This window comes from Pseudodesulfovibrio sp. JC047 (assembly GCF_010468615.1).
In the GTDB taxonomy this organism is placed as follows: Bacteria; Desulfobacterota; Desulfovibrionia; order Desulfovibrionales; family Desulfovibrionaceae; genus Pseudodesulfovibrio.
In genome coordinates this window covers 57,074-114,744 of record NZ_WUEH01000004.1, presented here as the reverse complement: position 1 = coordinate 114,744, position 57,671 = coordinate 57,074, and the positions used below count along the sequence as shown (strand labels likewise).

Here is a 57,671-nt window from a genome sequence, read left to right as displayed (position 1 = left end):
TTCTTCCTTTGAAACCCGAGGATTGGCCGCACACACCCGTTCTTCGATGCGGGCAAACGAGACCTGTCCTTCGGCGAAGAGTGCCGCACAGAATGTCCCGAGATCCATCCTGGATTTCTTTCGAAGTCGCGTGATTTCGTACAGTCCCAGAATGGGCATGGCCCGTCGGGCAGGGGTCAGGCGAATCGTTTTGACGTGATGTAACCCTTCTTCGTGTGAGAAACCGGCTTTTTCCAGAATGGAGAGGCAGGTGTTCTGATCCAGTGATCCGCGTGCCAATCCGGCATCGACCATGGCCAGAGCCGCGCGACAGAGTCCCCGCTTGTGATGTGTCAGGCGATCAAGCGGCATTTCCAGATAGCCGAGTTCATCCATGAGATTTTCGGCAAAGGCCAGCCATCCAGCCGTGAAAAGCGGGTTGGTGATGTGCGCCATTGGCGCGTCTCCCAATGCTCGCCGCTGCGAGTGGAGCAGATGACGACCCGGATACGTCTGCATGGCGGTCATGAAAGGAAATTCCTTTCTGGCCCGGGCCAGCTGGGTCGGGTCGTCCCGAAACCCCCGGCCAGAAAACAGTTGGGCACTGACGTGGCAGCGGGACGGTTCGTTGTCCCATGCGCCGAGGGCCGGTTCGAGATGGATGGGCCGCAGGGTGGAGGCCAGATGCACCGGGTGGGGATCGATGCGCAATCCCGTGTCGGCAAAAACTTTTGCCAGGGAGGATTCCTGCATGAACCCGCGCAGTCGGTGAATTTCGCGAACAATGAGATCCATGGCTTCCAGGCCATCTGTCGGCGGCCCCTGATACTCGGTGTAGAGTTCCCGCCAGGTCTTTCCTTTGCCAATCTTGGATTCGAACCAGCGGAGGGATGCCAGCCGGTTGTTATATTCCTCTTCGGCCATGGCATAGATCTCGTCAGGGCTTCGTGTGGACCCGAGGACGTTTTCGGTCATGATCGAAAATGACGGCCCAAGGTCGTCCGGATTTTCCGGGCAGGCGGTGACGAATCGGTCATAGTCCCTGAGACTGACCAATGCTTCATCCAGCAATTTGCGAGCCTTGCCGGTCTGGCCGAGCGTTTGGCTGCCCAGATCTGTCAGATACCGGGCACAATCCCGGATGATGGTCTGTGCTTCGCCTCGGCTGGCTGCGCTTATCATTTCAATATTGGCTGGTGCACAGGCGAGCAGATGGGGGACTTCTTTGAGACGTTTCAAAAAACGTTTTTGTCGGATGCGTTCACTTTTTGCCGGAAAGCAGACGGCCTGTTCCAATCCGGTAAAAGCGATATGCAGATACATCTCGGGTGCTTTTTCCCAGGTACGAATACGGTCCAGCTCCGTGAGGACGCCATTGGCGTTCAGGGCAAAGGCTTCGGCCTGAGCCGCTCCTTCAGGCGTCTCCGCCTTGGAGGCTGCAATACGGAAATCGTCCGTGAAACGCCGCAATGCATTTGTGTGCTTTGCGAGACCTTTTTGGGAAAAGTCATCCAGTCGGTCGAGCCATTTGGCCGATTCGACAGCAGGAGGGACCAGCGGGAAAAGTCCCGAAGCACACATGATTGGGAAGTGCTTGGCGAGATAGGTGAAATATTTCTTTGCGAGTTTTGCTTTCATGTATGTGCGCTCATTCGGGTCGGCTGTCTCAGGCCTGCCGTCCCGGTTCGAGCAGTTTATAGACTCTGGGGACAAGTTCCCCCAGTTCGGCCTTGGAGACTTGATCGTCAGCCCCCACGGCAATTCCTTTGTGATGCAGTGTCTCCGTAATGATCGAAGAACACAGGATAACCGGCAATCCCTTGAGAACGGGGTCTTCCTTGATCGCTTTGGTCAGGCTGTGTCCATCCATGGCAGGCATTTCAATGTCGGAAACTATCGCATTTATAGAGTTGGTCACAGGTTGTCTATCTTTTTCAGCCTTGGCCTTGATGGTTTGCAGGTACTGCCACGCCTGTTCGCCATTCTCTTCGGTGTGAACGCGAAATCCTGATTCGGACAGAATCTTGGCGATCATTTTTCGGGCCATATTCGAGTCGTCTGCCAGAAGCAATCGAGGCTTTTTTTGGGCAAGTTGTTGTTTGACGGTGTCGGTGACGTCTGTGACAGGAACCGTATCGGGATTCAATTCCATGCATATTTTTTCCATGTCCAGGATGAAAATGATCCGGTTGGTGAATTTGACAACGCCGGTGATGGAATTGGCTGTCAACGATGAGACGTACTTGGTGGGGGCTTCCACCTCCTGCCAGTTGATCCGGTGGATTCGAGTCACGCCGGACACCAGAAAGGCACTTTTGGTCCGATTGAATTCCGTGACAATGACCTTGGGTGCTTCGGATGGCAGCCGGTCTTTGCCGAGCCAGTGAGCCAGATCAATGAGTGGAATGATTTCATTGCGCAGATTAAAGGCGCCCAGAACCGCCTCGTGTGTGACGTCCGGCATTTCCGTGAGTTCCGGCATCTGGAGAATTTCAAGGACCTTGGCCACGTTGATGCCGTAATATCCACGGTATTTGCTGTTGGGGCGTTTGTCGTCAAGAAAGAATTCGACGATTTCGAGTTCATTGGTGCCCGATTCGAGCAGAATATTGGTGTCGCTCATGTGCGGTCTCTCCAGAGTCTCCGATGTTTGGCGGAACAGAACCTTTTCTTATACCAAGGGGTTCATTGGATGCAAGCTCGGGATAGCGTCGGATTTGTTGTGTAAGGATGGCATCTGATCGAATTCTTCAGGCACGAAAAAGGCCATCGCGAAATCGCACGACGGCCTTGGGGGTGACAGGGGGACAGGCAGTCCGGCCTTTTCTCTATCAACCCCGTGTTTCAAATGTGGTGTATGTTTTGTCATAGTCCAGCGCAGAACAGGAAATGGTGCCTTTATTGACAATGGGGGCTTCGTTCATGAGCTGTTCGCGAAAAATGGCGTAGGCCTCCACATTGCCTTGAACCAATATTTCCGCTTTTTTGTCCGCGATGTTGCGAACCCAGCCGGTCAGTTCCAAAGTTTCAGCCGCCGATCGAACCCAGGATTGGAAACGGCCGCCAGCCACTTCGCCTTCGACAATGCATTTGTAACTCTTCATGGCGTCCTCCGAAATAGGATATATGTATATCCATCCTGTACGTGATTTCGGGGTGTATGAAAAGGGGAGAATCTGGTTTTTGTCCCTTGCTCGGGGTTGTTATTTTGAGGTCTCCAAGATAGGGTCTCCCCCTACTCAAGCAGCTTCTCAACCGTGAAGCAGGGGAACTCCATGCGTCGAATTTTTGTCCTTGCCGTTCTGTGTCTGCTCAGTGTGTGCGTTTCGCCCGCCATTGCTTCTTTGCCTTATTATAACAAAGATATAGGCTATACAATTTGGTTGCCAAAGGGATGGACTGTGGCGTCGTCCCGTGATTTGGAACGTGCCGGAGAGCAGTGCCGCCCCTTGCCTATACAGGGGCTGACATCCCATTGGGTGGCCGGGTACATGACTCCTGAGCTGGGAGAGGGGTGCCGTCTTTTGGTGGAAGTCAAACCCGGTCGGAAAATGCGTCCTGCGGACATTTCGAATTTCAACAATTATATTGTCCGATCATTGCGCCAATCCCCGTTGGATTCGGCGGATGATGCGGATAGTGTGGTCTTGAAAAACGCCACATACTACAAAGAGAAAAAGGTTCTTCGTATCGAGACAACCATCGGACGGGGGAAACATGCACTCCTTGGTCTGACCTATATCGTGTACACCCGCAAAGGCATGTTGACCTTTGTGGGATACCTGGCCCCTGGTGAGAAGCATATGCAGAAGGTGCTCGATACAGCGGTGCTTTCGTTGTATCTTGATGATCCTATTCGGTATTGACGGTTCTGGTCTCGAATGTTCAACGCCGTGACCGTGTTTGCAGCAGAAAGGAGCAAGGGGACGACTCGAATTGAATTTCAGTGGGGTTGATATCCCATGACAAAGCCCCCATGGCCGGATGGTCATGGGGGCTTGATCGAGTCAGTTTTGGATTATTGGGTGGTTTCGCAGGACGGGAATTGCGGGTCTGTGCCGCTGTTCAGCAGTTTTGACCTGTATTCAGTCACTTCGTCCAGCGCATTCCATTCAGTGTAGATTTTCAGCCAGCCATTGAAATCCAGAGAATCTTCATCAAGGATTTTTTCATGCATTTTCAACCAGACATTGAAAATGTACATTTCAACCTTGAATGTTGCGTTGTCAAAGACCTGGGGGAGGACGGTCGATTCGTATTTTTGGCCGTCCAATCGGGCTGCCACGTAGGAACAGACATTTTCCTGAGACCGTTTGTAATCGGTGACCGCGTTGTTGACCATGTCGGCAAAGCCGTACAAGGCGGGGTGATCCTTCTTGATCTCGGCCAATGTATCATCGGGGATTTCGATCCAGAGTTCTTCACCTTTTTCCACCACGAAGTAGAACCTGAGCCACTGGTCGAATTGGAAAACCTCAAGGGTGTCCTTGACCGCATTTTTCACACTCACGCTTCGAATCATTCGTCTATCCTTCATTGGGTTAGTGTCTTTGGATGGGAAATATGGACATCCTGGGGGATCGAGTCAAGGGGAAATCGCGGGCCGCAGGGGTAGACAAAGCCGCGATGATTGGTATATGAAGTGCGGCTTGCAATAAAGAAAAGCCTTATCGGGCTGAAATATCAAGGAGAGCATTATGGCACGTCACAAGAAGCACGAACGGAAAAAAGAATTGGATCGGAAACGTCAACGTCGCAAAAAAGCTATCAAGGCCGCTGTCAAAGAAGCCAAGGCCGCTAAAGCCTAACTCGATTGCCCTTGCGGGCGATCATTGTCGTGTTGACACCGTAAAGTTTCCATTGGCGTGGTCGAATCATGCTTATGGTGTCTTTTCGGCTGTCAATTCATCTGTGGGGAATCACTCGAATCCCAGTTGTATATAATCTTTAGAGTGAAGAATTTGCGTCATGCCTATTTACGAGTATCAATGTGAGGATTGTCAATTCGTTTTTGAAGAATGGCAGTCTGGTTTTGAAGAGAAGGAATTTCCGTGTCCACACTGTGGGGGAAAGTCCAAACGACTTATTTCTCACAGCTCTTTTCACCTCAAAGGTTCCGGTTGGTATGCCGATGGATATGGGGCGCCAAAATCCGGGTCCAAGCCGGGCGAGGCGCAACGTCCGTCCTGCGGGGGCGATGGTGATTCTTCGACCACAGTCGATTCAACACCCGCTCAGACGAATGCTGCCTCGGATTCGTCTTCTGCTGGGTCCGCATCCTAAGACATGCAAGGCAGCTCCGGCTGCCTTTTTTCATGGTCTCTCCGACCTTGAAATACACAACCATATTGCTCTAATGTGGTTGTATTGTAATAAAGACATTCAACGAAGCGAGAAATATCATGCTTGAACGGTATTCCCGACCCGGGATGAGAGAGTTGTGGACCCTTGAAAATAAATTCAGGGTCTGGCTTGAAGTGGAGTTGGCCGTGACCAAGGGGTGGGCCGAACTCGGCAAGGTCCCTCAGGATGTCTGTGATGAAATTCATGCAAAGGCTGATTTTGATCTGGACCGTATCTTGGAAATCGAAGAAACGACAAAGCACGATGTGATCGCCTTTTTGTCGGCTGTCGAGGAAAAAGTCGGCCCAAGTTCCCGATACATCCATCTCGGTTGTACGTCTTCGGACATTGTGGACACGGCCAATGGCGTGTTGCTGACCAGAGCCGGTGCCATCCTCTCCGAAGGCGTGGACCGCATTTTGAACGTGTTGGACGAGCTGGCTCACAAGCACAAGGGCCTGATCTGCATGGGGCGCACACATGGCATTCATGCCGAACCAACCACCTATGGTTTGAAATTTGCCGGTTTTTACGCCGAATTCACGCGCCACAAGGAACGTTTTGACGCGGCCCGTGAGAATATCCGTGTCGGCAAGCTGTCCGGCGCAGTCGGCACCTTTGCCCATCTCAGCCCTGAGCTGGAAGAAAAAGCGTGCGCCATTCTTGGGCTCAAGGCCGATCCTCATTCCACTCAGATCGTCCAGCGGGACCGGTACGCGCAGTTCTTTACCTCACTGGCAATGATGGCCGGCGGTATCGAGCGGCTTGGTCTTGAGCTTCGCCACTTGCAGCGCACCGAGGTTTCGGAAGTTGAAGAAGGCTTCACCAAGGGCCAAAAGGGTTCTTCGGCCATGCCGCATAAAAAGAATCCGATTTCTGCGGAAAACATGTGTGGACTGGCTCGACTGATTCGTTCGAATTCCATGGCTGCCATGGAAAATCAGGCTTTGTGGCATGAACGCGATATTTCCCACTCTTCAGTGGAACGTGTGATTATGCCCGATACCACCGCTCTGATGGATTACATGCTGCATCGCATGTCCGGCGTGTTGGAACGGTTGGTGGTCAAGGAAGAAAGTATTCAGCGGAATCTTATGGGATCATTTGGTCTTTTCTATTCACAACGAATTCTCAACAAGCTGATCGCCACTGGCCTGAAGCGTCAACAAGCCTATGAAATGGTGCAGAAGGTCGCCCTGCGGTGCTGGGAAAACCGGTTGCAGTTTGAAGACGAAATTCGTGTGGATGCCGAAGTAAATAAGCATCTTGCGACGAACGACCTTGACGAAGCCTTCGACCCTTCGTATTACAAACGCTATGAGGATGTGGTATTCAGCCGTGTCTTTGAGGGGGATTAGATGAAAGAATTGAAGTCCAAACTTGCAAAGTTGTTGCTTGAACTCTCGTACAAAGAGGGCGATTTCACACTGACTTCCGGCAAGAAAAGTGAATATTATTTTGATTGCAAACAGACCGCTCTCCACCCTGAAGGTGGGTATCTGATCGGGCGGCTGTTTCTTGAAATGCTCAAGGATTTCGACGTGCATGGTGTTGGCGGCATGACGCTTGGAGCCGATCCGCTCATCAGTAGCGTGACGGTTGTTTCGCATATTGAGGGACGTCCACTGCCCGGTTTTATCATTCGCAAGAAGTCCAAGGGGCATGGAACCAATCAGTACCTTGAAGGCTTGGCGAATTTCAGCAAGGGAGACAAGGTTGTCCTGCTGGAAGACGTGTGTACCACCGGGGGAACTTTGGCCACGGCCGCCGAGCGTGTGCGCGATGCCGGATTGGAGATCGTCGGTGTTCTTGCGGTCCTGGATAGGGAAGAGGGCGGTCGAGCACGGCTCAAGGAAGCTGGGCTTGAATTGAGTTCCATCTTTACCCGTCAGGAATTATTGACCGCCGGACAGTAGACCGGCGTATCCGTGAGGCTGCCTGGTTCGGAGAAATCGTGGGAGGATTGGGTTTAGATCCATGCGCATACTTTTTGTTGTTCTGACATTGGTCATGTCTGTGAATATGGCGATTGCCGAAGGGTGGAATCCCACCCTCTCTTCGCACTCGTTTGGCCCTGAGCGGCTCATCGCCGTGGACAAGCAGGGCCAGGAATTGATTATGTTGGAACGCAAAAGCCCGTTGCATGAGGTCTTTCGTTTTCCCTGCACCACCGGGCAGTCTATCGGTGACAAGTTTGTTGAGGGCGATCTGCGGACGCCCGAAGGCGTGTATTTCATCGGTCATCGTATCAATCGCAAACTCGATTGGGATTTGTACGGTGACATCGCCTATTCATTGAATTATCCCAACCCTATTGATCGAATCAATGGCAAGACCGGAAACGGCATCTGGCTCCATGGGCGGGGCAAGACCTTTGTGCCTCGTGATACGCGTGGGTGCGTGGCTCTCAAAGTTCCGGACATGGAAAATGTGGCCGGAGAATCGGCCTACGGGACACCGGTTGTCATTGCCAGGGATCTGGACTGGACGCAGGCTCCGGGTGAAAGTGAAGCCACTGCATTGATTCTGGGCCGAGAATTGGAAGCCTGGGCCACTGATTGGCAGCGTCGGGACGAAAGTTTTTTCGACCATTACAATATCGATCTGATGACCGCGAGCGAGGGAACGGATTTTACCCATTTCGTGGACCGCAAACGAGGGATTTTTTCTCGGTTGGCATGGATTCAGGTCATGGTGGGGAATGTCCGGGCCGTCCCTGGTCCCGGGTATTGGGTGACATGGTTTGACCAGTATTACCGTGCACCGGGCATGGCTTCGACCACCGGCAAACGGTTCTATTGGCAAAAGGATACATCCGGGAAATGGCGCATTGTCGGGCGAGAATATGTCCCGGCATCCGAAGATCTCAAAGACAAATATATTGCCTCGAAAAATGCCGAAATTCGCACGTTGGTCATGGAATGGCGTACCGCATGGCTTGCCCGGGATCTCGATGGATACGGGCGGTTCTACACCGCTCGGGCCGTTCAGGGAAATCGGCGAGGCGTGCAGGCCATTACCAACTATAAAAAGAGATTGTGGGCCACCAAAGCTCCTGTTAAGGTTGATATTGATGGTGTGATAGTGACCCAACACCCCAAGGGACTCGAAGTCGCATTTCGTCAGATTTTTGAAAGCGAGGACGGGTACAGTGATATCGGACGGAAAACCCTGGTTCTGACCCCGGACGGGAATACGTGGAAAATTGAAAGTGAGCAATGGAGACGGGGTAGATGATCGATTCGAAATACAGCGTTCTTTTCATGCGTGATGATCGGGATGTGACCAGATATCGCGTCAGTCCGTTTTGGTTGAGGATGTTTATCTTCAGCCAGATTTTTCTTTTTCTGTTTGCTGTCGGCGGTATTTACATGGGCGTGCGTGGTTTGACGATCAACGCCGATCTGCACACCGAGAAAAAAGCCCTTGAACAACGCCTCGTCGATGCCGAAGTCCGGCTGGAACGGCTTGGCAACATGGAAAAGATTCTCCAATCCTACGATCCGACCGAATTGCAGTCGTTGCTGTCGGCCGCTAGCTCTCCTGAGGTGGAAGAGCCTGAGCCACAGGTCGAGATTGATCTCAATGAAATTTTTATTCGGACCGACACCCAGCAGGTCGGTGTGGAAAATCTTCAAGCAAAGTTGTCCAAACGAAAGTTGTCGATTTCTTTTGAACTCAATAATCTTCAGGCATCCAAGTCCATGGCGGGGCAGACTGATTTCGTGTTTGTCAAAAAAGACGGAACATCCGTTGCGGCCATGACCAATAAAAGCGACCTTGGATTCCAGATTCAACGCTTCAAGCGTATCCAGACCACTTTCCTGCTCCCCGACGGCGTGGACAAGGATGATCTTTTTGGCCTGCGTTTGGAAATCAAAGGAAAGGGTGGGGATGTCATTTTTGCGGAAACCTATCCTCTGTACCACATTCTCGCTTAGCCTGATTGTGCTGCTTTTTGCGTCCCAGGCTGGTGCCGGGTCGTGGGAGCATTCCTTTTTTGCCGGGACACAGTACCCGTTGAAGGTGTATTTCCTTCAAGGCGAAGAAGACGGACCGACAATCATGGTTCAGGGTGGTATTCAGGGAGACGAAACCTCTGGTTTTGTCACGGCTCAGTTGTTGACTCAGGCCAAGATCACTCGCGGAAATATCATTCTTCTGCCCCGGGCCAATGTCCCGTCCATCAATCTGCACAAGCGGCAGATCAATGTGGACATGAACCGGCGGTTCGATCAGAATTACAATCGGTTTTATGAAGACCGTGTCGCCCGGGTTATTCGTTTTTTCCTGGCCCAGAGTGACGCCTTCATTCACTTGCACGAAGGCAGTGGATTCTATCGTCCGACGTATGTGGACAACCTGCGCAATCCCAAGCGATATGGGCAGTCCATTATTGTTGATACGTTGGTTTTCGACTCCATTGATTTGGGTCACACAGTCAATTCCGTGCTGGAAGAACTCAATGGAAGCATCCGAACTCGCGATTATCAATTCAAGCTTTTCAATACCAAGACATTTGATACGGCCACGGCGTATCCGGAGATGCGCAAGTCGCTGACCTGTTACGCTTTGGCCGAGCATGGCATTCCGGCCATGGCTGTGGAAGTCAGCAAGTCCATCCGGCAGATTGGCTGGAAGGTGCGCCAACAGTTGGCCGCCACCGTGATGTTGCTTCGGCGATTCGGGGTGGGCATTGTCCCTCCCGAGTTTACGGATCAGGATGTTCGGGCCTACGCCCGCAAGGGGATTGCGGTCAGTGTCAATGGCCGCCAGATTGCGTCTGGACGAACGATCTCACTCGCCCCGGGTTCGACTTTGGCAGTGAAGTCTTTGAAGAGCGGCCCCAGTGAATTTGCTCCTGAATTGGCCCTTTTCGCGTCGGATCGTCCGGGGGTCAATCTGATGAATGCCAAGCGCATGGTTCTGGAACCATTTTCCGAATTGGAACTGCGGTCGGATGGGAAACGGGTGGCCAAGGCCCAGGTCCGGTGGACCGGGAAAATGCCGCCTTCCCCGGATGAAGACATGCCTGTTTTCGTGTGTTGGCTGAACGGCAATCCTGTTTTTGTCCGGGACGGTGACGTTTTGCAGGCGGTGCTTGGCGATCAGTTGATTTTGGAAGGACTGTGGGGCAGTGATCTGAAAGAGGTCATTAATCTCAAGGGATTTGTAGCGATTCCCTGGGCGAATAACGGGCAGGATCTCGGTTGGGAAATCATCCTTGATCCAGACAATTTCATTGGTCGATATGCCGTGAAATCAGATCAGCCAGGAACGACGCGGTTTCGGGTTGTTCGAGAAACACCGGGCGCGCCCAAAGCCGAATTTTACGTGGATGTTGCTTCCCGCTCTGTCTATGCCCTGAAATTGGCGGACGAACGAGGCCAGACCCTGCTTGTCCCCTGGCTGGCGGGACGGCATTATCGTTTGCCTGAAGGCAAATATATCTTGGAGGCGGCATGGAGTAATGGTGCCGGTGACAAGTTGATAACGACAACAGCGAGCAAGCCGCTCGACACCGGGATGGCCTTTACCGTGGCAATCGGCAAGCCGCTTCCTTTGACGGTTCGTCAGGCGACCACTTTTGGGGATCTTGGAACCATGACGTTTACCGCTGGAAGTTTTGCCGGATTGTCTGCTGTGACACCGTGATTTTTTTACGATGAATCGTTTGAAAAATCCGTCGTGTGGCGGATTTTTTTTATGGGAAAATCGAAAGAGTCAACTGTGCTCTTTCGCTGTTTTATTCGTTGAGAAAAAATGGGCTTGCCCCATCTCGCGTGTCGTGGCACCTTCTCCGTCATGCTTCGTATCACAGACTCCATCAGCATTCCGTATGAAGAAATACGGTTTATCACCAGCCGAAGTTCCGGGCCGGGAGGTCAGCACGTCAATACGGCTGATACTCGTGTGACCCTGTTCTTCAATGTCGAGAAATCATCAAGCCTGACCCAGTTGCAAAAGGTCGCTGTCACCGGAAAATTGCGTCGACGTGTGGATAAGCGAGGCGTGCTGCGCGTGACAAGTCAGAAATTTCGAAGCCAGAAATCCAATAAGGATTCGGCGATTGAACGATTCATCGAGTTGATGCAATGGGCGTTGAAGCCTGTGATCCCCCGTCGAAAAACCGCAGTCCCTCGATCTTCAAAACGGCGACGTTTGGAGCGGAAAAAACAGACCAGTCAGCGGAAAATCACCCGGAAAAAACCGAATACGAATGGAGAGTATTGAGCGCGGCTATGGTTTCAACGCCGCATTCAGGTACGCGTTTCGAAATTCGGTCTCGTGGTATGCTTCTGCCAGATGCAGATAGAGCAGCTTGAGATATTTTTCGTGAATATAATCAGCAGTGTTTAGACGTTTCTGGACGCGTTCATCAGGAATGGACGTAATGGCCTCCATGAGCGTCTTGAAGCGGTGTGCGGATCGATGTCTGGCGTTGATTTCAGCAAGACCGGCTGCGGCGATGGCTTCCCTGCGCTCCGTGTCGTCGAGAAGCTCACAGACTATTTCAATCAACCGATCCATATTGTCCGGCGGATAGGTGACGAGATGTTTCCCGTTGGTGAAAAAGCGTGATTGGCCATGGCCCACTTCTGGCGTGACCAGACAGGCTCCTGTGGCCAGCGCCTCAAACACACGGAAATTGAGATCGCCATATTCGGCAATATTCAGAACCACTTTTGCTCGGGGAAAGAGTTCACTGAACGTCCCGCTGCGTACTTCCAGACTCGGAAACCGCGCCTTGAGTTCCTTGAGAAAAACATATCGTGCCGGAGTGGTCTCTTTGTCCACGGTCCCTGCGAAGAGGAGATCCCATTCCTTTTCTGGCGGTTGTGCGGGCGGCTCTTCTTCTCTGATCGGGTAGGGAGGAAGCCAAACCACCTGTTCGTCGGTCAGGCGTTGACGAAAGCGGGGCATGTGGTCTCGGAGGCTGACAACAGCCATGTCAAACGCCTGTGCGTATATCGGATACCATGAATGGATATGGGAATCGACGGCATAAAAGACTGTTGGGCAGGGATATTTTTCAACGCCGACCAGCGGCGGTGGCACACTGCAATCCGCATAGAGCAGGATGTCCGGTTGCCCATCGCACTGGTCCACAACGGTGTCCCAATCCATGACCGTGGGAGTGGGCATGGGAATGTGCATGATTTCGACGCCGTATTCTTTGGCAAGGTGTGGCCCGAAATAACGGCCGCCCACCCAGGCTATGCGTATCATTGGTGTGTCTCCTGTCGAACCATGTGCAAGACACGGCGGGGACCGATGCAGGATTGATATCGGTGAGACGGAAGGTTGGAAGCAAGCGAGAAGCCCTGTCGGGTGCCTTCGCCGAGAATGACCGGCAACTGGGATTCTCCGACTTCCAGAATGGTCTCATTGCAATGTTCGAACATGATTTTGGTGGTCAGTTCGAACTTTCCGGTCCGATGCAGGACATTGAGCGCGAGAATAATATCGTATTTTTGCGGGAGTGGCGTGGTGATGTCGTATACCATGAACTGGCAGTTCGACCGTTTGGCCGTGGCAAGATTGGTGGACAGACTGATGGCGCCCTGATCCATGTCCATGCCAGTGCCATGCGCGCCCATTTCTTCGGCCTTGAAGGTATAATAGCCGTGCATACATCCATAATCGCACAGGGTTTTGCCGGTGAAATTCACGCCGAGTTTGAGCATGTTTTTCCATGTCAGCGGCGATTGGGTAAAACCGGGCACAAGGACGCGTCCATTGGACTCGATGGTTTGGTAAAACGGGTTGAATGAATCGGCTTCGGCAATGGTTTTGAAAATATCTCGATCTTCGACAGCAATGCCGGGATGCGTCGTTTTTCGATTGGCTTCGGCCCATTCACCGATGACATCGGAATCCTGCACTTCCTTGAAATCTGGAAGAACCGGCTCCAGCATTTCGCAGAATTGGCCGGGCTGATGCGGCTGACTGCCGGTTTTGATGGCTTGTTTTGTTTGTCGGATTGTGCGCAGGAGAAATCGTTCCATGCGAACATCTCGGGCGGGTTTCAGGTAGAACGATTGTCTGATCGTGTAGGGAGAATACATGTCGCACAGGGCATCGAGAAAGGCCTGATGAATGTGTGGATGGCTGATTCGACATCCTTCAAAGACGATATCCTGATAGCGAAGCGTTCGTAAAATTTGGATGAAATTGTTTTTGAAATCCAGATACGTCTTGGGATGGCGGACCGTTTCGATATCGCCGCCGTATTTTTGCGCGACAGTCGGTGTGATGGCATCCAATCGTATCTGGGCATAGCCGAAATCATCGGCAAGCATCTGTGCTGCATAGCTTTTCCCTCCGGCAGGAGGACCGGCTATGATGACGACTTTTGGGCTGAAATGATACTTCAATGAAAGAGTGTCCTGTGTGCTGATTATGCCGTCTGATTTTCAGGGGGCTTCATGCAATTGATCCATTGTCTTCAGTCTATCGTATGACTCCCACTGATTCGGTATGCGGGAGCGGCAGGTTTTACCCGTATGTTTCATTTTGCATGGACTATGCCAGTATTCGCCAGTCCACTGAGAGTGGAGATGCGTCAGGAAAAGAGGAATGTGGGGTTACGCCAGACCCAGTTCGTCCAGGGCGACGTAGAGCTTTCGGCTGATCCAGGCGTCGGTGGCCGCATAGTTGATCTGTTGTGGCGTAAGTTTTTCCTTGGCCCAGTTGGAGCATTGCGCCGACTTGGAGATGCGGAAACCGAGAAGATTGGCTGCCATGTTTCGCAGACCGTGCGTCTGCATCTTGGCTTTGGTGGACAACATGGAGAGGTCCACGAATCCGCTTGGTTTGAATTTGCCGACACGTTGCAATCCAAGGATATCATCGCGCACGGCTACGCCGGTTTTGATGACATTTTTGTCGGCCAACAGATCACAGAGACCGTTGTCCAGCGGAAGAAGATTGATTTGAAAGACATAGGCGCAATCGGCTGTCGCCAATTGGAGCAGAGACGGAGGGCCAGGCTTCTTCCCTTTTTTGAAAACTGGGCGTGTTTCAGTGTCAAAACCCAGCAGGGGATGGCCTGCCATTTCTTTGAGGGCCTGAGTCCGTTGCTTTTCCGTGCGAACAACTTTGATTTCCCCTTCATAGCGGCGAAGGGGCATGGCGTTGATCTCGTCCTTGGTTAAGGAACGGCGATAATTGAGTGATATGTCTGTGGCGTCCGTGGTCATGAGTGCGGTACTTTACGGTTTGAAGTTGCGCGATGGTTGTACATTACAGCCCATTCGTCAAGTCTCTCTTCACGATGGGGGCATTTTTGTTAAAAAATCTCGTTAATTCGTAACGATACCGGAAGCAGAACATGGCTCCATATTTCTGCGCCACCAGTATGCTGCGTTGCACCGTTCGGTGGCCAGGCCGACATCCCTGGGGCTATAGTTTCTGTTGATATTTTCGATGAATTGGTACTGCGTGACCGAGTCAAGCGCATCGGCTGCGGCGTCGAGTGATGTGGTCCCGGCTTCAAGCTCCGTGATTTGTTTGGTGACCATATCGCTGATGAATCGTTGCGACGAGAGCCGTGTCACGAAGTGATGGAGTTCTTCTTTCGTCTTTTCCGCATCGCCGAGTCGTGCGTAGGACAGGGCCGTGTATAGGGCGGGTTCCCACATGCGGTCATCTCTGGTCAGGGTCAGTTTCATGGTTTCGATGCATTCCTGATATCGTCCGGCGGCGTAGAAGGCGATACCGGCTTTTGCCAGGGTGGACGGGAATCGGGCGGTCCGCGTGGGCGGGTCCTGATTCAAGCCCTCTGCGTACAAGTCTGCGGCCTTGGTAAAGTACCCAGTGGCTTTGTCAGTTTGTCGAGAGGTATATGCGCGCCATGCGCGCTCGAAATTCCTGTCACCGTTCTGGATGGATCGCCAGGCCTGAGCCGGGATGGCGGTGGCAAGTACAAGGGCCGCCGTGAGGAGGATGGTGGTTGTTTTGTGCATGTGGTCTCCGTGCGTTCTCAGGGCATGTACGCTCTGGCTATGCGAAAAATGTCATCATAGGTGTGCTTGTTGCGGATGGCCAGCGCCATTTCCATGGCCATATCCATTTTGTGTTCGGTCAGGGTCAGCACTTGGTCCCGGATGCCTTTCATGTGATAGGTCAGGAAGTCCGCTTCGAAATTGTCAATGGCCAGAGAAACGCCTTCGGAGAAAAGTCGTGATCCCATGTGGGGAATGAATCGTTCCAGATCCTGTCTGCCTTCGCGCCGGGCGAACATGACGAAAAAGAGGAGCTTGACGAGCAGCCTGTCTGCCGAGAGTTTGTGGGTGACGGACAGGAGTGCGTCCAGATTGACCCCTTTGGGCTTGATCGCGTCGAACATGGCCGTGGCCATGTCAAAGGCTCGCTCTTCCGCCATAGGCGGGTGGGCGAATTCGGAATCCATTCGAACCACGGTTATTCTGGGGTTTTCACCAGAAGCAATGGCGGATATGGCCAATCTCATAAGATTGATTTTTATCGTATACTCGTTGAGCAGAATATTTTTTTTGGCTTTGGTCAAGCGGCGGATCAACGGGATTTCTAGATCTGAAAATGTTGTTTCGAGAAGGTGCAGGATGAATGGCTCGACCGTGTTGGCGATTTCCTCATCCAGGATCGCACGGCCCTTTTTGGCGTCCAATATTTTTTTGATGGACAACCAATAGGCGGCCAGCCCCTCGACAGGCATTTCCAATATATCCAGTTCCTGTGGCTTTTTCATGATGGTTTGCTTTTGGGTTGACGGGGCTATAAAAAAAGAGACACCCTGTCGATTGCTGCAGAGTGTACCTGAATTTGAGAAGAAAACAAAGTGACATACCGTAACCGGAGAGAACTATAATGTTGGAATACCCACAATTCGACCCTGTTATGCTGTCCATCGGGCCATTGGAGCTGCGTTGGTATGGCATGATGTACGTTTTTGGCATCCTTTCGGGATGGCTGCTTGGTCGATATCGGGCGTCCAAATCGTGGAATCGAATGACGCCGAAGCTGATGGATGATTTCATCACATGGGCCATTCTCGGTGTCGTGCTCGGCGGACGGCTCGGGTATGTCTTTTTTTACAATGCCGCTTTCTATTTTTCTCACCCTCTCAAGATATTTGCGGTTTGGGAAGGGGGCATGTCCTTTCATGGTGGAATGCTCGGAGTACTTGTCGCCATTTTTCTCTTTGCGCGGGCCAATGCCATGACCTTTGTCGAAGTGGGCGATTTCGTCTCCCCGTTGGTCCCTCCCGGATTATTCTTTGGTCGTATAGGAAACTTTATCAACGCCGAACTCTGGGGACGGTACACGGATTTGCCCTGGGCCATGCCTTTCCCGGGTGCCGGTGGATTGCCCCGCCATCCCTCACAGCTTTACGAAGCCGCGCTTGAAGGACTGGTTTTGTTTATCGTGGTCTGGTGGTATTCCGCCAAGCCTCGTCCACGAGGGTGTGTCGGTGCACTGTTTCTGCTTGGGTACGGCTGCTTCCGTTTTCTCGTCGAATTCGCGCGTGAACCAGACAGGCATCTGGGATTCGTGGCGTTGAACTGGATGTCCATGGGACAGATCCTCTGTCTCCCCATGATCCTTTTTGGTCTCGGTTGGCTCTTTTATTCCTATCGGGATGCTGCGTAACTCGGTGTCCGAGAGCGGCCCATCTGCTTCGTTGGCTGGTCTGTGGCCGTCCTCGCAGTTCAGGAGGAATTTAAAAAAAGTGTCTTAGAATTGGGGGAGTGCTATTTCGAACAGTTTGTTCCAGTGCTTGCCGGTGACGTACAGGCGTTTGGAGTGTGCGTCATAGGCGATGCCGTTGGCCACACCGCTGCTGGGAGAAAGCCGTTTTCGCAAGGGAGACAGATCAATTTGTCCGTGGGCGTGTCCTGTTTTCGGGTCAATCATGATCACGATGTCTGATTTCCAGATATTCGCGTACACCATCCCATTGATATATTCCAATTCATTGAGTTGGCGGACAGGTTTGCCGTTGCTGGTGACACGAATTATCGAAATTGGGGTGAACTCTTTCGGGGTGTACACGGTGAGCCGGTCGGTCCCGGATGAAAGGATGAAATTGTTGCCGTCAAAGGCTAATCCCCATCCTTCCATGGTGTGAAAGCGGGGCCGGTATGCAAATGTTTCCAGTTTTTCGAGCGTGTCCAGACGGTAGATGAATCCGGTGCCGGATCGCCAGGTCAGCAAGCGCAGATGGTCGCCTTGTGTGGCCATGCCTTCCGCGAAGTAGCGACCGGGAAGCGGGACTGAGCGGATATGACGGCCTGTTTTTAGTTCGACTGTGGCGAGAAAGGATCGTCGATACCCCCCAGAGGATTCATAGAGCGTTCCCTCATGCACGAAAAGTCCCTGTGTCGACGTTTTGGCGTCGTGTGGATATTCGTTGATGACGGTGCAGGGGAAATGCACACCCTCGGCACATACTGCGTTGGGGATGAAGAGTGCGGCCAGGAAGCAGACAAAAGACCAGAAAAATATGTGGTTTGCGTGAAAGGCTGTGGCGACACTCCATGCGATTTCGTCAGGCCGGACGAGAGTGTCTGTCAAAGAAAATATGTGGGTGCTCCGATTGAGAGCGACGGGGCGTTGGCCCGTGAAGCGTGCGAGTCGTGTGCTATTTTTTAACGGCATTGATGCCGCCAAGAGAAAATTTGACGACATGATCCACAAAGGCGTCTATGTTTTCATCCATGCCTGGTCGGTTTGGCGTTAACCGTTCGAGAATTGGCTGGATGAGCAGTTGGTCGAGTATCAAGGCCCACACATTGGCACTGCAAAAGGCCATGGTTGTTTCCGGGGTGTTCGGTCCCAGCAGTTCGGCCACGATGTGTCGCAATTCATCGGTTCGCGCCTGGACCTGCCTGCGAACGATGAAGTCGAGATGTTTGCTCGGCTTGGCCATTTCTCGGAGGAAAATAGCCCACCGGCGTGCGGTCATGTCGCTTCCCATTCGATAAATTTCGGCCACAAGCCCACGAACGAATTCATGAAGACGAGCTTCAGGGTGTGCGGTGGAGCTGTCAAGCTTCTGCCAATCTTCCTTTTTGGGGAAAATTTCTTCGAGGACCGCAGCATACAGCCCGCTTTTGCTCCCGTAATGATAGTTGACGGCAGCGACATTCGCTTGGGCCTGACTGCATATGTTTCGGACAGTGGCTGAATCAAAGCCTTTGTCGGCAAAAACTTCAATGGCAGCCGATAAAAGTGCCGCTTTGGTGTTGACGTCTTGTGGTTCGTTCATATCTTTATTATCTGTTTGGCGAATTCCGATTCAAAGTGCTTGAAACATCAGTTAAAATCCTTAGCAAAATCAGGATGTAAGTCAAGTGTATTTTCCGATAGTTTACCGTTTCAAACGATCTGTTTTTCGATAAGGGGGAGAGTGTGGACGTTGTTTTGGCTGAAACCGCAGGCTTTTGTATGGGGGTTGATCTCGCATTGACGCGTTTGGATACGTTGATCGATAATGCGGAAGGTCGCCCCATTTATATTCTTGGTCCCATCATTCATAATCCTCAGGTGCTCAAGGAATATGCGGACAAGGGCGTCACCAAGGTTGATACTCCCGAGGACGTGCCGGGTGGTGCATACGCGGTCATTCGGGCGCATGGTGTTCCCCGTCAGGTTGAGGATGGATTGAAGTCTCGTGATGTCTTTGTCAAGGACGTGACTTGTCCTCGTGTGAAAAAAGCGCAACTGCTCATTGCTCGTCATACGGCTGGTGGTGCCGAGCTGTTGTTGTATGGCGAGGCCGATCATCCCGAGGTCGCAGGGCTGGTCAGTTATGCGAGTCATGATTATTTCGTCTTCGGCTCTCCCGAAGAATTGGACCGACATGAATTGAACCCGGACAAGAAGTATGTTTTGGCCGCCCAGACAACGCAGGATCGAGTTTTATTCGATCAGATTGCCGACCGCCTTTCTGCTGATGAAAAGGTGCAGGTCGAGGTACTCCGTACAATTTGCGATGCCACCAGACTCAGACAGGCTGAGGCCAAGAGGTTGGCTTCCGAAGTGGATTTCATGGTTGTTGTTGGTGGATATATCAGCGGAAACACGCGCCGTTTGGCCCAGGTCGTCACGGATGCTGGAACGCCGTGTCAACACATCGAGACGGTCGTGGATTTGGAATTGGATGAATTGGCTGGGTATGCCCGTATTGGGGTGACTGCTGGAGCTTCGACGCCACGAAATTTGATTGATGAAGTCCTTGATGGTCTGAAGTCACTTTAAATTTAATTTTGCAAAAAGCAGGGACCAGGCGGTTCCGGGTGGAAAGAGTGGCCGGAAGCTGTCCCTGGTCCCATGCCTGTTGCCTCGCCGCACCAAGCTGTTTATTTGCCGATCAGGGCGGTGGAGGGCGTTGATCGACAGGCCGCGGTGTGAGCGGTCATGATGATGCGGCGCTGGCGGTGCCGATACGAAAAAATTGTGTTCGAGCAGTACCTCCCGAATCAGCAGGAGCATATACGCCCTCCTATGGAGCTGATATTATTTTGTGCCGCGCGTGTGCGGTGTCTGACTGGGGGTAAAAGGAAAAGGCTTGTCCTTGCAGAGGACAGAGCATATCGTCGTGCGGGATTATGATCGCTGGAAAAATACAAGGAGATTTTATGGATATCAATAAGGCTCTTGCTGCGTTGAAAAAAGAACCTGGTTTCGCTGATAACGTGGGTATGGTGCTTGTGCATAACGGCATTGTTCGCGGGTGGTCTCGAAAGGACCACAGTGAAGTTTCAGCTATTGAAGTGACGCCCGATCTCGATAAAATCGAAGAGATTCGTCAGGAAATCGAAGCCTATGAAGGGATTTTCAAAGCCAGGGCCTATGCCTTGTCTGGTCGGATGCAGCCCGGTGATGATGTGCTGTACCTGATTGTGGCTGGTGATATTCGTGAAAATGTGAAAGCTGCGTTGGCTGACTTCCTGGATCGAGTGAAGGCAGAAGCTGTTTCAAAAAAAGAGATTTTTGCCTGAGGAAGAGTCCATGCACGCCCCTATTCTTGACAGTCATGGCCGGACGGCCAGCTATATGCGTATCAGTGTGACGGATCGGTGTAATCTTCGGTGTACCTATTGTGCTGGAGAGGGAATGGAATTTATTCCGCATCCCAAGATCCTGCGGTACGAAGAAATTTTGGATATCATTGCGCTAGCCGAAGGGTTCGGCGTTGAAAAGGTTCGTTTTACCGGCGGAGAACCCTTTGTTCGATTGGGTTTTGCGGATTTCATGATCGCTGCCGCCAACCGTTTTCCCAATGTTGACATGTGTGTGACGACCAATGGCACACTGATTGGGGAGCATATTGAACACCTTGCCAAATCAGGCGTCCGGCGGATGAATATCTCTCTGGACACCATGAATCGCAAAAAATATGAACAGATTACCGGACGGGACAAGTTTGATATCGTTCGGGAAAATATTGATCGGTGTCTGGATGCTGGAATGACCGTCAAGGTCAACAGTGTGGCCATGCGCGGGGTCAATGATGATGAATTGCCGGAATTCCTTGAATATGCGGCATCGCGGGAGATCGATTTCCGGTTTATCGAATTTATGCCGGTGGGCACGGAGACCGGGTGGAAGGACGATTTGGTCTGGACTGCGGACGACATTCTCACCGAGGCTCAGCAGTTGGCCGATCTGCGTCCTTCAGTCAACGGTCCCAAGCACGGTCACGGTCCGGCTCGCATGTATGACATTGTGAATGGCAAGGGTCGTCTCGGGTTGATTTCTTCGTATTCCAATCATTTTTGTGCGACATGCAACCGGCTTCGCATTACGTCTGACGGATTCCTCAGGACCTGTCTTTTTTCGGACAAGGTGTACAAATTGCGTCCGGCTTTGCGGAATGAAAAGCTTGGGTTGGATTTTGTGGAGCGCATTATTCGTTCTGCCATGCGGTCCAAGCCGATTGGCTATGATTTATTGCGCAAGATGTCCGCCAACCACGGGCATGACGTCTGTCACACCCGCATGGCATCCATCGGCGGATAGGTACCGAATCTGCTGCGTTGACAGGGACTCGCTGGAGGGAAGACTCCCGCTTCGTCCCTGTCGCCTTGCATCTCCGGCACCTCTCCGCCGATGGATTCGTCTTGATTCGAGGGGTGTGTGGTTCCGGTCGCTCGCCTTGGCGGCGTTGCTCTGTGGTCGGGGAGAATGAAGATTTTGGATGGTGACGTGACTTTGGGGTTGCCGCTTCGTCCCTGTCGCCTTGCATCTCCGGCACCTCTCCGCCGATGGATTCGTCTTGATTCGAGGGGTGTGTGGTTCCGGTTGCTCGCCTTGGCGGCGTTGCTCTGTGGTCGGGGCGAATGAAGATTTTGGATGGTGAGGTCACTTTGGGGTTGCCGTTTCGTCCCTGTTGCTTTGCATCTCCGGCACCTCTCCGCCGATGGATTCGTCTTCAATATAGCGTGTGTGGTTCCGGTCGCTCGCCTTGGCGGCGTTGCTCTGTGGTCGGGGAGAATGAAGATTTTGGATGGTGAAAGGAAAGAGTGTTACTTTTTGATTTCAATCCATCCCTTCGCCGTAGGCGACAATGGGAATCCAAAGGGGCGTTCCCCTTTGGCCGCCGGAGGCGAAATCACCGTCATTCCCGCCGGAGGCGGTTCCCCTCCTGATTTATTTCACCAAGGTCTCTTTCCCTCAAAACGGATCATCCCCCTTCGCCGGAGGCGGCTCTCCACCTGATGTATTTCACTCATTGTGCTTTTATAAAAATCAATTGATGCCGAGATCAGCCCGGTGTGCTGGAACGCCGGTTTTTCCTGCGGCGTCTTTCCTGTCGAGCAGAAAGACTCGGTCTTTCAATTCCGGGTGACTGTCTATGATGGCACTTTTGACCGTGTTGGCTCGGTCCATGGCGAGGTCGTGTAATAATTCGTCGGTGATGACGATTCGATCCCGGATGAATTTTTCCATGACATCGACGGGTTGCCGATCGGTCATGAAGAGCGTGGTGGGCTTGATGCCTTCTTCGTCAGGTTCGTCGGCATAGGCTTCGAAGAGCAGATCTTCATATTCTTCCGGTGCGATAACCATGTCGGCCACGTCATTTTCAGCTCGGTCGGATCGAGAGAGCTCGTCATATTTTTGTTGCTTGATCTTGGTTTCGAAGATCACTTCGACCAATCCGTTCTTGTCGGCGACGGGATCAATGACGCCATCCACTTCCAGTGTGAGTTTTTTCCGTTCAGTCAACGCCTTGATGATGGTCTCCATCTTTTGTTGACCGCTGTCATCCAACGCGTGCCGGCCTGGTTCGAAAACCACGAAATCCATGTTTTCGCCGCCGCCGAACATGGAGCCGATCAGGGTGAATGGAGAGGCCAACGCCTTGAACAAGAGACTGACGATGGCCTTGAAGACAATGCCACCGATCTGGAAGTCGGGATCGTTGAGTTCTCCTCGGATGGGCAGATTCAATTCCATGTTGCCGTCGCCGTCCTGAAGAAGTGACAGTCCGAACTCGACAGGCACGTTGGGCGCGTCCGGGCGATTGTCCTTTGCACCCAAGACAAGCTGTTCGATGTAGAATTTGTTTTCCGCGTTCAAAAGCCAGTTTTCTGTTTGAAAGGAAATATCAGCGTACAGACGGCCTTTCTCAATGGGATAGGCCAGATTCTTGAGCGTGTATGGGGTCAGTGGCACCAGTTCCATGCCGTTGACGGCAATGACGAGATCCGAATAGATCGGGGTGATGACCGGATTGACCACGCCGGAAATCGACATGGGGGTCGGCCCGATGTTGCCCTTGAAATCCACTTTGGGCCGGGCCTCGGGCGATTGGTTCACTTCGGTGAGGAGCAGGTTCATACCTGTCAGGTTGGTCGAAAAATCAGGGTGGACACTTTCATCCTTGAAGGAGACGGCTCCTTTGGTCATGCTGATTTTGTTGATTTTTACGGACTTGAAAAAGGGGGCGGCCTTTTGGGGCTGGCCTGCTTGTTTTGTCTCTTGAGCCGGAGGGGCCTCGGATGCAGTTGTTGCGGTTTTGGGAGTTGTGTCCTGAAGCCGTAAGGCCCGGCGGATATTTATCTGACCATCTTCAGAAAAATGAATGACCCCACGCGGTCCGGCGAGCGCGATTTCCCCGATGGAAAGCGTGTTGGGAGCGGTGGCACACTTCAGTGTCTTCACGTCAAGAGCGTCAAGGCCGATGATTTCCTTTTTGCTGAACGTGTCCTTGATGGACACCGAGCGAAGCGCGGTGTCGCCGGTCACGGTGAATTTTGGCGTTTTTCCATTTTTGAAGGAATACTTGATGTTGGCAAAGGCCGCGCCTTTGGCGATCAGGAGTTCCGTGTATTCTGCGAGATACCCGTCCAATGGACGCAATCCCAACCCATTGAGACGGATGCGGCCGTTTGACCAGAGCGGGAGTATGGAGACGGTGCCATCGACAGAGAAGGTCCCTTTTCCACTCCATTTCCCGTCGAGGGAAAATGGCATGGCGGCTTTTTCTTTGGAGGAAAACTCTTTCATGTCCAGTGTGAAGCCGTTTATTCCCAAATCTGCGGGATGGTGCAGTGATTGATCGCGCAGATGCGCTGCGCCGTTTTTGATTTGGATTCGGGCGCAGTCTGCGCTCCACCCATGGGACCACGTTTCTTTGGCTGCTTTGACGATTTTCATTTCGTCGAGCTGGACTTTTTCTTTGACAAAGAGGGCGATTAGATCCAGTTGGCCGTTTTTTCCCCTGATGACTTTGGCAAATGGGTCTGTCACGACGATGTCTTTCATCGTGATAGCCTGCTTTTTCAGATCAAGGGTTGCGCCTGAAATTGTCAGTTCTTTCAATCCGAGACTGGGGTTTGAAGCGTTCGGCTTGCTGATGGAAAGGTCGCTGAGACTCATGCTGCCATCCTGTATGGTCAGGGCGGGCGTCGAGCCTTCCACAAGGACGTTGACTGAGGCGGAAAATGTGCCGATGCCGGAATCCACAATAAGCGGTTGTGCGTTGTTGATGTAGGATGAGTACACCGGAAGCGGGATGTTTTCGCCAGCAATCGTGACGGTTGCAGACAGTGGTTTGATCGTGGCCACACCGTTGAGAGTCAGGATACCCGCATCCGGATTCGCTTCTGAACCGGCCATTGCTTCGATGGTACAGGGGTGATTCCCGGCGGTCGTGATTTCCGAACCGGTAAAAGACAGTGGGCTGAACGTGCGTTTGAAGCCGCCTTTGACGAGGCGGTCTTCCCAATCGATCGTTCCTTTGGACATGGTGATTTTGCGTATGTCCAACGAAAAGGTCGTTTCATTCTTGGAGGTTATTTCAACGGTTGATCCTGTGTCACTGATTTCTGAACCGGGGAAATATGTGGCCCAGTTGATGATGTTGTTTGTGTCTCGGATGACCTTGAAATATGGCGTGTCCAGAGTGATACTCGTCAGGGTTAAGGCCTTGTCGCCAAGGGAGAATCGTTCCATTTCAAAGGCGAGTTCCTTGACAGACACCACGGATTTTTCTTTGGGGTCCGTGAATTCAAGATTCGTTAACGATCCACCGCCCCCCAGAAACAAGTTGAGCCGTTGGTCTTCTGGGCGTTCGAAAAAGAGGGAAATATCCGAGGTGAATTGTCCGTCTTTCAATTGGAGTGGTGTCTTGAGCGGGACGTATTGCCAATATTGGTTGAGATCGACATCCACGGCTCCCAATTCGAATTCGGTGAGCAGGGTTTCGTCAAACGGAAGCGTCCGCCCCTTGAGTTCCACGGGATCACCGTTAATGATGGCTGTGAATTTTGGCTGGGTGAATTCTTTTTTCAGCTTGGCAAAGGACGAAGTGAAGGGCACCCGGAGAAACATATCCTTGATGACGTGCTTTTTCTTGTGCGGACGATCGTCGAAGGTGATCGTTGCGTTGGTCATCTCGAATCCGTAGAGCGCAAACGGGAAGATGGCGGTATTTTGTGCTGCTTCGTCCGTTTGGTCCGGTGCGGTCACCGGTGCCTCGAGAATGTCCGAAATGGAGTATTTCCCGTCGCCGAAAAAGGTGATGTCCAGCTGCAATCCGTCGAGTTGCAAATAGGAAATGACCGGAGCGAATTCCCAAATACTGGTGACGCCGGGGGCTGCCACGATCTTTTTGACTGACAGCAGTGACCCTTCTGCATCGAGTTTGTCGATATGCAGCCCGGAGATTTCAAGACGGTAGGTGAAGGGATTGAAAGACACCGTTTCGATGTGGGCTGGTCGGTTCAAGGCCTCGTGAAGTTGGTTGGAAGCGATCCGATTCACGAGTGGGGGAACAGCAAAAAAACCGAACAATGTGTATGCGATGAAAGCGGTGAGAAGCCAGAATCCAATGCGCCGGAGTCTGGGAGAGCCATACGGAATCATATCGAGAAAGGACAGCATGTTCGACCTGCCTGCTGAAAATGGTTGACGAGGTGTGTGTGACCATATCGCAAACCAGGATTTTTATCCATGTATTACGAGTGGGCTGTCCCTTGTTTTCACGGGCCATGAAGGGACGCTTTCGAACACAGACATCCGTTTGGTGATCGTTTATTTCTTTTTGGTCGGTCCGAAGACGAAAATTCGGTATAGGGTCAACAAGACGAAAAAAATGACGATTAGCAACAGGCCGAGCATGAAAGCGTGATTGAGTATTGATTCGATTTCACGTTCGCTTTGATTGACCACTTCATCGACTCGGTCGAACAAAATATTTTGTTGTTGAACCAGTGCAGCCATTGTTTGATTGATGGCTGCTTCTCGTTCAACGGATACCGATGTCACGATGTCTTCGATTGTTTCCTTTTGCCAATCCGACATGCCGGCCAAGGCCTTGTTCAGGGTTTCATCCCGTTGTTTGGCGAGATTGAGGAAAAGCTTGTCGATAAGTTTCGATATCTCTTTCCCCATGTCTTCGGGAAAGTCCTCGGCCAGATGCAGATATTGATCCGAAAGGCTGACAATATCTTCGGTCGTGGTGATGAGACCGTTTGTTTCTGGTTGAAAGATCATTTCCAGATACGCGAGTTTGATCTGGAAGTTCACCAGAAGTTGCATCCGGGAAACGAGATAGAATGCACGGTCAACCGCGAATTTCATATCCCGGGCAACCAGTGTCGCCTCCTGAACGCTGGCAAACAGGCCGCCCGGCACAATGAGTTTGCGCATGGACGGTTTCAGCCCGAGTTCTCCGAAATCTTCGAAACGGACGTAGTTGACGCTGATTTTGTTCGGATACTTCGTGCGCCAGGCACTGATGACCCGTTTGAGTTCATCGATTTGTTGCGGTGTCATGATTCTGGCGGCAACGTCCCAGATGTCTTGTTCTGCCTCTCTGATGATGGCGAGTGCCGGAAGCCCTGCGTCTCCAAAAATTTTGGGTATCCAGAAGTCTTCCCAGACCATGCGGCGCAGTGTGGCGACCACGGTCATATCCAGTAGGGCCACGCCCGGATATGGACCGGCTGCGATTTCCACGTTACTGGACATATTGAAGACCATCATGCGCGCGGCCGTGATTCGGGCCTGCGGTGTGCCGATTCGGTTGATGATTTCCGAGGCTTCTCCCATCAGCGTATTGGTCGTGTCCGCATAGGCCATGACAGCCGCTTGAAGTTCCTGCGGTCCCATATGTTCTGGGTTTCCGGATTCCTGGGGAGTCTTGGTGGAGTAAAACTGTGTGGGCGGATGAGTGAGGTGAGGACGGCTTCCACCGCCGCAGCCAAAGAGAAAGACCAGTGTCGCAAGAGTGATCGGCAAGAGCTTGTTCATGGCAGCGTCCGTGTGATGTGTCTGAATGGGATTGTTCATATCCATTTTCATCCCGAAGAGCGAAATAATCAACTGTTATTTACGTTTCATGTGGTTGAAAATGGAGAATTCGAAGCATGTGAGCGCGTGCGGAATCGAGTCTGGTCGATTGTTGCAAGGGATGGCAATGCCATCTTTTGGGTATGAGAATTCGTATTTTGTGTGAAATGAGTAAGGGTTGTTGATTTGTGGAATAAAGTGATACTATATTGACAATGAGTCGAAAACCTCTTGCGAAAGCCCTTTTTGAAGGCGTGACGCGAGCGGCGTAAGTCCAGTGGCATTTCCCAATGATTTGGAGCGAGAATGTCTGATACGCATTATTACCATGGGTTGGCCAAGAGCATGATGTTCACCATCATACTCGTTTCTTTTGCTCCCCTTTTGTGCATCGTGCTTATCGCTGGGTATCAATATAGCGTTGCGTATGAAGAGAAAGTCGAAGCTCATCTGCGCGAATTGGTACTCAAGCATGACCAATCCATTGATTCCTACCTTGAAGAGAAAGTCGCCGAGATTCAGGTCCTGGCCGAAATCATCGAACTGGGCAAGCTGCATGATCCTGCCAGTCTTCAGGATTTGCATGATGCGTTGGTTCGGGGGCACGGGAGTGACTTTGTGGATTTGGGCATGGTTAATAGCGACGGTATTCAGGTCGCCTATGCCGGACCATATAAGCTTCAGGGTGTGGACTATTCTGAAGCGGAATGGTTCAAGGCCGCCAGGACTCGCAAGGTTCACGTGAGTGATGTCGGGTTGGGACTGCGCGGCGTGCCGCATTTTACCATTGCCCTCCGGCTGGATGAAGACGGGGAGGAGTGGGTTTTGCGTACCACGCTTGATTTCATCGCCTTCAATAAGCTGGTCGAGGATATCCGTATCGGTGAAACCGGGCTGGCCTATATCATTAACAGACACGCGGAATTTCAAACAACACCTCGTCGTGATATGACCGACGAGGTACCATTCTTGCGTGTTATGGCTCGTTCCATGACTGACCGTTCGGAGATGGTCCGGGGGCGTGCGGCGATGTCGCTGGAAACCAATCCCGCCACCGGGCGTGAGACTATTTTCGTGACCAGTCCGATCAAGGGCGGGGACTGGATCATGGTGTATCAACAGGATGTCGCAGACGCCTTTTCCGATTTGAATCGATCCCGAAATCTTGCCATTGTCGTGTTGTTGCTCGGTGGTATTTCCATTGCGCTCATGGCGTATCTGATGAGTAAACGCATGGCGCGCAAGGTCGCTCGGGCGGATCAGGCCAAGGATATCATGAATGAACAGGTCATTGAGGCTGGCAAGCTCGCTTCGGTGGGCGAATTGGCTGCGGGAATCGCCCATGAGATCAATAATCCCGTGGCCATTATGGTAGAAGAGGCCGGGTGGATTCAGGATTTGTTGGAAGAAGGACTGGGCGAGGACGATAATGAACGCGAGGTACAGCGCGCATTGAATCAGATTCGGACGCAGGGAAGTCGGTGCAAGGAGATCACCCACAAATTGCTCAGTTTTGCCCGGAAAATCGATCCGACCGTGATATCTGTCTGTCTCAATGAATTGGTGCTCGAAATCGTCCAGCTTTCCGAGCAACGGGCCAAATATGCCAACGTGGTGATCGAAACGAGCCTGGGAGACAGTATCCCTCCGGTGGAAGCGAGTCCTTCGGAGATGCAGCAGGTGCTGCTCAATCTGGTCAACAATGCCATTGACGCCATGGACCCGGGCGGTGGCAATCTCGACATCATGACCCGTGTAGAGGACGCCTTCGTGGTGGTCTCCATCGCCGATACGGGGTGCGGTATTCCCCAGGCCAATTTGTCGCGTATTTTTGATCCGTTTTTTACCACGAAGCCTGTGGGCAAGGGGACCGGACTTGGGCTGTCCATCATCTATGGCATCATCAACAAGATGGACGGTTCCATTGCCGTGGATTCTGCGGTTGACCAGGGAACGAAGTTTATCATCCGATTGCCAATATCTGACGGTGAGGATGGCAGTGCGTGTGATTATGCCACGAATGAACAGGGTACCCCGTAATGGGGGCCCGGAAATCGGGAGGAGACCAATGCCTGCGAATATTCTGCTCGTTGACGATGAACACGGTTTTGTTGACACCATGGCCAAGCGATTGGAGAATCGAGGCCTGACAGTGACAACCACGTACAGTGCCCAGGAAGGCCTTGATATTCTGGAAAAGGACCATTCCATTGATGTCGTGGTCATGGATGTCAAGATGCCTGGCATGGATGGCACGGAAGCGTTGAAGGTGGTCAAGACTTCATATCCGTTGGTGGAAGTCGTCATGCTGACAGGTCATGCCACGGTGGAGTCCGCCATTGAAGGCATGAAATCCGGTGCGTTCGATTATCTGATGAAGCCGTGTGATTTGAATGATCTTTTGACCAAGGTTGATGAGGCGTATGAAAAGAAACAGGCACAGGAAACCAAGATTCTTGAGGCCCGTGCCAGACATATCGTGTTGAGACGAGGCGATTAGGAGGGGAGTCTGATGAACGATGCGCCCATTCGTCTGCTTTTGGTGGATGATGAAGTCGGTTTTCTGGAAGTTTTGCAAAAACGACTGGGAAAGCGAGGACTTGATGTGACTGTTGCGAGCAGCGGAGCCGCTGGTATACAGACATTGCGGGGCACTGATTTTGACGTGGCGGTCCTTGATTTGAAGCTGGAGGACATGGATGGTATCGAGGTCCTCCAGATATTCAAGAAGATGGTGCCGGAACTGCCGGTGATCATGCTGACAGGGCACGGAAGCGAACAGGCGGCGCGTGAAGGCGTGGCTTCCGGCGCATTCGACTACATGCTCAAGCCGTGCGACCTGGATGAGTTGTTGATAAAGATACGGCAGGCCTTTGAACAGGCGTGACTGGCAACTGATGGAGAGACAGTATGGCAGGTATCAAGGTGCTTCTTGTCGATGATGAAGCGGGATTCCGAAAGACATTGGGAAAACGGCTTGATCGGCGGGGAATGACGGTCAAAGAGGCTGATTCGGGAGAAAATGCACTCGACGTTCTTGAATCATTTGATCCGGATGTGGTGTTGTTGGATGTCAAGATGCCCGGAATGGATGGATTGACCGTTCTGCACAAGATCAAACTGGTGAATCCGTTGATCGAGGTGGTCATGCTGACAGGCCATGCCAGCATGGATATTGCCATCAACGGGATGGAGTTGGGCGCGTTCGATTATTTGATGAAGCCCGTTGAATTCGAGGAATTGTTGTACAAGTTGGAAGACGCGTCCGTTCGAAGGCGACATCACCAAGAAAAAATCACGGCCAAGGAACACAGCCAGTAGAGGGGATGATGACTGTTCCCCCTGTGACCTGTTTTGCGTGCCGATGGAGGCTTCATGGGTATTTTTGATTGGCTGCCGTGGAGAGCGCGAAAGAAGACCCCCGAAGAACTGGCGGAGATTCGTCGAGTCTTTGCGGCCCGGTACGATCATTTTCGGCTTTTGATTCAGGCAAATACCCGTGCCCATGAATTGATCGGTGAATTGGAGGAGTCCCTGCGCGGGTTCACTCCTTACGGGATGCAATACGTCAATACCTTGTGTACCCGGCTCTCTACATCCATCTTTCAGATGGTCCGCCATCTCGGCGAACTTGACCCCAAAGACCATGATGCTCTTGTCGCTGCCATGGAATCCATCAATGATCGCATCATGGCCGCGCTCGCACCGGAAGAGCATATTGTCAGTGGCGATCTGGTCCTTGACCTGTCTCAGGTCGGGCGGGACCATGCCGATTTGTGCGGCCCAAAGATGGCGATGCTCGGCGAGGCCGGGATCAGTCTTGGGTTGAATATCCCTGCCGGGTTTGTCATTACCGTGGCTGCATATCACCGTTTTGTGGATGCCGGAGATTTGCGGCCAGAGGTGGCTCGTCGAATTCAGGCCACGGATAGCAATGACCGGGAAGCCCTGTTTCGGATGTCTTCGGAAATCATGCAATTAGTCATGGATACCTCCATTCCCGATGATTTGGCAGAGGCCATTTTAACCGCTTATGACACGTTGAGCGAACAATTTGAGACACCGCCTGATCTGGCAGTGCGGTCCAGTGCTTTGGGTGAAGACGCGGAGGGGTCGTCCTATGCCGGACAATACCGGTCTGTTTTAAACGTGGATCGGGCTTCGTTGCTGGATTCCTACAAGGAAGTCGTGGCCTCCAAATTTTCTCGGCAGGCCATGGCCTATCGGATGAACCGGGGCATTCGTGACGAGGATGTGGCCATGAGTGTCGGTTGCATGACCATGGTCGATGCCATGTCCGGCGGTGTGGCGTATTCGCGAAATCCGGTCAATGTCAGGGACGAGGCGGTGTCGGTCCATTCCGTCTGGGGATTGCCCAAGCCTGTGGTGGATGGAACTGCCGAGACCGATGTCTTTTTGGTGAATCGGGATTCCCTGACGGTGAATGAACGAATTATTGCCGAAAAGCCGGATATGTTTGTGTGCAGCCCCGCAGAAGGGGTGTGCCGGGAGACTTTGCTGGATGAGTTGCGGTCTGAGCCGTCCTTGACAGATGAACAGGCCTCCATTGTTGCCCGGGAAGCGGTGCGTATCGAAACCCAGTTCGGCACGCCACAGGATATCGAATGGGCCATGACATCGGACGGAGTGTTTCATCTGTTGCAATGTCGGCCATTGATGCAGATCGAGTCGGCCAAAGTCGCACATCCGGCGGCTGCGGACCTGCCTGTTCCGGTGGTGTCTGGTGGACGGGTCGCCAGTCCGGGGGTTGGGGTAGGACCGGCGTATTCGGTACGCAAGGATGTGGATGCCTTAACCTTTCCTGATGGTGGGGTGTTGATTTTGAAACACGCTCTACCGAGCCGGGCCGCGTTACTCGACCGGTGCAGTGCGCTCATTACCGAGCAGGGTGGCATGGCTGGTCATCTGGCCAACGTGGCCCGTGAGTTTGGTGTTCCTGCCCTGTTTGGGGTGAAAGGGGTGGTCGGTCAATTCGAGAATGGTCGGATTCTCACGGTGGATGCCGACGGGCACGCAGTGTATGACGGGGCGGTGGAAGCTTTGCTTGTTGAAAAACCCAGAGAGCGGATCATGCGGGGAAGTCCTGTGCAGGCGGCTTTGCGAAAGGCCGCACGGCATATTGTCCGGCTGAATTTGACCGATCCTGAATCTCCGGAATTTGCGCCGAAAAATTGCAAAACGCTGCATGATATCATGCGGTATTGCCATGAAAAAGGTGTGGCTGGAATGTTTGAATTTGGCACGGATAATGATTTTATCGAAGCCGCCAGCCGTCAGCTTATCTGTGATGTGCCGAAACAGTTTTGGGTGTTGAATCTGGATGACGGCTTCCTGCCGGAAGGCGAGTCCCGGGCAGATCAGTGCATTTTGTTGAAACATGTGGATTCCTATCCCATGCACGCTTTGTGGGAAGGGATGCAGGCTGTGCAATGGGAAGGCCCGCCGCCGGTGCATACCAAGGGGCTGATGTCCGTGATGTTTGAGGCGACCATGAACCCGGACTTGAATCCGGCTTCGGGAACACGCTACACGCAGCGCAACTATTTCATGATTTCGAAGAATTATTGTTCATTGCAGTCACGATTCGGGTTCCATTTCTGTGGGGTGGAATCTTTGGTGTCTGACCGAACTAGTGAGAATTATGCCAGTTTCCAGTTCAAGGGAGGGGCCGCCAATGTTGAGCGGCGTATCCTTCGCGCTCGGTTTGTCGGTGATCTGCTGGAGGAATTCGAATTTCGGGTTCGGGTGCGTCAGGACAACATGTTCGCCCGGGTCGAAGGCCTTGGTCGGGAGGCCATGGGGCGTCGATTGAAGATTCTCGGCTATCTGATTACTCATACGCGGCAGTTGGATATGATTATGACCAACAAGGCCGAGGTGGAGCGGCGAAGGGAACGTTTTTTGAAGGATTTCGCCCTGTTTGAATAGAGTGGCCCTCAATCGAGAGACCTGCGATCTGCCCACATTTGGAACCTTTATATAAAAGCCCCCGGAAACAATGGCTTCCGGGGGCTTTCATATTTTGTTGAGCTGAGGGCTATTTGGGGTGGCATTCTCCACAGGCCACAGGGCCTTTGGCTGCCTGTTCGTGGCAGTCAATGCACTGCTTGTGGTAGGCGCGCATGAGCGGGGTTCCGCCGTCAGAGCGTTCTACGTCGTGGCATGATGCACAGCTATCGCCTTCGCTGGAATTTTCCATGTCCTGTTTGCCATCATCGGTCATGCCGTGGTGACAGACAATACAATCATCCAACTCAGCCTTTTCATTGTGAGCGTCATGGACAAAGGGAACCTGAGGACGTTCGAGCTTGGCGAATGCATCCACGGGAATCAGTGTCATGTCGTCTTGCGCAAAAGCGGCCGGAGCCATGTATGCGATGACCAACGCGATGATGGTCAGCATGGAGGCCGCAAGCTTCATGGTATTTTTCTTGTGCATGGCGTCCTCCTTAGAGTTCCGGTTTTTCCATCAGTTCGTATATGATATCGCCAATGAACTTTCCGTGCATTCCGAGATCATAATAGCCGATGATGTCTTCAATACCGCCGTGGCAGTTGTGGCATGGGATGACAATATCCTTGACGCCGGTGTTTCTGAGCTGGTCAGCTTTCACACGGTTGCCTTCCATGCGGGTGTTCTTGAACGGCGGCCCGCAGTTGATGACACCACCACCGGCGCAGCAACAATAGTTGTGCTCACGGTTGGGAGTCATTTCCACGACTTCTTCACAGAGGAAGTGGACCACATCTCTCAGCTTGTCCATCAGACCACGGCCACGAATGACGTTGCACGGGTCCTGAATGGTGACAGGCTTTTCGTATTTATGGGTGATCTTGATTTTCCCTTCCTGAATCAAATCCCAGTAGAATTCGATCGCATGGATGACGGGAACCGGCATTTCCTTGTATCCGAGCCAGCGGTTGCCCATGTCGTAAATCGACCGGAAGGCATGACCACATTCGCCCATGACAATGCGTTTGACGCGCAATTTCTGAGCGGACTCGTAGTGAGCGCGTTTGATACGGCCCATGTTTTCAAAGTCGCCGACGTACATGCACATGTCCGAGTTATCCCAACCGGGATGGGACGGCATGGTCCAGTCAATACCGGCCGCGTTCATGATGGCGGCAGCCTGGTAGATGAGCTGGGTCCGGAACTTGGGTTCGGGGCCGATGACCGAGTAATAGACGTCTGCGCCTTCCTTATCGAGAGGGATGCGCAGGTCAGGGAACTCGTCACGGGCTTCGTCTTCCTGCCATTGCAGGGAATCAATCCACTCGTCATCCTTGATCCACATTTGGTTCATGGTGGAGGAGTGGGAATGGGCCGTGTCGCGAATGTACTGCGGAACAACGTCCAGCAGGTAGCAGATGCGGCGGACCATGGTCATTATATACGCAATGTCGATGCCTACTGGACAGTAGTGCGCACACCGTTTGCACAGGTTGCATTCGGTGAAGGCGATCTGGGCCATCTGATAGATGCGCTCAGGCGTGACTTTGCCTTTTTTGTCGATCAATTCATACATGGTCTCCGTTGCTTTACTCACTGGGGAGTAGCTCGGATCCTGGTCATGTGACATGTAGAAGTGACATCCCTGTGAACAGAGACCGCACCGCATACATGTCTCTTTGTATGCTTTCAGCTTTGCTCCGGTTTCGCCTTTAAGCGTTTGGTTGACCACTTCCTGAATTCTTTCGGTGGTCAACCCGGCGATACCGGCTTCAAGGCCGACATCAGGTACTATTCTGTCAGCTATGGTACTCATTATTGATAACCTCGCGTTACTTTGGTTAGTTGTGGCCTACCAGTCATTGGCGTGACGAACGCCGCCGAATTCCGAACCCATGTACGCCCTCGTGAACAGGATGAACAATGCGTGGCTCAGACGGGTGAACGGGATCAACGCAATAAGCAATTCTGCGAAGATCACGTGCAGGGTCGTCATCACGAGTACCGAACCGACCTGATGATAGGCCAGAACGCCAGTGATGAACGGCAGCACAACAAGAATCAAGGCAAACCAATCCTGATTGCGGGTTATACCCTTGACATGCGGCAGCGTGAGCCGGCGGTATGCGAAGATCGCACAACACACGATGGCCAAGATGCTGATGATGTCACCCAGATATGTGGGCAGGCTCGGAATGCTGATACCAAATGCAGTGTCCCAGAGAACAACATGTGCGTTCAGGAACACGGCGACCAACAGGAAAGCGATGTGGAACACAAATGTGGTCACGGTCGCGAGGGGGTCAGACTGCCAGCCTTTGGACTTGAACGGGACCATCCATGCGAGGATGGAGCGCAAGCCGTAGAACCAGCTCATGTATGCCAGTGAAGAACCGTCTTTGGCCTTGGCCAGAGCATACATGCTCACCAGACGGTATACTGAACCGATGATGAAGATGCCGAAGGCAACCCAGGCGAGGGGGCCAGTGACGAAAGTATATATATCAGTCATTGCGTCTCCCTTCGCTTAGAATTTCGCCACTTCCGCGACAATGCGGATGTAGCTGTTGTTTTCAATGGCGCGGATGAGCACCTTGGTCCCGTCTTCGTTGAAGACCGGAGGCCATGCGTGATCAAAGTCCCGCTCAAACGGTTTGCCATTGACGAGAATACGGCGTTTGCCGTCTTTTTCGACCATGACTGCGGCGTTCTTGGAGTCGGCGGAGAAAGTCACCGGCCAGGCCATTTCATAGGTGCCGGGCCAGGCTTTTCCGTCAACCAGGATGTTGAAGTCGGCATTGTATTCGCTTCCCAGAACCGCAGCGCGTTGGCCGTCGGGGCTGATGACCAGGTCGGTCACTGTCGAATACGTGGTATCCCATGGTGCGTTGTCACAGGCTGCGGTGAATTCACCGTATCCAGTGGCGACGATGGCCCACAGTTTGCTGCCGTCTTCCGAGTGTTGCAGTTCGAGACACTGCTCGTAGCGAGGTTCCCAAATGACAACACTGTCGCGAGCTACGCCCCATTTGCCCTTGATACGAACAGGGGCGGCAATGGTGCCGTCTGCCGGGTTGAATGTGGGTTCCCAGACCTGGTTGAAGGTCTGTGCCCACGGCTTGTCATTCACGACGATGGTGTTGTCATACGCCGTGACGCGTGCCTGTGCGGCAACAACATCACCAGCGGCGTTGAACCTCGGGGTCCAGACGTTCAGATAGCGTCCTTCCCACGCCTTGCCATCAACAGCCACGGTGTAGACACCGCGTTTGAAGACTTCAATGTCAGCGGCCGGCATGTTTTCAACCTGAGCAACGCCAGCTGTGTGCAGTCCGTCGGCGGACAGTGCAGGCTGGTTGACGTTCTCATAGACTTCTTCCCACGGCTGACCATTCAAGGCGATCGAGTACCGCTCCATGGCTTTGTGCATGGTGGCAATACCGGAACCGTCTTCACTGATGAGTGTGTCCCAGATGAAGTCGGTGGCTTCACCGACCATTGTGTCGTCTACAGTTAAAGCCCATTCCATGTCTTGTTGACAGATGGTTGTGAGTCTTTCGTCCGGTGTAAATTTCGGATACCAGATTTTTTCGTAAACGTTTTCCCAAACCGAATCGTTGGTTCGAACGGTGAATTCGCCATCGCCAACTTTGACGATCGCGGCCAGAGTTTCGCCGTCATGCGAAACATATGGTTCTTCTTGCCATTCGTGCCCTTCGAGTGGGGAGAGGGATTTGACGACCGTTCTCTGGCCGATTTCCCAATCCCATGAGGAGATTTTTCCCATAGCACCCCCTTGTGTGTGACGCCGTATTTAGTACGGCACAATGCGCCTCGCCCATGCAAGGCAGGCCAATAAATCAAATGTGGTAGAAATCGTCGTCAATCGGCTTTTGTTGAAGCTCATCGTGACGAGTTCAAAACCAGAGGATGTAATACGATCAAAACAGTGCTTTCACTATTTCGGATCGCGGCGTGCATCCCTTCCCAAAAACGCACCCCAATCCAATGCTGCTTCCTGCAGCTGTCGAAGTTATTGCATGAGTGAGCAGCCATTCAATCATCTGATATATCAGATGATTTGTGGCTACCGTCCTCCTACGGACCAACGACATGGTTCTCTATAACCATAGCGAGTGTAAATAGTCCATTCTTTTCACTATAAAAGGACTGTTTCTTAGGAGATAAAAACCCACCAGTTTGGTGCCAAATTCGGGATGTGAATCAGTCTTTTTGAGCCTCTGAAATGATTGAAAAATTTGTGCTCGTGGAGTTTTGAATGGGTGAAACAGCCCATTCATTTGAGCTGGAACAAGTGACATAAAGCCCATGCGATATTCTTGAGACAAATAGACTCTTCTGGCCTTGTCTGTGTTCGGAAGCATGGCGGTTTGCATCATAACAGGTTTCGTTTTATTCTGTTACGTGATGGTGTGTTCAGACAAATCGAACTTTGGGGGAACTCATGAAAAGAATGCTTGGATTGGCACTGGTAATCGTGTGTTTCGCGGTGACAGCAGCTTTTGCCGTCGATGGTGGCGCGGTGTACAAGAAACGGTGTGCCAAATGCCATCGGGACGGGACCAACTCGTCCAATGCCGGGGGTGGAGTTATCCTGAAAGGACAGAGCCGTGGCGAGATTCTCATGAAAATGAATGGATACGCCGATGGAACCTACGGCGGTAAAAAAAGGAAAACCATGGCCCGTATCGCAAAACAGTTTGATACGCAGGAGACAAACGCGCTTGCCGACTATATCGGTAGCATGTGATTTTAGTGATTTCAGGTCAGTAAACCCATATCGTCTGATACGATGTGGGTTTTTTTATGAGTATCTATTTTCTTTGAAAACAGGACCTTGTGCTGACAGTGTCTGTGTGCGGGCTTATTTTAATTGCAATGAAAGCCGTCTTGGATTCGGTTTGATTCCGTGATACAGGCATAGGTGTTTTGTATAGATATTCAGTCTGTTAGGCTGATATTTGAGTGGAAACCCTGCGGTGTGGGGAAGACTCGTTTGGATGAATTGATGTATTCAAGACAAAAACGAGCGGTCTAGGGCCTTTTCTTGTCCCTTGTATGTGCCGTGCCGTTTTCGCAAGGTATTGGTTCGTATGAAACCTTTTCATTTCCGTGAATTGCTTTTGCGGAAAATGTATTTTTTTCTGGCTCTGATCGGGGCCTCTTTCCTTGTGGTTTTTGTCTTTTTCCTATCGCAGGAAAACAGTCTGGAACAGTCACTTCAGCGTGAACAGAACCAGCGAGTCAAGACGCATATCAGCCTCATTGTGCAACAAGAAATCCGTTCGTTACAGAATCTCTTCCATTATATGATAGTATCCGATTCGATCAGTGAACTGGACTCTTTATCCAAGGAGATTGGTAAAGGGACGCAACTGGTCAGATCTGCCATGGATGTCATGGAGCACGGTGGAACGTATGAGAACCAACTTGTGATGAACTCTGATACCGGGGCTGCCGTGAGTTGGCCTTTTTTCTATATGGCCGATACGCAGGATGCTGCAAATGTGTCGGCGGTTGCATTGCAGGCCAATCTGAGTGTGCTTGAAGCCTTGCGGGGAGAGAATTATAGGGCCATGAAGCAGGCCCTGCGTGACTTTGGTGGGCTTGAAAAGGAAAAGTTCGCCTTTTTTCATAAGAAGATATCAGCATTATTCTCGTTGTTGGTTGAGAATTCCGACCAGGTGTATAGAGACAGCCTTAAGTCCGAGCAATTCGCGGAAAAGAAGCGGAAAAAGGTGGCTCAGTGGTACAACCGGATTGCGTTGGCTGTGGTGCCGGTTTTTTTGGTCGTGGCTGGCCTGATGGCATTGTGGATACTCCGTGATGGTCGTCGTTTGCGTCAAGAACGGGCCGAAGCTTTGGCTGCCATGGCCGCGACTCAAAAAAATCTTGAAGGGGTGGTCTTCAAGCGCACCAAGGCGTTGCGACAGGAAATTGCCGAGCGTCGATTGGCAGAGAAACGGTTTGCCGCTCAGGCCGATTTTTTGACCACGGTCATTGAGTCGCTTGGGCATCCTTTTCATGTCATCAACGCGGCGGACTATACCATTTCCATGTCGAATCAGGCCGCTCGGGACAAAGCTCTCGGAAATGGTCCCTATTGTTACTCCCAAAATTATGGACTCGATGTCCCGTGTATGACCAAAAGCGAATGCCCTCTGGAAAAGGTCAAGAGGACTCGGCAGCCGGTGCGGGTGGAACACGAGGTTGTGACTGCGGATGGAGAACGCCGTTTTTTGGAAGTGCATGGCTATCCTATTTTTGACGCGGCGGGGACAGTGGTCCAGATGATTGAATACAGTCTGGATATTACGGAAAAATATTTGGCTATCCGCGCCTTGGAACAGTCTCGTGACGAGCTAGAACGAAAAGTGCATGAACGGACATTTCGTTTGGAAAAGGAAGTGGAGCACCGGGTTGAAATCCAATATGAACTTGAAGCGAGTGAACGGCATTTCAGAGCCTTGATCGAGTGCATTCGCGATGTCATTGTCATTTTGGATAGGAATGGGATCATTCATTATATTTCGCCGTCAGTTGAGACAAATCTGGGATATGACCCTGATTCGTTGGTCGGAGTTTCCTTCAAGACTGTGGTGAAAGTGGGGGATCGATCTAACCAGGAAGATCCTCCTGATATGTTTTTTTGGGATGCTGCGAAGAGCGATGCGCCAGTGGAGCATTTGACGCTCAGTGCCAATGGAGTGGTGACGCATATGGAATCTCGGGTGCAGGATCTGTCAGACGATCCGGCCATTGGTGGATTGTTGATTACCTCTCGTGATGTCTCGGCCCGGAACAAGGCCGAGGAGATGAAGAATCGTCTGAATATGGTCATCGAGCAGAATCCTTCGAGTATCGTGATTACGGATACCTTCGGTCGTATTGAATATGTCAATCCGCAGTTCGAGCGATTGACCGGGTACAGCCGGGAAGAAGTGGTGGGCAAGAATCCGAGTATGCTCAATTCCGGACTGACTGATCCGGCCTTGTTTGTGAGCATGTACGAAGCGATTTCCAAGGGAGAGGTCTGGCAGGGGGAATTCATCAATAAAAACAGGGCAGGAGCGTTGTATACGGAAAATGTGATCGTGGCCCCGATCAAAAATACTCGGGGCGAGGTCATCAATTACGTGGCCCTCAAGGAAAATATCACGGAACTCAAGAAGGCGCGGGAGCAGGCGGAAAGCGCGGACAAGGCCAAGATGGAATTCCTGTCGCGCATGAGTCATGAATTGCGCACGCCGCTCAACGCTATTATTGGCTTTTCCAAAATTCTCATGGAAGACAAGCCCGGGACCTTGACGGACAAACAGAAGGAACGCGCCAATCGAATCCATGTGGCCGGGAATCACCTGATGCAGATGATTTCTGAAATTCTCGATTTTTCTCGTATTGAAACCGGGAGTTTTTCTGTTGAATTGGAACCCGTCTGTGCCCGAGATGTTCTTACGGAAAGTCTGATGTTGACAGAAAATATGGCTCGGGAACGGAAGGTTGTTTGTACGGTGGATGGGTCGTTTGGCTCGGTGCCGCCGTTGCTTGTGGATCGGATTCGTTTCAAACAGGTTCTGGTCAATGTGGTATCGAACGCCATCAAATATAATGTGGAGAACGGCTCTGTTACCTTGTCGTCAGAAATTCAAGAGGGCATGGTGGCTATCAGTGTGTCGGATACGGGTATAGGTATCCCGAAAGATCAACAAGATGCCATTTTTACACCATTTACCAGAATGGTGGCAGAACATTCCGAAATTGAGGGGACCGGCATTGGCATGACTATCACCAAGCAATTGGTGGAGGCGATGCATGGGACCATCGATTTCGTGAGTACGGAAGGCGAAGGTTCGACCTTTGTTATCACATTGCCCATGGACGGTGCGCCCAGGCCTGTTTCCGGGGAAGAGCCCGGTTTTGTTTTGCGTGATATGCCGGCAGTGTGCCTGTTGTATGTTGATAATGATCCGGATCGGATCAGCTCCATGCGGGAGCTTGTGGTTGAGTGGCCCGATTTGACGATAATGATCCGAAGACAGTGGGACAAGGCCGTCAAGGCCGTTGATTTGCTCAAACCACAGCTTGTCCTCGTCAATGCTGCTTTTCTCGGTTCGGACACGGTGGGTTCCATGCTCGAATTGAAGGAGGGACATGCTGTTGTCCCCATGATTTTCGTGGTCGGAGACGACAGAGATCTGCCCCCGTTGGCCGGGGTTGATTGTCATTTGCGTGCTCCATTGTCAGTGCAGGATATTGCTGCTGCGTATTTGAAATTGCGGGAAAAGAATGATGATTGATACATCGATACTGTATTCGTCGAGCATTTTGATTGTTGACGATAATCCCACCAATATTGCCTTGCTTGAAGATATTCTGGAAGAGGAAGGGTACGGCAATTATGTCTCGACCACCGACCCGTGTTGTGTGGTCGATCTTCATGCAAAGGAACATTTCGATTTGCTGTTGTTGGATATTCGAATGCCCCGCATGAATGGCATTGAGGTCATGCACGCGTTGCAGGAACAACATCAGGAAGAATATTTGCCCATACTGGTTTTGACCGCGCAAACCGATCAGCAGACCCGACAGCGTGCGCTTGAAGCCGGAGCCAAGGACTTTTTGACCAAGCCGTTTGACCATTGGGAAGTGCTGCTGCGAATTCGGAACATGTTGGAAACAAAATATTATTACAAGCGGCAGGTGATGCGTGGGAATATCCTCGAAGAACAGGTTCGGGAACGGACTCGTGCCTTGCGGGAGGCGCAGCTCGAAATCGTCCGTCGATTGGGTCGGGCTGGTGAGTATCGGGATAACGAGACCGGCGCGCATGTTATTCGTATGAGCAAGGTCGCGGAAATTCTGGCCCGGGGCATGGGGTTGCGTCCTGAGTTTTGCGAACGTATCCTTCACGCCAGCCCCATGCACGACGTGGGAAAGATCGCCATTCCAGACGCCATCCTTTTGAAGCCGGGACCGCTGAATCAGGAAGAGTGGGAAATCATGAAAAGTCACACCACCTTTGGCAGTGATATCATGGGCGATCATCCGTCGGAAGTTATCCTCATGGCCTCGGAATTGGCATTGTGCCATCATGAACGGTGGGACGGCACCGGCTATCCAAATGGACTCAAGGGAGAGGCGATTCCTCTTGCCGCCCGAATTGCGGCGGTGAGTGATGTCTTTGATGCCCTGATGTCCCGGAGGCCATACAAGGACCCGTGGCCGGTGGAAAAAGCGGTCGAATATATCAGAAAATCTTCAGGATCACACTTTGATCCGCAGGTGGTGGATGTTTTTCTGTCCTGCCTTCCCGAGATCCTGGCGGTTCGGGAGAAGCATCCGGACCCGGAGCATTGAGCGTGAACCGAGGCCGACCATTTGAGATGGTGCAGTCGGCCTCGGTGTGAGACTTATGCGTATTTTTCGTATGCCCTGATTGCGCTGAGTGCGGTCAATATCGCTTGGCGAACCATGGAGTCAGCCCGCATGGTTTCATCAGGAGTGTGCAGCTTGTCGCCCGATGTGCCGAGTCCATCCACCACGGGCACGCCAGCCTCGGAAATGACATTGGCGTCGGAGCCGCCTCCACGGAAGCAGGATTTGACGGTGAGGCCGAGTTCTTTGGCCGCTCGATCAACCGATTCAAACAGTTGGAGATTTGCCTCGTTGGGAACCATGGGGGGCCGTTCGACTTCAATGTCGAGTGTCGCTGAAGTCCCTGGCACTTTTGGTGCGTTGACGATGGATTGGATTGCCGTCCAGACCGCGTCGCGTCCTTCTGGACTGGTGAACCTGGTTTCGACCCGGGCCGTTGCCGTGGCCGCGATGGTGTTGGGACCAACGCCGCCTTCGATCACACCGACATTGAGGGAGGTCCCGGCTTCGGGATTGTTCAACGCTTCGAGCGCGGTGACCATCTGCGCGATTGTTGCGATGGCACTGGCCTTGTTCGAGGGCGCGTTCCCGGCGTGTCCCGCTTTGCCTGTGACAGTCAATTCAAAAACGATTCGCCCCTTGCGGCCAGTGACAATTTCGCCACCATTGGCTCCTGAACCTTCCATGACAAAACAGAAATCGCGTTTTTGGGCTTCTTCCACGATGAAGTCGCGGGAGTGGGGCGATCCGATTTCTTCGTCTGAATTATAGGCAAAACCAACGGGAAGCCGGTCCAATGCCCCGATTGCCTGGAGAGCCTTGGCTGCGAAAATTCCCACAACCAAGCCGCCTTGCATATCATAGACACCCGGTCCATATATGGTATTATTGACTTTTTTGTATGAATTGAATCCCATTTCCGGTGGAAAAACCGTGTCCATATGACCAATCATGAGCAGACCGCCGCCGTCTGGATGAGCTGGGCTTGTTGCCGCCAGGTTATCTCCGGTCGTCTCGCGAGGTTGACGGCGGGTGGAAAACCCCATGTCCTTAAAGGTGCTTTCGAGGATATCAACAACCTCGTTTACACCGTCCTTGTTTCCGGAATAACTGTTGATATTGACGATTTTTTCAAGAAGCGCGAACATTTCCTGTTCATTTTTCTCAAGATAATTTTTGAGTGACTGAACTATTTCCATGGCAGGTTTTCCTCTGGTTGATTGACAATAAAAGTGGTTTGCATGATAGCGTGCGCCAAATATTTGTTCAAGAAAATCAATGTACGGAGTTTTTTCATCGAATATATTGATTTTCTGGTGAATTTATGACATTTTTGTGAGCCTTTCTTGGTACAAAATCACAAGGAGAGATTCATGAAAAAGAAACTGTTGATCAGCTTCGTCATCATGGCGAGCTTGGTTCTCGGCGCATCCATCGGGATGGCCAAGGACCTCACCATCGGTCTCAAGGGCGAACCAACATCGCTCGACCCCCATTTTCACAATGTGACGCAGAACAACCAGATGGCCCTGTGGGTTTTTGACAAACTCATTTTGCAGGATCATCATCAGAAGTTGTATCCTGGCTTGGCCGAGTCTTGGGAACCTGTCAGCAACACCGTGTGGGAATTCCATCTTCGTAAGGGCGTGACGTTCCATGATGGTTCCCCGTTTACTGCGGAAGACATGAAGTATACCATTGAGCGTATTCCGAATGTTCCGAACTCTCCGTCGTCTTTTTCCGGCGCAGTGGGAGCGATCACCGAGGTCGAAATCGTTGATCCGTACACTGTCCGCATCCATACCGCAGAGCCGGCCCCGCTGATGCCGCGTAACTTTGCATCCTTTACCGTTGTGTCCAAGAAAGCTGCTGAAGGTAAGGGCACCGAAGATTTCAATTCCGGTGTTGCCTGCATTGGTACCGGTCCCTACAAGCTGGTTGAATGGGCCCGTGGTGACAAAATTGTGTATGAACGCAATGATGACTACTGGGGTGTCAAACCCGAGTGGGAAAAAATCATCGTCCGTCCCATTTCCAATGATGGAACCCGCGTTGCCGCGTTGCAAGCCGGTGATGTTGATCTGATCAACTTTGTGCCGCCGTCTGATGTCAAACATCTCAAGGCAGCGAAAAACATTGTCCTTTCGCAATCTCCTTCTACTCGTTTGATCTATTTGCACCTTGATTCCGACCGTGATGATTCCCCGATGATTACGGACAATGATGGCAACAAGATCAAGAATCCCCTGAAAGATGTTCGCGTTCGCAAGGCCATCTCCAAGGCGATCAATCGTGAAGCCATTGCCGCTCGTATCATGGATGGTCTGGCCATTCCCGCAGCGCAGATGCTGCCTGCCGGCTACGAAGGAACGTCCAAGACACTCAAGCCTGAAAAGTATGATCCCAAGGCAGCCAAGGCCCTGTTGGCCGAAGCCGGGTATCCTGAAGGATTCAAGATTACGATTCATGGTCCCAATGATCGGTACGTCAATGATGGCGACATCGCTCAGGCCATTGCCCAGATGCTGACTAAGGTCGGTATCAAGACCGAAGTCAACACCATGCCCAAGGCCGTGTATTTCGGAAAGGCCTCTGCGTTGGAATTCAGCATGATGCTGCTTGGGTGGGCCACTGATACCGGTGAGCACTCCAACTGTGTTGGCGCATTGTTGCATACGTATGACAAGGACAAGGGCTTTGGCGCCGCCAACCGTGGTCGCTATTCAAACCCTGTTGTTGATGAGAAGCTGGAATTGGCATTGAAGACTGTCGATCCTGCCGAACATAACAAGATCCTCATTGAAAGTGTCGAAGCTGCCATGAATGACGTCGGTATCGTTCCGATTCATTTCCAGGTCTCCGTTTGGGGTTCCAAGAAGGGCTTGGCATACAATGGCCGTACTGATGGATATACATTGCCTCACGAAATCGTGTCGCAGTAAAATCGTTTTACAGACTTGCTCCGAGGGAACGCTTGCAAGGGCGTTCCCTCGTTTCCCTCGTAAATAAAGGACAGAAATGCTCGCGTTTCTCATTCGTCGCATCACCCAGAGTGCTGTCGTGCTTTTGGTCATGTCGGTTTTGGTGTTTGTCGGTGTGTATTACATCGGCAACCCGATCGACATCTTGATCGCACCCGACGCAACTCCGGCCGAGTACGCTCGTGCCGTCAGCGAGTTTGGTTTGGATAAACCGCTGTGGGAACAATACTTCATATTTCTCAAAGGCGCTCTTCACGGTAACTTCGGAAATTCGTTCGTCTACAACGAACCTGCGCTCAAAATTATTTTTGATCGACTTCCGGCCACCTTGGAGCTTGCTTTTACCGCCATGTTCATGGCTGTTTTCCTGGGCATACCGCTTGGCATGATCGCTGGAATCCAACACGATAACTGGATTGGACGCAATATCATGCGTTTTTCCATTCTCGGTTTTTCCCTCCCCACGTTCTGGGTCGGATTGATGCTTATCATCATCTTCTCCGTGCATCTGGGATGGCTTCCATCCGGTGGCCGAGGGGAACCTGTCGAGTTTCTCGGTATGCATTTCAGTTTTCTTTCCTGGAAAGGTCTCTCGTATCTCATTCTTCCGGCGTCTAACCTGGCCTTGTTCAAGACCTCGCTGGCCATCCGGCTCAGTCGTGCGGGTGTGCAAGAAAATCTGCAAATGGATTACGTGAAATTTGCTCGGGCCAAAGGATTGTCAAACACGCGAATCATCGGATTGCATGTCATGAAAAATATCATGATTCCGGTCGTGACCGTGCTCGGTATGGAATTCGGCAATCTGATTGCGTTTGCGGTTGTCACGGAAACCATTTTTGCATGGCCCGGCATGGGCAAGCTGGTCATTGACTCCATCGGAGTGCTCGACCGGCCTATCATCGTGGCATATTTGCTGATTACGGTGACCATGTTTATTCTCATCAATCTGATCGTGGACATCATGTACTCGGTCCTTGACCCCAGGGTTCGCCTGGGCGACGAGCGATAGGGGGAGGACATGGCACAACAAAGTGAATCCCTGTTTTGGCAGGCTGTTCAGGAGTTTTTTGAAAGCCGGGTGGCGACCATCGGGCTGATTCTTCTGACGATAATTGTGGCTGTTGCGTTGATGGCTCCGTACATCTCGCCGCAGAATCCATATGATCTCATGACGATTGACATAATGGATTCCAAGCTGGCCCCGGGCAACACCTCTTTCGATGAATCCATGACCTATTATCTCGGGACAGACAGTCAGGGTCGGGATATGCTCAGTTCCATTCTCTATGGACTTCGTATCAGTCTGGGCGTTGGCGTGTTGTCCACGGTGATTGCGCTCATTATTGGTGCGGTCATCGGTCTTTGGGCTGCGTATCAAGGAGGGAAAACCGATTCGTTCATCATGCGAACGGTGGATCTTCAATTGAGTTTCCCGGCGATTTTGGTGGCGTTGATACTGCTTGCCATTCTTGGCAAGGGCATCGACAAGATCATTCTCGCTCTCGTCATGGTGCAGTGGGCGTATTACGCACGTGCTATCCGAAGCAATGTCCTTGTTGAACGGAACAAGGAATATGTGGAAGCGGCAAAATGTCTGGCCCTACCCAATCGGCGCATCATGTTTTGTCATGTTTTGCCAAACTGTATGCCCGAATTGATCGTCATTTCGACGGTGAAGGTGGCCGGAGCCATCGCCCTTGAAGCGACCCTGTCGTTTCTTGGTCTGGGGATGCCCATTACCAAGCCGTCACTCGGTTTACTGATCGCCAATGGTTTTAAGTTCCTGCAAAGCGGTTATTATTGGATCAGTGTGTATCCTGGTGTTGCTTTGTTAATCCTCATCGTTTGTATCAATCTGGTCGGTGACCGGCTACGCGATGTATTGAATCCGAGGTTGAAACGATGAGCGCACCTCTTCTCGAATTGAAAGACCTCCAGACCTATTTCTATACCCGTGCGGGTGTGGTCAAGGCGGTCAATGGAATATCACTCACCGTGAACAAGGGTGAGGTTGTCGGTATTGTTGGTGAATCCGGTTCCGGAAAATCCGTCATGGGTTTTTCCATCATGGGATTGGTTGACCCTCCTGGCCGTGTTGCCGGTGGATCGATTCGGTTCAAAGGAAAAGAGCTGGTGGACCAATCCGAAGCGGACTGGCAGCATTTCCGGGGAAATCGTGTGGCCATGATTTTTCAGGACCCCATGATGACCCTGAATCCGGTCCTGCGTATTGACACGCAGATGATCGAAGCCATTCGTGCTCACGAAAACGTCAGCAAGGCAGAGGCGCGTCGTCGGTCTGTCGAAGCGTTAGGCATGGTCGGTATTCCTTCACCGGAAGAACGCATCAAGGCCTATCCGCATCAGTTCTCTGGCGGAATGCGGCAGCGTGTCGCCATTGCCACTGGGTTGTTGAACAATCCCGATCTGATTATTGCGGATGAACCAACCACCGCGCTCGATGTGACCATTCAGAGTCAGATTCTTGCAGAAATGCAGAAGTTGTGTCGCAAAACCGACATGGCACTCATGTGGATCACCCATGACTTGACTGTCATTGCAGGATTGGCCAATCGGGTCGCTGTCATGTACGCGGGGACCATTATCGAGGAAGGGCCGGTTCAGGACGTCCTTGATGCGCCACTGCATCCCTACACCGAAGGGTTGATCGGGTCGGTTCCCAGCCGGAACAGGCGGGGCGAAAGACTTTTTCAGATTCCAGGCATGACGCCTTCTCTTATCAATTTGCCGGAAGGCTGTCCGTTCAGGATGCGCTGTTTCCGGAGTTCGGAAAAATGTCTCCAAGTGCCGCCCGTGACGGTGATGGACGATGGCCGCAAGGTCTGTTGTTTCCATCCGGGTAAACAGAACAGGAGCAACGGATAATATCATGAGTGACGAAAAAACACCGTTCATCCGCTGTGAACATATCAGCAAGGTTTTTCAAAAGAAGTTGGATTTTGCCAGCAAGGCCGCTCGCAAGCTCGGTGCGAATATCGTCGAGGAGCGCGTGCAGGCCGTTGACGATGTGAATCTGTACGTCAATCCTGGCGAAGTCGTCGGGCTGGTCGGTGAATCCGGTTGTGGTAAATCGACTTTGGGCCGAATCGTATGCGATATCCTGCGGCAGACGTCAGGGGATATTTACTACAAGGGAAAAAACGTTGCCGAGATGTCTGCCGAGGAAAAACTCGACTATGCCATCAATGTGCAGATGATTTTTCAGGACCCGTTCGCCTCGCTCAACCCGCGCAAACGCGTCAAGGCCATCATCGGCGAAGCCCCATTATATCACGGTTTGACCACGTCCAAAGAATTGGACGACTATCTCGATTCCGTCATGGAATTGTGTGGGTTGGACTCTTCATACAAGAATCGCTATCCGCATCAGTTCTCCGGTGGACAACGCCAGCGTGTCGGCATCGCCCGCGCCATGGCCGTTAAGCCGGAATGTCTGGTTTGCGACGAATCCGTGGCCGCGCTCGACGTCTCCATTCAGGCGCAGATTCTCAACCTGTTCATGGATCTGCGGGAGCGACGCAATTTGACCTGTTTGTTCATCTCGCATGACCTCGGAGTGGTCGAGCATATCTCTGATCGCATCGCAGTCATGTATCTTGGTCGGATCGTGGAAACCGCTCCAGTGGATGATTTGTTTGAATCGCCATTTCATCCGTACACCCAGGCCCTTCTGAATGAGGTGCCTCGGCTGGAAAAACGGGGTGTGGATTTTTCACCGCTTATCGGAGAAATCCCCTCACCGCTCAATCCTCCCTCCGGTTGTCATTTTCACCCGCGTTGCGCTCATGCAATGGATATTTGCAAACACGAAGCACCAAAACGACGTGAAATTGCGCCCGGGCGATATGCCTGTTGCCATCTCGATTCTTGATGAATTGACCTTCTATCGTTTTCACCCGACCTCGCAACAGCTGTTGTGGGGTCTTTTTTTGGAGCCTACCGGCAGTCGCCTTCAGCGGGAGCCTACCGGCGGTCGCCTTCAGCGGGAGCCTACCGGCGGTCGCCTTCAGCGGGACCAGGACGCTGTCCTGGACCTGCCAGAGACCCTTTTGAAAAAGGGTCTCTGGACTCTCCAAAACTTTTTGGGTCGCTTCGCGAAGGGTGTCGGCAGCATTTGTTCGTGCGGCTCTTGGAAGGTCGTTGTAAAAAAATGTATTTTTTACAGACTCGATATGAAAACTTAAAACGTATTCTTTTTGCAAAGTCCTCTTACTTCTTTACCCATCCCCTTTTTCATATCCCTCCCCTGCTTCTTCAATCCCACTCAATCGATAACGGATGCCCTCGCCGAAGGCGCGCCAAAAAGTTCTGGAGGGGAGTCCAGAGGGGAACCTCTTCCAAGAGGTTCCCCTCTGGCCGTCGGAGACATTCCCCGCCGCCCCGGCGAGGGGGCGCTGAAGGCAACCGCTTATGAATCGGAGCCCATTCGTTTGAGTTTTTCGCGGAGGGTTTTTCTGTTGATACCGAGGATTTCGGCGGCTCGGGTCTTGTTGTCTCTGGTCATGGCGAGCACGTTGAGAATGTGCTCGGCTTCGACTTCTTCGAGGGACCGGTCGATGCGTCCACCGGCTGGCAGACTGAAACGCATATCTTCGGGGAGGTCGGTGACTTCGATGATGTCCCGATCAACGATAACGGCCAGACGATGGATGAGATTTTCCATTTCGCGGACATTGCCGGGCCAGGGATGATTTCGGAGTGCGTTGAGGGTCTCGTCGCTCAAGACGGGGGGATTGCGGCGCATGGCCTTGGAGAATTTTTTGAGAAAATGGTTGATGAGCGCGAGAATGTCGTCTCCGCGTTCACGCAGAGGGGGAACGGGGATATCAATAATATTGATACGATAGTAGAGGTCTTCGCGAAAACTGCCTTCTTCGACAAGCTGTTTCAGGTTTTCGTGCGTGGCGGCAAGGATTCTGGTGTCTGCGGTGAGAACCTTGCTGGACCCGACCTTGCAGAATTCCTTGGATTGAATCACTCGGAGGATTTTGGCTTGCATGTTGGGACTGGCGTCGCCGATTTCATCGAGGAAAATGGAGCCGCCGTGGGCTATTTCGAAGAAACCGGCCCGACCGTCCTTGGCACCGGTGAAGGCCCCTTTGACATGGCCGAAGAGCTCGGATTCGACGAGTCCTTCGGGGATGGCGGTACAGTTGACCGGGACAAAGGGAGCGGATCGCCGATCACTGTTGTAGTGAACTGCCCTGGCAACGAGTTCTTTTCCGGTGCCGGAATTGCCGGAAATGAGTACGTTGGCGTCACTTTTGGCGGCCTGGGAAATGCGTCGAAAAACCCGTTTCATTTCCGGGGAATTGCCGATGATGCCGAAGTTGTCGGGCGGGGTGTCGCCGGTGCTGAGAATACGTCGCCTGAGCAGACGGTCCACAATTCGTTGAACAGCGGTCAATAATTCGTCGGCGGTGAATGGCTTGGCCAGATATTCGCCGGCACCGTCCTTGATGGCCTTGACCGCGCCTGGAATGGAAGGGTAGCCGGTAATCATCATGATTTCAGTTGCTTGGTGGTTGTCACGAACATGTTTGATGAGATCGAGTCCTGTGGCCTGGGGCATTCGAAAATCCGTAATCACAAGATCGATGGACAGTTCGTCAAGCAAGGGGAGGGCTTCGGCGACGGATTGGCAGGTGTAGACTTCGTATCCACCGGATTGGAGATTGCGCTTGAGCACTTCCAGCGTGTTTGCGCTGTCGTCCACGGCGAGGATTTTAATGTGATTACTCATGGGTATACCGTTGTGTTGCGTTGACTGGGAAAGGCAATTTCCACCTGAGTTCCTTTGTCAAGAACGGAGTTGACCTGGATGAAACCGTTGTGCGCCTTGATGATGCCATGCACCACGGACAGGCCCAATCCGGTGCCTTTGTCCACGTCTTTGGTGGTGTAAAACGGGCTGAACATTTGTTTGAGGGTCTCTTGTGCCATGCCGCTCCCGGTGTCTTCGACGATAAGATAGACATCACCTTTGTCAACGGTGCGGGCAGTCAGGGTGCCACCATCGGGCATGGCCTGGATGGCATTGGCCGCCAGATTGACCACGACCTGCTTGATGTGTTGCGGATCTGCCATGATGTGCGGGAGGGCATCGTCGAATTCTCGTTTGATGGTGACCTTGGACCGCTTGGCGTTGGCCGAAGTGATGTGCAGTGCCTGGTCAACCAGTTCATTGAGATTGACGGAAATTTTTTGCGGCGGAAATTGTCGGCTGAAAAACATGAGTTTGCGGATGATTTCGCGCGCATGGAGTGACGAATCCACGATGTTGCCGAGGTCGTTGGTCGTTTGGTCCGGGAGCTTTGGCGTTTGCAGGGCCAGCTGGGCAAAGCCGAGTATGTTGGCCAGAGGTTCATTGATTTCATGGGCCACCCCCGCTGAAAATTGGCCGATTTTCGCCAGCCTGTCGGCCTGACGGAGTTGACTTTCAAGGGTCAACTTGGCGCGTCGGGTTTCTTTTTTGCCCACGAGAATGGCGATTTGTTTCGTGACCATGACGAGAAACCCTTTTTTATGCCGGAGCATGGCAGGGGAGGGATTGATCTCGTCGTTGTTTACGGAGACGGTCAGCATTCCCCGATGGTCTTCGTTGACCGTGATTGGTTCGGAAAAGGTGTGGACATCGCCAGGCCGGCCTCGTGTTTGCCAGATGTCACCGTCCAGGCTGAGTCGGACATGCGTCCGGCTGGGGTCCTTGAAGGCGTGGGGCAAAAGGTGGACAACTTGATCCAGCATGGCCGAGAGTTTGGGCTTCATGCTGGTCATGATCTGGCTGATTTTGTACAGACAGTCGAGTTCCCGGTTGCGCTCGATGAGGGAATACCGTTCCCGGAGCAGGCCTTTTTCACGGAGGATGAGATTGGTCACATCCTGGCCGACACAGAGCAGGCTGATGACCTCTCCATTGGAATCAGTCAGAGGTTTGAGGTTCCAGTTGACATAGACGGTATCGCCATCGCTGGCGGAGATGACCCCGGCAAAGGCGGAAATTTCATGATCCTGAAAACTCTCAGTGATGGCGTGCCGGGCGGCAGTCCGGTCTTTTTTCGGAATGAATGTCTCGAACCAGTCTCGTCCGGCCAGCTCCTGCATGGTGTAGCCGGAAAGGAATTCAAGCTCGGAGTTTCCGTGGATGATCCTCCCTTCGAGATCGAGCGTGACCACGATGCCGTGGGTGAGCTGCATGACCGTTTCGTAATATTTGTGGAGGTTCATCATATTTCCTTTATGAATTTAAAATATATGGAAATCAGTGATGAGTAAACAGCTGAAAGGATGACGCTGTCTCATGGGGGGCACGACCCGGCCTCTCGGGAAGGCCGAGCCGTGCTGCATGGGGTATGCGTTTTGAATCTTAATGGCTGAGTCTCAACCCCCATCCTTCGAAGAGGAAGAGAATCGCAAAGCCGTACCAGAGTGTATAGAAGACATAGAAGGCCAGGGAGAATATAACCAGACCGGGCTTTTCCGAGATGTGTATCGGCTCGACCTTGTAGTAGTTATATGCGGCTTCCACGCCCTTTTTCTCCACGGTGTTGGTCACCTTGGCCGCTTCGAATTCGCCTTGTGCCTTGAGTTCCTTGTCCATGAGCTTCAGTGTGTTCCACCAATTGAACATGGCCCGTCGTGGGTCCATAGAGTACTTGGCTTGGAGTATGTCGCCCTTGTTGTGATACATGGCGTCGCAGTCCGTGAGGGTTGCGTCGAGAATGGCACCGAGCGACCCGCTCACATGCAGGGTCTTTCCCTTTTGTTCCGCAGTGATGCCGACGGTAGAAAACAGCATTGTTGACTGTTTTGCTTCAACGTCACTGTCGTAGGTCATGGTCAGGTCAACATTCAATGCCGAATACTGACTGGTTTCCTTTTTGAGAGCTGGTGCGTATTCAACCGAGCCTTTTGAGATTGAGTTGTACAGGTTATCCAGATATTCCATGGCATTGTGTCCATGATATATTGGTTGGAACATGAAGAACAAGACCACGAAGAAGGCGATGAGGAGACCGGCGCCTCCGTAGAATTCCTTTTTATTATGAATCATTACTATGCCTCCTTTCTCTTGAGCGACGAGATGTTCTTGAGGAACGTTCCGATGACCCAGACGGAGAACCCTCCGATGACGATGAAGAACGCCCATATGCCAATATCATTGAGTATTGCTCCAACACCGGGCGAGATAGGAATGATATCCATTTCACCAAGCTTGCCGGGCAGGGCAAAGATTCGGTTCATGAAACCGGCCAGAACTGCCATGGCGTAGAAACCACGGATGGTGATGCCGGGGACGACCTTGGTGACCAAAGCACCGATTTGGATACCGAGCAGTGAGCCGATGAGCATTCCCATGGCCAGTGTGTAAAAGATGAAGCCGTAAATGGCGTACTGGGTGATCGAGGCAAAACCGGCGGTAAAGACGATCTGGAAGATGTCGGTACCAACGGTGGTCATGGACGATACGCCCAGCACGTAGACAAAGATCGGGAATGTCAGGAAGCCGCCGCCGACACCCATGATACCTGCTGCCAGGCCGACGAGTCCGCCGGACAGGACCAGGAAGACCCAGGAAATCTGGCGTCCGCCGGGGATCAGGTCTTGGTCGAACTTGATCATGGGCGGGAATTTGACATCCTGAAGGGACTTGGACATGGAACCGAGTTCCGCGCCTTCCTGTCCACCGTGTGCGTCGCCGCCGCCACCGGCCTTGCGGGAGCGGAGGAAATCGGTCAGGGCGTAGATGCCGAGGAATCCGAGCATGACAGAATAGATGGTGGTGATGAATGCGTCGCTCAAGACCGGGTTGATCTCGTAAAGAACGCGGTTGATAATACCGCCAGCCGTTGCACCGATGACCGCGCCGATGAGGAACACGGCGGCCAGTGGAACGGAGACATTGCCGAGTTTACGGTGAATGACACTGCCCATGATCGCCTTGGCAAAAATGTGGAACAGGTCTGTTCCAACGGCCAGGATGCCCTTGATGCCTGCGGACATGAGGGCCGGGGCGATAATGAAGCCACCACCAGCACCGATACATCCGGTAATCAGACCGGCACCAAGGCCGATGGCGATGGATACCAGGAAAATGCCCAGGCTGTAAAAAGCCGGGCTATAGGCTTTTTTGCCCCCAAGCAGATCGGGGAGAACCGGGCTGATGTCATCGGCAAAGGCAATACCACCAATAATGATAGGGATGATCATCAGGCCAATAAGCATGAGCTTTTTGCGACTGCTCACAATGGACTTGGCATTTGCGATTTCCCACTCTGCCATGGCTCCGGCCCCGGCGAGCATGAACTTCCCCCATTGACTGAAAAATCTCATGTGTATCCTCTCTTCCTTTAGGTGTTGTATCGTTTGGTCTTTCATTCCAGAGGGAATAAAATTCCTGATTCACATATCATTTCCAATTGCTTCACGGATCTTGTTGACCAATTCGTCAATTTCGACCGGTTTCATGATGTATCCGCAGGCACCCAATCCCATGCTTGCAAGGACCATCTCGGTGTCAATGTGGGCCGTGAGCATGATGACCGCCACCTTTGGGTGGTTTCGTTTGATTTCGCTCAGGGTCCGCAATCCGTCCATGCCCGCCATCTTGATGTCGAGCAGGATGACATCCACCGGAGTGTCTTCGAGTTTCGTCAATGCACCGTGCCCACTGTCAACGGTATGGATATCCATGCCACGTCGCGACAGCCTCTTTCCAAGGGGGGTGCTAAAGTCGATTTCATCATCGACCAGGAGAACGGTGATTGGTTTCATGACGCTTTCTCCAGGCCTGCCTGTTGAACAATCATGTCCAGCAGTGTGTTGAAGTCGAACGGCTTCGACAGGTATCCCGCCGCACCGTTTTTAAGACAGGCGGCCCGTGCCACCTCGCACCCATGGCCGGTCAACATGATGATGGGCATTTGGGGAACGAGCAGTTTGAAAACCTTGAGTATTTCAAGGCCGTCCATCCCTTCGAGTTTCAGATCCACAATGGCGATATCAAAATCGTGATTCCTGACAATCCGGATTGCTTCTTCGCCGCTGGACGCGGTCCATGTGGAGACACCCCGACGTTCCATGCGTTTGCGGAGGACATCCGCAAAGCCTGTTTCATCATCCACGATGAGCAGTCGAATTTTGTTGGTGCCTTTCATGATTCGCTTCGTTGTGAGAGTGTTACGCCATGCGGTGCGCAATGTCGGAAACCCGGGCATCCACTGCCTCGGCTTCGTGATCCTGCTTCAACGCGACAGCTTCAAGAATCTTTGCATTCAGTTCGCCGAAATCACAGGGCTTCATGAGGTAATCATAGGCGCCGTGCTGGATACCCTCGATGGCTGTCGGGACTGTGGCGTGGCCGGTCAGCATGATGACTTCGACCAGAGGGTATGCGTCCTTGATCTCCTGAAGAACCGTCAGGCCATCCTTGATGGGCATTTTCATGTCCAGAATAACGACTTGAATGTTCGGATTTTTTGTCAATTGTGTCATGGCCTCGTCACCATTGAAGGCTTTGAAGACCGTCATGTTTCGCTTGCCCAGCCGCTTGGCGACCGCGTCTACGAAACCCACTTCATCGTCCACTATCAATACGGTGGCATCAGTCATGGAGTTTCTCCTTTGAGGGTTCCTGATTCATGGGGTGTGGCAGGGGAAAACGGAGAGTGAACCGTGTCCCTTTTCCCACAGTGCTTTCAACCTCTATTTCACCACCCATTTGGTGGATAATTCCGAAACATATGGACAGGCCGAGACCGCTTCCCTTGCCCACGGGTTTTGTCGTGAAAAACGGATCGAATATCCGGTTCAGATTTGCTGCCGGAATGCCAGGACCGGTGTCTTCCACAAGAATGAGTGCAGACCCGTGTGACGTGGTGCAGATGATGGACAAGACTCCCCCGACTGGTTCCATGGCCTGAATGGAGTTGTTGACCAGATTGAGCAACACTTGTTGTAATTCCGTAGTCGAAGCAGTGATTTTCGGGAGATTGGGATCGAAATTCAGGGAGAAATCCACCTTGGCATACTTGGCCTGCTGCATGGAAATATCCACAACCTCTTCGATGAGTGACGGCAGGGATATCTCGGTGACGCGAGAGTCGGATTGTCGGGCGAAGCTGAGCAGCTTGTGGGTGATATCCTTGCACCGTTGTCCCTGCGTGCGTACCTGACGCAGCGCGCGGTCGATTTCCGGGGCAGCTGTGATCTGGCCCTTTTCATCGTCCAGCAGATCACTCACCCAACCGGCTTCTTCGATCATGATGGCGACCGGGTTGTTGATTTCATGGGCGATTCCCGCTGCCAGTTCGCCGATGGCCGCCAACTTGCCAGTTTCCACGATTTGTTTGCTCATCAGTTCGGATTCCACATCCATGGATTGAAGCCGGATGACCAGCTTGCGGGAGATCAGGATGGCTGTGGCCACGATGGCACAGCCACCCAGCAGGAAAATGAGCAACGTGACTGATTCACTGCGGGTCATGGCGGAAAAGGCGTCCGCATAGTGTTGTTGATAGACCAGTGTCCACTCGCCGTTTTTCATGGGAGATGAAACCGTGATGTATGTTTCATCGTTTTCATCCAACCCTTCGCGGATGGTCACGCCTCGAACGGCGGCCGGAACAATCGATGATTTGGCCGGATCGAGCGAGATGGTGTGGTTGTTGAGCGGGGTTGTCTGGTACACGCCATCCTGATTGAGGATATAGGCCCGGCCCGTTTCACCGATCCGAATGTTTTCGACAATGGAGCTGAAGGCGAGGAAATCAATGGATGCCCTGAGTGTCCATGGCGTTTTTTCCATGTTGTTGATGGTAATGATGAAATGAGGGGAGCGACGAAGCCCCATGAAAACATCACTGATGTACGTGGTCTTGTCCCGGGACTCTGTGTACCACTCCGCTTGAGAGTAGTCCGCACCGAGCAGGTCGAGCGGGCCGGCATAGGCCACTTGCTTGCCATTTTCATCGATGACACCGAGGTCAACGAATATACGGCCATATTGTTGGCGCAGCCCTTTGAGTGTCTTTTCGATAAACACGGGGTCCGACAATTGATCGTAGGTAAAGACCTTGTTCAGGTATTGGATTTCAGAAAGCTTTTCCTTGAGAAAAGTATCTATTTCGTGCTTGTGCTTATCAACCAGTTCGGCCAGATGTGCGTAAACCTTTTCATGGTAGATG

At 52.2% G+C, this 57,671-nt stretch carries 52 protein-coding genes (2 of these 52 running past the window's edge); 26 read left to right on the top strand and 26 right to left on the bottom strand.

All coding sequences use genetic code 11. The features are described 5' to 3' along the window. From GO013_RS03845 to GO013_RS03835, 3 genes are all read right to left on the bottom strand, one after another. Positions 1-1,617, bottom strand: the 5' portion of a protein-coding gene (locus tag GO013_RS03845) for a DUF885 family protein (protein WP_163808735.1). 6 nt of this gene lie to the left of the window's left edge; the window shows 1,617 of its 1,623 coding nt (coding positions 1-1,617); its start codon is at positions 1,615-1,617; its stop codon lies beyond the left edge, outside the window. 28 nt (positions 1,618-1,645) lie between these two features. Continuing rightward, positions 1,646-2,602: a chemotaxis protein gene (locus tag GO013_RS03840; protein WP_163808734.1), complete on the bottom strand. Its 957-nt coding sequence runs from the start codon at positions 2,600-2,602 to the stop codon at positions 1,646-1,648. Positions 2,603-2,810: 208 nt separating this feature from the next. Beyond that, on the bottom strand, positions 2,811-3,083 hold the full coding sequence (locus GO013_RS03835; RefSeq protein ID WP_163808733.1) for an acylphosphatase: 273 nt from the start codon (positions 3,081-3,083) through the stop codon (positions 2,811-2,813). Positions 3,084-3,254: 171 nt separating this feature from the next. On the opposite strand from GO013_RS03835, the gene GO013_RS03830 reads away from it, so the two are divergent. Further along, the gene (locus tag GO013_RS03830; RefSeq protein WP_163808732.1) at positions 3,255-3,845 is read left to right on the top strand and encodes a hypothetical protein; all 591 of its coding nucleotides are present in this window, start codon (positions 3,255-3,257) and stop codon (positions 3,843-3,845) included. Positions 3,846-3,997: 152 nt separating this feature from the next. On the opposite strand, the gene GO013_RS03825 is transcribed toward GO013_RS03830, so the two are convergent. After that, the gene (locus GO013_RS03825; protein ID WP_163808731.1) at positions 3,998-4,501 is read right to left on the bottom strand and encodes a hypothetical protein; all 504 of its coding nucleotides are present in this window, start codon (positions 4,499-4,501) and stop codon (positions 3,998-4,000) included. A 446-nt stretch (positions 4,502-4,947) separates the two neighbouring features. On the opposite strand from GO013_RS03825, the gene GO013_RS03820 reads away from it, so the two are divergent. The 7 genes from GO013_RS03820 (at position 4,948) to arfB (ending at position 11,556) form a co-directional block, all read left to right on the top strand. Then, positions 4,948-5,262, top strand: a complete 315-nt coding sequence (locus GO013_RS03820) for a zinc ribbon domain-containing protein (protein WP_163808730.1) — start codon at positions 4,948-4,950, stop codon at positions 5,260-5,262. Positions 5,263-5,381: 119 nt separating this feature from the next. Next, positions 5,382-6,680 carry an adenylosuccinate lyase gene (gene purB / locus GO013_RS03815; RefSeq protein ID WP_163808729.1) on the top strand — a complete coding sequence of 433 codons (1,299 nt, stop codon included), beginning with the start codon at positions 5,382-5,384 and terminating at the stop codon, positions 6,678-6,680. Next, entirely contained in the window at positions 6,681-7,238 is a 558-nt protein-coding gene (pyrE, locus tag GO013_RS03810; protein WP_163808728.1) for an orotate phosphoribosyltransferase, read from the top strand. A 61-nt stretch (positions 7,239-7,299) separates the two neighbouring features. Then, entirely contained in the window at positions 7,300-8,559 is a 1,260-nt protein-coding gene (locus GO013_RS03805; protein WP_163808727.1) for a L,D-transpeptidase family protein, read from the top strand. Then, positions 8,556-9,263, top strand: coding sequence for a hypothetical protein (locus GO013_RS03800; protein WP_163808726.1), 708 nt, complete (start codon positions 8,556-8,558; stop codon positions 9,261-9,263). Before GO013_RS03805 ends, GO013_RS03800 begins: the two co-directional genes overlap by 4 nt. Next, on the top strand, positions 9,217-10,977 hold the full coding sequence (locus GO013_RS03795; RefSeq protein ID WP_163808725.1) for a M14/M99 family metallopeptidase: 1,761 nt from the start codon (positions 9,217-9,219) through the stop codon (positions 10,975-10,977). Before GO013_RS03800 ends, GO013_RS03795 begins: the two co-directional genes overlap by 47 nt. Positions 10,978-11,085: 108 nt before the next feature. After that, the gene (gene arfB / locus GO013_RS03790; protein WP_239057725.1) at positions 11,086-11,556 is read left to right on the top strand and encodes an alternative ribosome rescue aminoacyl-tRNA hydrolase ArfB; all 471 of its coding nucleotides are present in this window, start codon (positions 11,086-11,088) and stop codon (positions 11,554-11,556) included. A 6-nt stretch (positions 11,557-11,562) separates the two neighbouring features. Here arfB and GO013_RS03785 read toward each other — a convergent pair whose 3' ends face one another. The 5 genes from GO013_RS03785 to GO013_RS03765 form a co-directional block, all read right to left on the bottom strand. Beyond that, complete coding sequence (locus GO013_RS03785) at positions 11,563-12,552, bottom strand: glycosyltransferase (protein WP_163808724.1); 990 nt, start codon at positions 12,550-12,552, stop codon at positions 11,563-11,565. Continuing rightward, on the bottom strand, positions 12,549-13,700 hold the full coding sequence (locus GO013_RS03780; protein WP_163808723.1) for a methyltransferase domain-containing protein: 1,152 nt from the start codon (positions 13,698-13,700) through the stop codon (positions 12,549-12,551). The genes GO013_RS03785 and GO013_RS03780 overlap by 4 nt, the downstream gene beginning before the upstream one ends. A 210-nt stretch (positions 13,701-13,910) precedes the next feature. Next, positions 13,911-14,525: a 3'-5' exonuclease gene (locus tag GO013_RS03775; RefSeq protein ID WP_163808722.1), complete on the bottom strand. Its 615-nt coding sequence runs from the start codon at positions 14,523-14,525 to the stop codon at positions 13,911-13,913. A 102-nt stretch (positions 14,526-14,627) separates the two neighbouring features. After that, positions 14,628-15,290: a hypothetical protein gene (locus GO013_RS03770; protein WP_163808721.1), complete on the bottom strand. Its 663-nt coding sequence runs from the start codon at positions 15,288-15,290 to the stop codon at positions 14,628-14,630. Between the two features lie 17 nt (positions 15,291-15,307). After that, on the bottom strand, positions 15,308-16,054 hold the full coding sequence (locus GO013_RS03765) for a hypothetical protein (protein ID WP_163808720.1): 747 nt from the start codon (positions 16,052-16,054) through the stop codon (positions 15,308-15,310). Between the two features lie 119 nt (positions 16,055-16,173). Here GO013_RS03765 and lgt point away from each other — a divergent pair, with 119 nt between their 5' ends. After that, complete coding sequence (gene lgt, locus GO013_RS03760; protein WP_163808719.1) at positions 16,174-16,956, top strand: prolipoprotein diacylglyceryl transferase; 783 nt, start codon at positions 16,174-16,176, stop codon at positions 16,954-16,956. 84 nt (positions 16,957-17,040) lie between these two features. Here the strand turns inward: lgt and GO013_RS03755 are convergent, their stop codons facing one another. Then, complete coding sequence (locus GO013_RS03755) at positions 17,041-17,964, bottom strand: glutaminyl-peptide cyclotransferase (protein WP_163808718.1); 924 nt, start codon at positions 17,962-17,964, stop codon at positions 17,041-17,043. Then, complete coding sequence (locus GO013_RS03750; protein WP_163808717.1) at positions 17,948-18,574, bottom strand: CerR family C-terminal domain-containing protein; 627 nt, start codon at positions 18,572-18,574, stop codon at positions 17,948-17,950. Before GO013_RS03750 ends, GO013_RS03755 begins: the two co-directional genes overlap by 17 nt. A gap of 143 nt (positions 18,575-18,717) precedes the next feature. Between GO013_RS03750 and ispH the strand changes: the two genes are divergently transcribed. The 4 genes from ispH to GO013_RS03730 all read left to right on the top strand — a co-directional run bounded on the left by ispH (position 18,718) and on the right by GO013_RS03730 (position 21,654). Continuing rightward, positions 18,718-19,566 carry a 4-hydroxy-3-methylbut-2-enyl diphosphate reductase gene (gene ispH / locus GO013_RS03745; protein WP_163808716.1) on the top strand — a complete coding sequence of 283 codons (849 nt, stop codon included), beginning with the start codon at positions 18,718-18,720 and terminating at the stop codon, positions 19,564-19,566. A 380-nt stretch (positions 19,567-19,946) separates the two neighbouring features. Continuing rightward, the gene (locus GO013_RS03740) at positions 19,947-20,309 is read left to right on the top strand and encodes a molybdenum cofactor biosynthesis protein MoaE (protein ID WP_163808715.1); all 363 of its coding nucleotides are present in this window, start codon (positions 19,947-19,949) and stop codon (positions 20,307-20,309) included. A gap of 10 nt (positions 20,310-20,319) precedes the next feature. Beyond that, a complete protein-coding gene (moaA, locus tag GO013_RS03735; RefSeq protein ID WP_163808714.1) occupies positions 20,320-21,330 on the top strand; it encodes a GTP 3',8-cyclase MoaA in 1,011 nt (336 codons plus the stop codon). A gap of 165 nt (positions 21,331-21,495) precedes the next feature. Beyond that, complete coding sequence (locus GO013_RS03730) at positions 21,496-21,654, top strand: hypothetical protein (RefSeq protein WP_163808713.1); 159 nt, start codon at positions 21,496-21,498, stop codon at positions 21,652-21,654. A 405-nt stretch (positions 21,655-22,059) separates the two neighbouring features. Here GO013_RS03730 and GO013_RS03725 read toward each other — a convergent pair whose 3' ends face one another. Next, complete coding sequence (locus GO013_RS03725) at positions 22,060-25,701, bottom strand: DUF748 domain-containing protein (protein WP_163808712.1); 3,642 nt, start codon at positions 25,699-25,701, stop codon at positions 22,060-22,062. A gap of 150 nt (positions 25,702-25,851) precedes the next feature. Further along, positions 25,852-27,111 carry a hypothetical protein gene (locus GO013_RS03720; RefSeq protein WP_163808711.1) on the bottom strand — a complete coding sequence of 420 codons (1,260 nt, stop codon included), beginning with the start codon at positions 27,109-27,111 and terminating at the stop codon, positions 25,852-25,854. Between the two features lie 306 nt (positions 27,112-27,417). Here GO013_RS03720 and GO013_RS03715 point away from each other — a divergent pair, with 306 nt between their 5' ends. Genes GO013_RS03715 through GO013_RS03695 form a run of 5 tightly spaced genes read left to right on the top strand, consistent with a single transcriptional unit; the run spans position 27,418 to position 33,060 of the window. Further along, positions 27,418-29,151, top strand: a complete 1,734-nt coding sequence (locus tag GO013_RS03715) for a PAS domain-containing sensor histidine kinase (RefSeq protein ID WP_163808710.1) — start codon at positions 27,418-27,420, stop codon at positions 29,149-29,151. Between the two features lie 28 nt (positions 29,152-29,179). Next, complete coding sequence (locus GO013_RS03710; protein ID WP_163808709.1) at positions 29,180-29,611, top strand: response regulator; 432 nt, start codon at positions 29,180-29,182, stop codon at positions 29,609-29,611. A gap of 12 nt (positions 29,612-29,623) precedes the next feature. Next, entirely contained in the window at positions 29,624-29,998 is a 375-nt protein-coding gene (locus tag GO013_RS03705) for a response regulator (RefSeq protein ID WP_163808708.1), read from the top strand. Between the two features lie 23 nt (positions 29,999-30,021). Then, positions 30,022-30,432, top strand: coding sequence for a response regulator (locus GO013_RS03700; RefSeq protein WP_163808707.1), 411 nt, complete (start codon positions 30,022-30,024; stop codon positions 30,430-30,432). A gap of 54 nt (positions 30,433-30,486) precedes the next feature. After that, positions 30,487-33,060, top strand: coding sequence for a PEP/pyruvate-binding domain-containing protein (locus GO013_RS03695; RefSeq protein WP_163808706.1), 2,574 nt, complete (start codon positions 30,487-30,489; stop codon positions 33,058-33,060). A gap of 109 nt (positions 33,061-33,169) precedes the next feature. Here GO013_RS03695 and tmcA read toward each other — a convergent pair whose 3' ends face one another. Genes tmcA through tmcD form a run of 4 tightly spaced genes read right to left on the bottom strand, consistent with a single transcriptional unit; the run spans position 33,170 to position 36,872 of the window. Continuing rightward, on the bottom strand, positions 33,170-33,571 hold the full coding sequence (gene tmcA / locus GO013_RS03690; protein WP_163808705.1) for an acidic tetraheme cytochrome c3 TmcA: 402 nt from the start codon (positions 33,569-33,571) through the stop codon (positions 33,170-33,172). Between the two features lie 10 nt (positions 33,572-33,581). After that, positions 33,582-34,901, bottom strand: coding sequence for an electron transfer complex ferredoxin TmcB (tmcB, locus tag GO013_RS03685; protein WP_163808704.1), 1,320 nt, complete (start codon positions 34,899-34,901; stop codon positions 33,582-33,584). Between the two features lie 36 nt (positions 34,902-34,937). Next, positions 34,938-35,597 (bottom strand): TmcC family electron transfer complex membrane anchor subunit, encoded by a 660-nt coding sequence (tmcC, locus tag GO013_RS03680; RefSeq protein WP_163808703.1) that lies wholly within the window; start codon positions 35,595-35,597, stop codon positions 34,938-34,940. Between the two features lie 15 nt (positions 35,598-35,612). After that, positions 35,613-36,872 carry an electron transfer complex subunit TmcD gene (gene tmcD / locus GO013_RS03675; RefSeq protein ID WP_163808702.1) on the bottom strand — a complete coding sequence of 420 codons (1,260 nt, stop codon included), beginning with the start codon at positions 36,870-36,872 and terminating at the stop codon, positions 35,613-35,615. Positions 36,873-37,550: 678 nt separating this feature from the next. On the opposite strand from tmcD, the gene GO013_RS03670 reads away from it, so the two are divergent. The 3 genes from GO013_RS03670 (at position 37,551) to GO013_RS03660 (ending at position 42,463) form a co-directional block, all read left to right on the top strand. Then, positions 37,551-37,856: a c-type cytochrome gene (locus tag GO013_RS03670; protein ID WP_163808701.1), complete on the top strand. Its 306-nt coding sequence runs from the start codon at positions 37,551-37,553 to the stop codon at positions 37,854-37,856. A 343-nt stretch (positions 37,857-38,199) separates the two neighbouring features. Next, positions 38,200-41,403: a PAS domain-containing sensor histidine kinase gene (locus GO013_RS03665; RefSeq protein ID WP_163808700.1), complete on the top strand. Its 3,204-nt coding sequence runs from the start codon at positions 38,200-38,202 to the stop codon at positions 41,401-41,403. Further along, positions 41,393-42,463: an HD domain-containing phosphohydrolase gene (locus tag GO013_RS03660; protein ID WP_239057724.1), complete on the top strand. Its 1,071-nt coding sequence runs from the start codon at positions 41,393-41,395 to the stop codon at positions 42,461-42,463. The genes GO013_RS03665 and GO013_RS03660 overlap by 11 nt, the downstream gene beginning before the upstream one ends. 53 nt (positions 42,464-42,516) lie before the next feature. On the opposite strand, the gene GO013_RS03655 is transcribed toward GO013_RS03660, so the two are convergent. After that, the gene (locus tag GO013_RS03655) at positions 42,517-43,680 is read right to left on the bottom strand and encodes a M20 family metallopeptidase (RefSeq protein WP_163808698.1); all 1,164 of its coding nucleotides are present in this window, start codon (positions 43,678-43,680) and stop codon (positions 42,517-42,519) included. A 174-nt stretch (positions 43,681-43,854) separates the two neighbouring features. Here GO013_RS03655 and GO013_RS03650 point away from each other — a divergent pair, with 174 nt between their 5' ends. The 5 genes from GO013_RS03650 to GO013_RS03630 all read left to right on the top strand — a co-directional run bounded on the left by GO013_RS03650 (position 43,855) and on the right by GO013_RS03630 (position 49,357). Beyond that, entirely contained in the window at positions 43,855-45,423 is a 1,569-nt protein-coding gene (locus GO013_RS03650; RefSeq protein ID WP_163808697.1) for an ABC transporter substrate-binding protein, read from the top strand. 76 nt (positions 45,424-45,499) lie between these two features. Beyond that, positions 45,500-46,474 (top strand): ABC transporter permease, encoded by a 975-nt coding sequence (locus tag GO013_RS03645; protein WP_163808696.1) that lies wholly within the window; start codon positions 45,500-45,502, stop codon positions 46,472-46,474. 9 nt (positions 46,475-46,483) lie between these two features. Continuing rightward, positions 46,484-47,371 carry an ABC transporter permease gene (locus GO013_RS03640; protein ID WP_163808695.1) on the top strand — a complete coding sequence of 296 codons (888 nt, stop codon included), beginning with the start codon at positions 46,484-46,486 and terminating at the stop codon, positions 47,369-47,371. After that, on the top strand, positions 47,368-48,351 hold the full coding sequence (locus GO013_RS03635; RefSeq protein ID WP_163808694.1) for an ABC transporter ATP-binding protein: 984 nt from the start codon (positions 47,368-47,370) through the stop codon (positions 48,349-48,351). Before GO013_RS03640 ends, GO013_RS03635 begins: the two co-directional genes overlap by 4 nt. Positions 48,352-48,355: 4 nt before the next feature. Beyond that, a complete protein-coding gene (locus GO013_RS03630; RefSeq protein WP_163808693.1) occupies positions 48,356-49,357 on the top strand; it encodes an ABC transporter ATP-binding protein in 1,002 nt (333 codons plus the stop codon). A 537-nt stretch (positions 49,358-49,894) separates the two neighbouring features. Here GO013_RS03630 and GO013_RS03625 read toward each other — a convergent pair. The 8 genes from GO013_RS03625 to GO013_RS03590 form a co-directional block, all read right to left on the bottom strand. Further along, positions 49,895-51,229 (bottom strand): sigma-54 dependent transcriptional regulator, encoded by a 1,335-nt coding sequence (locus GO013_RS03625; protein WP_163808692.1) that lies wholly within the window; start codon positions 51,227-51,229, stop codon positions 49,895-49,897. Beyond that, entirely contained in the window at positions 51,226-52,713 is a 1,488-nt protein-coding gene (locus tag GO013_RS03620; RefSeq protein ID WP_163808691.1) for an ATP-binding protein, read from the bottom strand. Before GO013_RS03620 ends, GO013_RS03625 begins: the two co-directional genes overlap by 4 nt. A 139-nt stretch (positions 52,714-52,852) precedes the next feature. Beyond that, a complete protein-coding gene (locus GO013_RS03615) occupies positions 52,853-53,539 on the bottom strand; it encodes a hypothetical protein (RefSeq protein WP_163808690.1) in 687 nt (228 codons plus the stop codon). A gap of 2 nt (positions 53,540-53,541) precedes the next feature. Beyond that, the gene (locus tag GO013_RS03610; RefSeq protein ID WP_163808689.1) at positions 53,542-54,819 is read right to left on the bottom strand and encodes a sulfite exporter TauE/SafE family protein; all 1,278 of its coding nucleotides are present in this window, start codon (positions 54,817-54,819) and stop codon (positions 53,542-53,544) included. Positions 54,820-54,888: 69 nt separating this feature from the next. Beyond that, a complete protein-coding gene (locus GO013_RS03605) occupies positions 54,889-55,260 on the bottom strand; it encodes a response regulator (RefSeq protein WP_163808688.1) in 372 nt (123 codons plus the stop codon). Further along, positions 55,257-55,643: a response regulator gene (locus GO013_RS03600; RefSeq protein ID WP_163808687.1), complete on the bottom strand. Its 387-nt coding sequence runs from the start codon at positions 55,641-55,643 to the stop codon at positions 55,257-55,259. The genes GO013_RS03605 and GO013_RS03600 overlap by 4 nt, the downstream gene beginning before the upstream one ends. Before the next feature lie 22 nt (positions 55,644-55,665). Further along, a complete protein-coding gene (locus tag GO013_RS03595) occupies positions 55,666-56,097 on the bottom strand; it encodes a response regulator (RefSeq protein ID WP_163808686.1) in 432 nt (143 codons plus the stop codon). Then, positions 56,090-57,671, bottom strand: the 3' portion of a protein-coding gene (locus GO013_RS03590) for a PAS domain-containing sensor histidine kinase (RefSeq protein ID WP_163808685.1). 122 nt of this gene lie beyond the right edge of the window; the window shows 1,582 of its 1,704 coding nt (coding positions 123-1,704); the start codon falls outside the window, past its right edge; it ends in the stop codon at positions 56,090-56,092. The genes GO013_RS03595 and GO013_RS03590 overlap by 8 nt, the downstream gene beginning before the upstream one ends.

What these genes read in the sequence shown, in the direction of transcription:
- GO013_RS03840 (WP_163808734.1), bottom strand. Translation starts at nt 2,602, where the DNA reads ATGAGCGACACCAATATTCTGCTCGAATCGGGCACCAATGAACTCGAA.
- GO013_RS03835 (WP_163808733.1), bottom strand. Translation starts at nt 3,083, where the DNA reads ATGAAGAGTTACAAATGCATTGTCGAAGGCGAAGTGGCTGGCGGCCGT.
- GO013_RS03830 (WP_163808732.1), top strand. Translation starts at nt 3,255, where the DNA reads ATGCGTCGAATTTTTGTCCTTGCCGTTCTGTGTCTGCTCAGTGTGTGC.
- GO013_RS03825 (WP_163808731.1), bottom strand. Translation starts at nt 4,501, where the DNA reads ATGATTCGAAGCGTGAGTGTGAAAAATGCGGTCAAGGACACCCTTGAG.
- GO013_RS03820 (WP_163808730.1), top strand. Translation starts at nt 4,948, where the DNA reads ATGCCTATTTACGAGTATCAATGTGAGGATTGTCAATTCGTTTTTGAA.
- purB (WP_163808729.1), top strand. Translation starts at nt 5,382, where the DNA reads ATGCTTGAACGGTATTCCCGACCCGGGATGAGAGAGTTGTGGACCCTT.
- pyrE (WP_163808728.1), top strand. Translation starts at nt 6,681, where the DNA reads ATGAAAGAATTGAAGTCCAAACTTGCAAAGTTGTTGCTTGAACTCTCG.
- GO013_RS03805 (WP_163808727.1), top strand. Translation starts at nt 7,300, where the DNA reads ATGCGCATACTTTTTGTTGTTCTGACATTGGTCATGTCTGTGAATATG.
- GO013_RS03800 (WP_163808726.1), top strand. Translation starts at nt 8,556, where the DNA reads ATGATCGATTCGAAATACAGCGTTCTTTTCATGCGTGATGATCGGGAT.
- GO013_RS03795 (WP_163808725.1), top strand. Translation starts at nt 9,217, where the DNA reads ATGTCATTTTTGCGGAAACCTATCCTCTGTACCACATTCTCGCTTAGC.
- arfB (WP_239057725.1), top strand. Translation starts at nt 11,086, where the DNA reads ATGGGCTTGCCCCATCTCGCGTGTCGTGGCACCTTCTCCGTCATGCTT.
- GO013_RS03785 (WP_163808724.1), bottom strand. Translation starts at nt 12,552, where the DNA reads ATGATACGCATAGCCTGGGTGGGCGGCCGTTATTTCGGGCCACACCTT.
- GO013_RS03775 (WP_163808722.1), bottom strand. Translation starts at nt 14,525, where the DNA reads ATGACCACGGACGCCACAGACATATCACTCAATTATCGCCGTTCCTTA.
- GO013_RS03770 (WP_163808721.1), bottom strand. Translation starts at nt 15,290, where the DNA reads ATGCACAAAACAACCACCATCCTCCTCACGGCGGCCCTTGTACTTGCC.
- GO013_RS03765 (WP_163808720.1), bottom strand. Translation starts at nt 16,054, where the DNA reads ATGAAAAAGCCACAGGAACTGGATATATTGGAAATGCCTGTCGAGGGG.
- lgt (WP_163808719.1), top strand. Translation starts at nt 16,174, where the DNA reads ATGTTGGAATACCCACAATTCGACCCTGTTATGCTGTCCATCGGGCCA.
- GO013_RS03755 (WP_163808718.1), bottom strand. Translation starts at nt 17,964, where the DNA reads ATGCCGTTAAAAAATAGCACACGACTCGCACGCTTCACGGGCCAACGC.
- GO013_RS03750 (WP_163808717.1), bottom strand. Translation starts at nt 18,574, where the DNA reads ATGAACGAACCACAAGACGTCAACACCAAAGCGGCACTTTTATCGGCT.
- GO013_RS03740 (WP_163808715.1), top strand. Translation starts at nt 19,947, where the DNA reads ATGGATATCAATAAGGCTCTTGCTGCGTTGAAAAAAGAACCTGGTTTC.
- moaA (WP_163808714.1), top strand. Translation starts at nt 20,320, where the DNA reads ATGCACGCCCCTATTCTTGACAGTCATGGCCGGACGGCCAGCTATATG.
- GO013_RS03730 (WP_163808713.1), top strand. Translation starts at nt 21,496, where the DNA reads ATGAAGATTTTGGATGGTGACGTGACTTTGGGGTTGCCGCTTCGTCCC.
- GO013_RS03725 (WP_163808712.1), bottom strand. Translation starts at nt 25,701, where the DNA reads ATGCTGTCCTTTCTCGATATGATTCCGTATGGCTCTCCCAGACTCCGG.
- GO013_RS03720 (WP_163808711.1), bottom strand. Translation starts at nt 27,111, where the DNA reads ATGAACAATCCCATTCAGACACATCACACGGACGCTGCCATGAACAAG.
- GO013_RS03715 (WP_163808710.1), top strand. Translation starts at nt 27,418, where the DNA reads ATGTCTGATACGCATTATTACCATGGGTTGGCCAAGAGCATGATGTTC.
- GO013_RS03710 (WP_163808709.1), top strand. Translation starts at nt 29,180, where the DNA reads ATGCCTGCGAATATTCTGCTCGTTGACGATGAACACGGTTTTGTTGAC.
- GO013_RS03705 (WP_163808708.1), top strand. Translation starts at nt 29,624, where the DNA reads ATGAACGATGCGCCCATTCGTCTGCTTTTGGTGGATGATGAAGTCGGT.
- GO013_RS03700 (WP_163808707.1), top strand. Translation starts at nt 30,022, where the DNA reads ATGGCAGGTATCAAGGTGCTTCTTGTCGATGATGAAGCGGGATTCCGA.
- GO013_RS03695 (WP_163808706.1), top strand. Translation starts at nt 30,487, where the DNA reads ATGGGTATTTTTGATTGGCTGCCGTGGAGAGCGCGAAAGAAGACCCCC.
- tmcA (WP_163808705.1), bottom strand. Translation starts at nt 33,571, where the DNA reads ATGCACAAGAAAAATACCATGAAGCTTGCGGCCTCCATGCTGACCATC.
- tmcB (WP_163808704.1), bottom strand. Translation starts at nt 34,901, where the DNA reads ATGAGTACCATAGCTGACAGAATAGTACCTGATGTCGGCCTTGAAGCC.
- tmcC (WP_163808703.1), bottom strand. Translation starts at nt 35,597, where the DNA reads ATGACTGATATATATACTTTCGTCACTGGCCCCCTCGCCTGGGTTGCC.
- tmcD (WP_163808702.1), bottom strand. Translation starts at nt 36,872, where the DNA reads ATGGGAAAAATCTCCTCATGGGATTGGGAAATCGGCCAGAGAACGGTC.
- GO013_RS03670 (WP_163808701.1), top strand. Translation starts at nt 37,551, where the DNA reads ATGAAAAGAATGCTTGGATTGGCACTGGTAATCGTGTGTTTCGCGGTG.
- GO013_RS03665 (WP_163808700.1), top strand. Translation starts at nt 38,200, where the DNA reads ATGAAACCTTTTCATTTCCGTGAATTGCTTTTGCGGAAAATGTATTTT.
- GO013_RS03660 (WP_239057724.1), top strand. Translation starts at nt 41,393, where the DNA reads ATGATGATTGATACATCGATACTGTATTCGTCGAGCATTTTGATTGTT.
- GO013_RS03655 (WP_163808698.1), bottom strand. Translation starts at nt 43,680, where the DNA reads ATGGAAATAGTTCAGTCACTCAAAAATTATCTTGAGAAAAATGAACAG.
- GO013_RS03650 (WP_163808697.1), top strand. Translation starts at nt 43,855, where the DNA reads ATGAAAAAGAAACTGTTGATCAGCTTCGTCATCATGGCGAGCTTGGTT.
- GO013_RS03645 (WP_163808696.1), top strand. Translation starts at nt 45,500, where the DNA reads ATGCTCGCGTTTCTCATTCGTCGCATCACCCAGAGTGCTGTCGTGCTT.
- GO013_RS03640 (WP_163808695.1), top strand. Translation starts at nt 46,484, where the DNA reads ATGGCACAACAAAGTGAATCCCTGTTTTGGCAGGCTGTTCAGGAGTTT.
- GO013_RS03635 (WP_163808694.1), top strand. Translation starts at nt 47,368, where the DNA reads ATGAGCGCACCTCTTCTCGAATTGAAAGACCTCCAGACCTATTTCTAT.
- GO013_RS03630 (WP_163808693.1), top strand. Translation starts at nt 48,356, where the DNA reads ATGAGTGACGAAAAAACACCGTTCATCCGCTGTGAACATATCAGCAAG.
- GO013_RS03625 (WP_163808692.1), bottom strand. Translation starts at nt 51,229, where the DNA reads ATGAGTAATCACATTAAAATCCTCGCCGTGGACGACAGCGCAAACACG.
- GO013_RS03620 (WP_163808691.1), bottom strand. Translation starts at nt 52,713, where the DNA reads ATGAACCTCCACAAATATTACGAAACGGTCATGCAGCTCACCCACGGC.
- GO013_RS03615 (WP_163808690.1), bottom strand. Translation starts at nt 53,539, where the DNA reads ATGATTCATAATAAAAAGGAATTCTACGGAGGCGCCGGTCTCCTCATC.
- GO013_RS03610 (WP_163808689.1), bottom strand. Translation starts at nt 54,819, where the DNA reads ATGAGATTTTTCAGTCAATGGGGGAAGTTCATGCTCGCCGGGGCCGGA.
- GO013_RS03605 (WP_163808688.1), bottom strand. Translation starts at nt 55,260, where the DNA reads ATGAAACCAATCACCGTTCTCCTGGTCGATGATGAAATCGACTTTAGC.
- GO013_RS03600 (WP_163808687.1), bottom strand. Translation starts at nt 55,643, where the DNA reads ATGAAAGGCACCAACAAAATTCGACTGCTCATCGTGGATGATGAAACA.
- GO013_RS03595 (WP_163808686.1), bottom strand. Translation starts at nt 56,097, where the DNA reads ATGACTGATGCCACCGTATTGATAGTGGACGATGAAGTGGGTTTCGTA.